The following is a 56,794-nucleotide window of genomic DNA, read 5'->3' as shown; positions in this document are numbered from 1 at the left end:
GTTGCCGCCGTGAAGAATTCGCCGAACTTGTCCGCGCCCCATTCACCCAGTGCTTGTCCGAGCAGCAATTCGAGATCGACCGAATTGGCGCTCGACCATTGTTCCACCAACAAAACGGCCAACGTGTCGGCGATCGTCCATTCGTCCAACAGGGCCGCATCCGGATTGATCAGACCGGAATATGCCGGCGGCTTGAACGCGCCGTTGCGCGCCGCCACCACGTCATGAAGGTACGAGTTGATCCCCTCGGCATAGGCCTGCAGAACGGCTTGCGCGGACTCGTCAAGCGCCGTCTGAAGGCGATCGACCGCCGGCCGGCCTTTCTCATCCATAAATACCGACCGAAAGTACAGATCGACATCGCCGAGATAGATACTCGCCAGCAGTGAACCGACGAGCGGAAATTCGCCGAGCAATTCGGTTACACGGCCGGTGCCGAGGCGGCGCAGCAGGTCCATCTGGAAAAAGCGGTCTTGCGCGGTGAGGTATCCCTGCAACAGCCAGGCATCATGGTCATTTTGCGCGTACACGTGCGCCACGCCGTGGCTGTCCACCAACACCTCGACCTCGTCCGTCAAGGCTTCGGTCGTAATCACCCGGTTGATCGGCAAACCGAAGGGATCGGCGGTCGTTTTCTTTTCGGCCTCATCACCGCGCTGGCACGCGGCGGCGGCGAAACACGTCAAGACGATACAGATCAGTGCCAACCGAAAATCGCTCGCTTTCATACGTCGCTTCCTTATTGCAGGGGAAGAACCGCGGTCGAACGGGTCATCGACTCGGACCGCACGGTGATTTTCACGTCGGCGACCGGGGCGAGGCCGAATTCCGCGATGCCGTCTTCGCCGGTGAGGGCTTGAAGATCGTTCATCCCGTCGCGCGCCGTCACCTCGACATTCGCCGCCGGCGCGTCGGTGTCGACATCCGAAACCCGGACGTGGAAAAGCTGGTATTCGTTCGGCGTCAGCGCCGGTACGTCGAATTCAAGGCGCGGAATCGCCAGGTATACGCCCAACCAGGTATCGGCGATGGGCCGTACCTCGACCGCGTTCAACGAATCGAGCGGCCAGCCCGAGCGGCTCGGGTCGCCCAACTGCATGCCATGGTCCGAAGTGAGCACCAGCGCCGTTTTGTCGGCCAGGCCCCACCATTCGAGCCAGGCGAACAGCGCGCCGAGATCCTGGTCGATGTGTTCGAGCACCGGCAGCATGTCGTCGCCGTGCGGGCCGATGACGTGGCCGGCGCTGTCGGTCGTCGAGAAGTTCATGATCAGGTAGGTCGGCGACGGCGTGACCCCGTTTTCGTACAGGTAAAAGAACTGCCAGAGCGCGGCCATCTCGGTGTACTGCGCGAAGTAAATATCCCATGGGGTCGTCAGTGACGGCACGGGAAACGGCATGCCCGGCGGGAACTTCAGGCCGAACGGCGGAAACGGCACCTGATGGGTCTGATCGCGAAATTCAAGGTCGGTCTTGTCGGCGCCGGCGACGCTCGGATCCATCAACGACGCGGTGATCGCCCCGGTCTTGAAGAACGGCGACCAATCGCCGAGGTTGCGGTGAACGGCCATGTGCAAGGTCTCGGCCGCGGCCACCGGATTCCAGAAATGCTCGGTCATCAACATCTGGTCGATCGGCGAGGCGCGTTTCATTTTCCGGCGCAGATAGAAGGTATTATCGACGAGCCCATGATGTCCGCTGTAAACGCCCGACCCGATAACGTTGTGACTCGGATACGTGACGCTCGGCCAGTTGGTGATGCTGCCGTAACGGGCCACGGCCCCCTCTTCCACCAGCCGCATAAAATTGGGCAGGTCGGCTCCGTTTTCCTGCAAGCGGCGCATCAGTTCGGTGTGCGCCAGTCCGTCGAGCACCAAGATGATCACGTGCTCGGCGGTCGTGCCGTCCAGCACGCTGTCGATCGAATGACCGTCTTGTTGGGTCAGATAAACCCGATGGCTCCAGACGCCTCGTTCGTCGATGCCGAATGTGGTCGGCAAACCCAACAACCGGGCGACCGTCGGCGCGATGTCCACGTGGCGGACCGGATCTTCGAACATCCCCGGCGAAATGCCCTTGCCCCAGAAAACAAGCGGCGAACGGCTTTGCACGATGTTCAGGCTGCCGTGCTCGCCCAAATCCGCGTCGGCATGCGCATAGGATTTCCAATTGATCAGCAGATCGGCGCTGTCCGGGTGATCGAAATAGGCGGCGATCCGTTCGTAGGCGTAGGGATAGGAATCGGCTTCCGGCTCGATGAACGACAGCCGCGGATCGCCTTTCGGGTATCCTTCCTTTTTTAATTTAATGTCGTTCGGATTGGACCCGGCGGCCAGTTCTTCTTCATACGTCGGGATCCACATCGGGTCCTGCCTGGCCAGCGGATTTTCGCCCTCGACGGATTCCTCGACATATTCATAGCCGTCACGCGTGGCCTCGCGGGTGAACACGACCCAACCGCGTTCGGCGTAAACCTCGTATTCATCGCCGACACGAAAAGCCACGAAATCGACGGTCGGATCGGCAAGCAACGCCGGCAACGCCCGATTCAATGCGGCTTCCTCGTCGTCGTTGATTCCCTGGTCGTACTGGGGATAATCCTGAAAGCCGGTCAGGCCATCGCGGGTATTGTCCAACGTAAATGACGTTTCCGCCGATTCGCCTTGATCGGTTGCGAGCCGGATCGTCACTTCACCGCGGCATCCCGCCTCCTGGTCCCAACTCCACCAGGTGATCGTATGCTCGCCGGCGGCCAGGTTCTCGTGTTCTCCACCGAACACGGCCGTCTGCCGTTTGCCGCGACCACAGGCGCCTGTGTACCACGCCTGTATGGCGCGCGTTTCGCCGGACGGGAGATCGAGCGTGAAACGAAGCGGAATATCGCCGTAATCCGCGTCCGCGCCGGTGATCGTCAGCACCTGCTTCGCGGGAGCCTGGCGATTGCCGTAACTGTTTCGATCCCACGGATGATCCGCATCGGTCCGTTGACAGGCCGCGAACAAACCGGCCAGGATCCAAAAAATGACGATAGAAGTGATTCGTCGTTTCATCGACCGCCTCGCTGAACGGTTGGGGCGACTCCGGTTTTTGTTCGTGACTCAACCGATGCCGCGTTTTCCGCCGCGATCATGCGAGGCGCGCATTTGGGAAAGATGAAGCGCGGATTACTTTTCTGCTAGCGAGCGAAAATTTCGTGGGCCCGACGGGGCGAGGCGATCAAACCTTTACTCCGGAAAGTAAAAAGCCCCGACTCTCTTGAGTCGGGGCTCGATGGATCGATGATTCGCGGATTACAGATAGCCGATGCTGCGCAGCATCTGCAGGCGTTTATTCTGTTGGATGATGCTTTCATCCAGTATGTTGGAGTAGGCACCAAGGGTCCACAAAATCGTGCCGTCAGGCGCGATCATTAAAACCTGCGAGGTGCCGTTGAGCGTATTGCCGTCTGGCAAACGTTCAACGTTGAATCCCTTGACCTCTTTCAGGTCGAATTCCCAAACGATTTGTTTCGCCTGGTTTACTTCGATAATCCGTTCGTGGTCGCCGATCAGGGTATCGCCATTGTCCAGCCGTTGCACGCTTTTCGGGAAATTCAAACCGGAATCGTACGACCAGACTTCGTTCCCTTCTTGATCGACCTCCACCACTTTACCACGATCCGACAGGCAATAAAGCAGATGGCCATCGGCTGCTTCGATCGGGCCGTGCAAGGAAAAAGAGCCGGGCGCTTCATCGATGACCATGTACTCCCAAAGCTTTTCACCTTCCATGGTGATTTTGATGATCGTGTTGTTATTCAGGTCGGAGACCAGGATGTTGCCATCGGGAGTCAACTGGGCGGCGTTGGGCACCACGAACTCGTACCAATCGGAGAAATCGATTCGGGTGGCTTCCAACGTGATCGAATCCAGCAGTGTCACGCTGTAGTCGAAGCAATCGGACATCAAAACCAAATTGCCTTTGCAATCCAACGTATGGGGAAAAGATACCGGCCCCGAATAGACCCAATCGACCTGGTGAAGCGCATTGTACCGCACCAACGCGTTGTGATCGCGATTTACCGCATCGGGCGGATCCACATACGCCACCCAGATCGAACCGTCATCGGTCATACAGGCATCAATCGGGCCTGCGTCGGAGAAAATCGTATTGAAATCTTGATAGGAGTGGTGATTTTCTCCGTCGTCATCCCCGGATGGCGGATTGAAATTATCGCCGTTGTCATCGTCGGCGTCGGCATTGTCGTCAGCCGCCGGGCGAGACGAAGACGAATTGTCGGATTCGGCGCCGCAGCCGATAGCAAATAAAGCCATGGCCAGCAGAAGAATGAGAACTATTTTGTTAGTTTTCATTACACACCTCACTGAATGTTTGGAAAGGTGTTGAATGGGATTGGTTAAAATGCCCGGCAAGAGCTTGGATACAATAATAGTGTAATCTGCTTGCGTTATACGCACAAGTAGACTTTGGTAACATAAGAAAAACCACGCTTTCGCTTCAATCGAAGCGGTTTGGCCTCCCCAGACCTCACCACGTCATGGCATAATATGAGAGGGCTTTGATTAAAAGTCAAATCATTTTGAACCCATTGAAAAATATTAATTTAACGTGAAGTTGGGGAAAATGCGGCTCACGAAAAAATGTTTTCAAGTTTGGAATGGGTAACGCCGATAAAAATAGTAGAAATAAACGCTTCGATCTTTTGAATTCAACCAATACCGACGCTCGAAAGGGCAAACCCATCGCGAGGTGGGGACGCAAAGCTTGGGGTCTTCCGCTTGGAAGATAGCTCGGCTACCGAAGGCGACGGGGCATACGGCCTGGAAATCACGTTTCAGACCATCGTCCCGCCGGCACTTTCGAAAGTGCGGTGAAAGGGAGGAAAGGTTATGAATCGCAATTTCTGGGCCGTATTGATATTGATCGCATTTTTGGGACTGACCGGCTGCAATTCCATCGAAGACATGATTCAGGAAGCGACACAACAAACCGTATCGGTTTCCCGAACTATTTCCAATACCACCAGTGAACGCGACATTCAGTCGGTGACCGTGGTCGAAGGTGTCAACGTCGCCGGCGGTCAGGCGATTCCGGCGGGTGTCGCCAAGGTTGAAAAACTGGCGGATCGCATCGAGGTCACCCGTCTGGGAATGGCTGAGGTGCGTTTCTTCGTCAAAGCCTACGTGGAAAACAACAGCAAACTGGCGGCGTTCGTCACCCTGTATGCGATCCCGAACGCCGAGGGCATCGGCGAACCAATGCCGATCGGCAATATCACCCTCGCCCCCTTTGAAAAACGGGAAGTCGTCAATCCCGGCGATATGGATGAAGGCGCCGATACCATTCACGAGAACCTGAAAGCCATCTTTCTGGCCCTTGGCGACGACTACGAGCTCAGCCCGATCATCCAGGTACAGGGTTCCAATTCCCAGGGCGTGACCGCGGATTTCGTTCAGCTTTCCGCCCAGCCCGTTCTCTGGGATTCGGATCTGATGTCGCCGGGATCGCTGCCGAGTTTCAAAAAGAACGTCAAGCGAGTTTACGACGCGAAGTTGGAAGGCAGCATCACCAATTACGGCGCGAACGTGGCCGAAGTGAAAATCTACCTGACGATCGACCCGGAAGCCCCGCTTGAAGATACCCTTTTGGCGCGGGCTTTCTTGGCCCCGGGCGAAACCCTGGCCGGCTACGAAATCGAAGTCGAAGGCGGCGGCCACATGATTAAAAACGCTTTCGAATCGATGATCGAAGGGCAAAAACTGGTTCAGGATTTCGTGGTTCTCAGCGAGGATCCCTTTAGCGTCAAATGCCGCAATCTGCGGTTGCATGCCAAATTGGTTGTCGAAGCCGACATCTTTTAGCAGTCCCCCGAGTAGTCCTCCCCCATCGTGCGGAGCCCGTTTGGGCTCCGCCGCCACATTAAGGGCGGGATGCGGTCAGCAATTCGCGGCAAGCGGCGGTCACGTCCGCCGGGGCGATCTGTTTCATGCAATGAAAATGGCCGAGTGGACATTTTTGAAAACCGTGCGGACCGCACGGCCGGCAAGGCATTTCGATTTCCACCACCCGATTGGGCGAACCGACCGGCGCGTAACCCAGCGCCGGCGTCGTGCTGCCGAAGACGGCGACCACCGATGTTCCCAAAGCGCCGGCCATATGCATTGGGCCCGAATCGTTGGTGATCAGCAGCGCGGCCCGTGCCAACACCAGCGATAATTCGGGCAACGACAGACGCCCGGCCAGATTGATCGGCAAGGTCCGCAGGCGATCCTGCACCAGGTTGGCCAAAATGATGTCGTCGGCGCCGCCGAGGATGACGGGAACGTAGCCGTCGTCGGCCAGGTCGGATAGGACCGCCGCGAAACCTTCCGGCAGCCAGCGTTTGGTGGCCCAAACCGAACCCGGATGCACGCAGACGTACGGCCGATCGACCGGCAACCCCCACTCCTCCCGCCATTCGTCCGCTTGCGCGATCGCCTGCGGATGCAGCGCCAGTCTTGGCGCGGCCACGAAAGTCGCGACGTTTTTTCCCCAGGCGGCCAGCAGCGACAAGGCGCGGTCCGGCTCCGGGCGACCGGTGTCGCGCGGCAGACGATGCGTATGCAACCAGCGTCCGGCCGAATCGCGAAAACCGACACGGACCGGAATTTGGGCCAGCGCCAGCAACAAGGCGCTGCGAAAACTCGGATGGGGACAAATCGCCGCGTCATAACGGCGGCGGCGCAAACGCGACGCCAGCCGCCAGAGGCCGGTCAAACCGCGATCGAGGCGTCGCTTGTCGAAAACCAGCACTTCGTGCAGCGCCGGATCGGCCGCGAGCAGCGGCGCCCATTGCGGCTGCACCAGGACGTCGATATCGGCGTTCGGCCAGCATCGTTTTGCCGCCGCCCAGAGGGGTTGGGACAACACGACGTCGCCCAGAAAGGCCGTTTGCACGATCAGCAGGCGGTTCACAGCCGCCGCTCCACCAGCGACCGTTCCCAGAGCTTGGCGTATTTACAGAAGACGTAATAGGCAGTCAGGATGCAGACCAGCAAACCGTGACGACCGTCCAAAAAACCGCCCTGCGCCACGTATTTTTTCAAAAAGGCGAACGGCGGCCGGAACAAGAGATCCGGCAGCGACGCCCGCCGGCCCTTGGCCCAGAATTGTTCCGCCATGATGGAGGTGTATTTGTCGATTTGCTGCAAATGGTGCGACAGATCGCGGTAGCTGTAATGCAACAAGTCGCCGGCTAGTACGCCGGTCCGGCCCGCGCAAATCACCTCGTCGTGCGGATCGTAACCGCCCCAGCGCGACCGGCGGCGGTCGAAGAGCCGAATCCGCGCATCCGGGTACCAACCGGAGTGATTGATCCATTTGCCGAGGTAAAACGTCCGCCGGTTGACGAGATAGGCGTCGGCGGCGGGTTCGCGCGTTTTCCAATCCTCGATGAGGTGCCGCAGCGGTTCGCTGACGACCTCGTCGGCATCGAGACTGAGAATCCAGTCGTGCGCGGCGAGGTCGACCGCGTACTGTTTCTGCCGCACATGGCCTTCCCATTCGTGCGTCACGACGCGGTCGGTGAATTGCCGCGCGATCTCCACGGTCTGATCAGTGCTGCCGCTGTCGACCACGACGATTTCATCGGCGAACGGCACGCTGGCCAGACAACGGGCGATATTCCGTTCCTCGTCGCGGGTGATGACGGTAACGGAAATCTTCATGACCGCTACTTGCGCCCCGCGTCGGCCAGGAATTTCTCGATGCCGATGTCGGTCAACGGATGGGCGATCATTTTTTCGACCAGGTTGAAGGGTATCGTCACCGCATGGGCGCCGGCGAGCGCGGCCTGTTTGACGTGCAGCGGATGGCGCACCGAGGCGACGACGATTTCGGTGGCGAATTCGTACCATTCGTAGATGTCGACGATCTCCTCGATCATCTCCAGGCCCTCGACGCTGACGTCGTCCAACCGGCCGACGAACGGGGCGATGTACGCGGCGCCCGCCTTGGCGGCCAGCAAGGCCTGATTGGCGTTGAAGACCAGCGTGACCGTGGTCGGCACCTGGCGGTCGGCGAAATAGCGCACCGCGCGCAGGCCGTCCTTGCAGAGCGGGATTTTAATGACGACGTTCGGCGCAAGGCGCGCCAGCTCTTCGCCTTCCTTGACGATCTCGTCATAGGAAATACCGACGGTTTCCGCGTTCACCGGCGCCTTGGTGACCCGGCAGATTTCCGCGATGACCTGCGCGTTCGGCTTGCCGGTCTTGGCGATCAGCGACGGATTGGTCGTTACGCCGTCGCACAAGCCCAGGGCCACGGCGTCCTTGATTTCGTTGACGTTGGCGGAGTCGATAAAGATCTTCATGCGAATTCTCCTTGGGTTCAGGCCAATCCCTGTTCGCGCAAAAAGCGGGCGATCGGCGTCACCTGATCGAGCAGCTCGGGCAACTCGTCGCCGAGGCAGATCATGCTGGCCGCGTCGCAGGCCGCGGTGAAGGGAGCCGGATGGGTTTCGATGAACAGCGCGTTCGCGCCTGCGGCGACGCCGGCGCGGGCCAGCGTGGCGGCGAATTCGGGCTCGCCGCCTTCCGGGTCGGCGCTGGAACGGCCGTAGATGCGCACGATGTGGGTCGGATCGACGACGACCGGAAAGCCCAACGACTGCATGATCGGCACGCTACGGGTGTCGAAAACCAGCCGATGATAGCCGAAGCACGACCCCCGGTCGGTCAGCAGAATCTGATTGTTGCCGACGTAGCGTAGTTTCTCGACGGCGCTGCGCATATCTTCCGGCGCGAGGAATTGCCCTTTTTTCACGTTGACCGGTTTGCCCGCCTCGCCCACCTTGACCACCAGGCTGGTTTGCTGGCACAGGTAAGCGGGGATCTGCAGCACGTCGAGCACCTCGGCGGCCGCGTCGACGTCGGTTTCCCGGTGCACGTCCGACAGCACGGGCGCGCCGAGCCGTTCCTTGATTTTAGCCAGCATTTCCAGGCCGTCGTGCAGACCCGGCCCGCCGAAGCCCGTCGGCTTGCCGCGATTGTCCTTCTCGTACGAGGCCTTGAAAATGTAACCGAGGCCCCGCTTGGCGGTTTCCTTGACGAGCGTCTCGCCGATGTGAAGCGCGTCGTCGAGATTTTCCAGCACGCACGGACCGGCGATGAGCGCCAGGGGCTCGCCCTTGCCGATCAAGACGTTGCCGACCTTGACGCTGTTCATGAGGTTTCCTCCAGTTTTTCCGCCGCCTCCGCGGTCAGGCGCGGGATGCCTTCCAGCACCGGGTAGCGCAACCGCGCGGCGTCGCAAATCAGCCAGCGGCCGTCGTCGGACAACCGCAGCGGCTCGCGGGATACCGGGCAACGCAACAGCCGCAACAATTCCTCGTCCAGTTCCATCGTCTTACTCCTTCAAGCCGCGCAGCCACTCGTATTCGGCGCGCAAGCCGTCGGTCAGCGCAACCTTGGGGGAATAGCCGAGCAGCCGTTGCGCGCGTTCGATATCGGCCGCCGTATGCCGGACGTCGCCGCGCTGTTTGCCCTGGTCGACCAGGCGCAAGTCCCGGCCGTTGATTTCGCGCAAGACCGCCAGGACCTGATTGACCGTCACCCGGTGGCCTCCGCCCAGGTTCATGACCTGCCCCTCGCAATCGGCGGTCGCCGCGGCCACCACGCCGTCGACGATGTCGTCGACGAAGGTGAAATCGCGCGTCTGTTCGCCGTCGCCGAACACCGGCAGTTCCCGGTCGGCCAGCGCGGCGCGGCACCACTTGTGAAAGGCCATGTCCGGCCGCTGCCGCGGGCCGTAGACCGTGAAATAGCGCAAGGAAACGGTCGGCACGCCGTAGGCTTTGTGGTACAGCACGCACAGATGCTCGGCGGCCAGCTTGGTCACGCCGTACGGGCTGATCGGCCGCGGATGATCGTCCTCGTGTTCCGGAAACTTGTCGGTATTGCCGTAGACGCTGGACGAACTGGCGTAAACGAACCGGGCCGGCCGCAAATCCTTGCAGGCTTCCAACAACCGTTGCGTGGCATTGATATTCAGTTCGGTGTAAATGCGGAAACTGTCGCCCCAGCTCGCACGCACCCCTGCTTGCGCGGCCTGATGAAAAATCCAATCGCCCGGCGACAACACCGCCGTCAGATCCAGGCGGTTGAGGTCGTCCGCGATGAAACGGTAGCGCGGATGGCGCCGCGCTTGCGCCAGATTGGCCTCTTTGAAGGAACGGGCGTAGTAGTCGGTGAAGCAATCGATGCCGACCACCTCGTGGCCCAGCGCCAGCAGACGTTCGCTCAGGTGCGAGCCGATGAACCCGGCGGCGCCGGTGACGATGCACTTCATCGTTTGTCCTTTCCTTGTTGGATCCGCGCGATGATGTCGGTCGTGTTGTGATCCTTGGGACCGCCCACGATGGCGACCCGGCCGCCGTACGCCCGGACCGTCTCGACCTCGGGCACCGTATCGACGGTATAGTCGCTGCCCTTGGCGTGCACGTCGGGCTGCAGTAAAAGCAGCAGCTTCGCCACGTCGGTTTCCTCAAAAGTCGTGACGAAATCGACGCACTCCAGCGCGGCGACCATCTCGACGCGATCGGCCAGCGGCACGATCGGCCGGCCCTCGCCCTTCAATTGGCGGACGCTGCCGTCCGAGTTGATGGCCACCACCAAAACGTCGCCTTCGTCGGCCGCGCCCTGCAAATAGCGGATGTGCCCCAGGTGCAACAGATCGAACGCGCCGTTGGCAAAGACGATCGATCGGCCCGCTTGTTTCAGTTCCGCCACGCGGGCCGCCAATTCCTCGCGATCGACTACTCGCGCCACGGATTGATCTCCAGCGCGGCCCGGATTTCCTCCGGCGTCACGACGGCGGTTCCGTGTTTGAGCACCTTCAAACCGGCGGCGACGGTCGCCAGCCGGGCGGCGGTCGACAGTTGGCACTCGGGCACCGTGCCGGCCAGGGCGAATGCGGCCATGACCGTATCGCCCGCGCCGGTGACGTCGGCGATTTGGTCCGTGCCGTAAATCGGGATGAACTCGCCGGGCCGGCCCTTCTCTTTCAGGTACATCCCCTTTTTGCCGCGCGTCACGGCGACGGCATGGGCGTCGGCGCCCATCAGCACCCGTTCGGCGGCCTGGACGACGTCCCGGTCGTCCCGGATATCGAGGTGACAGGCGGCGCCGGCCTCGGGTTCGTTGGGCGTGAACATGTAAGCGCCCTTGAATTCCATCAGGCGAAACCGGCTGTCGACCATCACCTTGCACCATTCGCTTTCGGCGATCGCCGCCATGCGGGTGATCATCGTCTCGGAGAAAACGCCGTACCCGTAGTCGCTGACGACCATCAGGTCGGATTTGCCGGCCGCCCCTTCCACCGCGTCGAGCAGCCGTTTTTCCAGTGCGCCGCCGACCGGTTCGCGGCGGCCCCGGTCGACCCGCACCAACTGCTGGTAGGTGGTGTGCAAACCGCTGGCGACGATCCGCTCCTTGGTGGTGGTCGGCCGATCGTCGGTGCGCTGGACGAACGCGGTATCGATGCCGAGGTTCCGCATCGTCTGGATCATCATGTCGCCGTACAGGTCGTTGCCCGCGAAACCGACGACGATCGGCTCGCCACCCAGGGCCTTGATGTTGTGGGCCGTGTTGGCCGCGCCGCCCAGGGCGATCTTGTCCTGTTCGTGTTCGATGATCAGCACCGGCGCCTCGCGGCTGACGCGCGCCGCCTGGCCGTAGACGAACAGATCCGCCACCAGGTCGCCGACGACGGCGATCGAATGGCCCGGGAATTGCGTCAACAGGGACAGCAATTGCTCGTTCATGCGCCGATCTCCCGTAATATCCAGTCGACCGCTTCCGCGAGGTCCGCGGCGACGAAATCGGGCTTGGATTTCCACAAATGCCGCTGGTATTCCCAATCGCCCTTGCCGTAACCCGTCAAAACGAAAATCCCTTTGCCGCCGACACGTTGGATCATTTCGACATCGGTGATTTTATCGCCGACGGCGAAGGAACGGGACAGATCGAGGTCCAGGTCGCGCGCCGCCTGCTCGATCATGCCCGTTTCGGGTTTTCGCCAATGATGCGGCACGTTGTAGGGCGGCTCCGCGCCTCCCTTGACGAAAGGCGAATAATAGAGGCCGTCCAGATGCGCCCCCGCGGCGGCGAGCAATTCCGCCAGCCGTTGATGCACCAGATCGATCAATCGGATCGGGAAATAGCCGCGCGCCACGCCGGCCTGGTTAGTCACCAGCACCGCCGGAACGGCGTGTTGATTCAACCGGCGGATTGCCGGACCGCTCGACGGCAGCAACCTCAGGCGATCGACGTGGTTGACGTACCCGACCTCCTCGGTCACGGTGCCGTCGCGATCCAAGAATACCGCCGGTCGCGGCATGCCGCACTCCTCCTTCGGGCTGATCCGGAATCCATTAAATCGTTTCGCGAAGCCTTGCCGCGACAAAATCCGACAATCGCCGCAACTCGCCTTCCGGCCCCTCCAGCGAGAAGTCGGCCACGAGAATCTCGACGTTCGCCGGCAACTTCGCGGGCAACTTTACGGCATCTTTCGCGGTGGTGGCAAGTCGCGAAATGTTTTGGGATTTCGCCAGCGCGATCAATGCCGACAGGTCGCTCGGAGTGTAAAGATGATGGTCCGGGAAAACCCGGCTCGCCGCCACCGGCCAACCAGCGCGAGCCAATCCCTGAAAAAAGTCCTCCGGACGGGCGATCGCCGCAAACGCGAGCAGCGGCTTGTCCGCCGCCGGCTCGACGGAACGGCGGTCCGACAGCGAGGCAAGTCGCACCTGGCCGTACCGAAACCGGAAAATCGGCCCGGTGAAACCAGAGCGGCGGATTTCCGGCTCCACTTCCGGTTCCTCGCCGGCGGTCACATTGAGCAGCACCGCCCCGGCCCGACGAATCGCACCGGCCGGTTCGCGTAACGGCCCGGCGGGAAAGCACCGTCCGTTGCCCAACCCATCGCGGCCGTGAATCAAAACCAGATCCAGGTCGCGCCGCAAAGCCAAATGGGAAAATGCATCGTCGCAAATGACAATCCGGCTGGAAAACCGGCTCACGGCCGTTTCGACCCCAATGGATCGGCGCGCGCTGATGATGACCGGAACACCCGGCAGCGCATCGGCCAATAACACCGGCTCATCCCCGGCCTGTCCGGCGTCCAGCAAACGGGTGGCCCCGTCTGAAACCACACAACACCATCCTTCCCGACTGCCACGGTAACCACGGCTGACCACCGCCACCGCCTGTCCGGAATCCTTCAAGTCGCGGGCCAGCCAGGCGGTGACCGGGGTCTTACCGGTTCCGCCGAGCGTCAGGTTGCCGACGCTGACCACCCGGCAGACCGGACGAGCGGCGGAAAACCAGCCTTGGCGATAAGCCCGAGCGCGCAGCGACAGGATCAGGCCGTAGATCAACCCGAATGGGATCAATAAAGCGGATAGGATATTCCAGGGGAAATTAGGACGGCGGTGGTAGGCGGCCCCGGTCAAACGAGACATCAAACCCACCGGCATTCCCCCTCAGGCGATAAGAGGCGCAATGCGCCCGTCATCCGTTTTCCAGATAATTGATGAAAATTACTGTAATGCGGCCCCTGGAATCGGGCAAGGAAAAAGTGAGCCGTTCTTTCGGCGGGAAACGCGCGGATAAAAAAAGGGCCCGGATTTCTCCGAGCCCTTTGAATAGCCGATTCGACTTGGATCAGTCGTTGAACGGATACCACGTGTCACCACGATTGTGCTTGGTGCTGAAGGTGTAACCGGACTGATTGTTCGCCGTGAAGGTGAAGGTGACTTCCGGGTCGTCAGTCAGGTTTTTATCCCACACCAACAGGTCGGACAAAGCGCCGGCATAGCCGCCGCCCGCACCGCTGTGGCTGTTCTGATAATACAGTTCCTGGGCGACCTTCGCGTTGTAGCCCGAACTCTGAGCCGACGCATTGTAGGCCCGGACGCGGAGCTGCACGAAGTTCGGGATCGCGATCAGGGCCAAAATGCCGATGATGGCGATAACGATCATCAATTCGATCAGGGTGAAGCCTTTGTTCCGTCTCATTACCTTTCCTCCTGCTGGTTATGCAATATGCAATCAAAAAGCCAGTTTGTTCGGTGATAAGTTTAGCAAGAGATGTGCCACGGGAGGGTCATCAGCCCAATATCTGCTTTATTCAACAAAATCAGCTAGATAAATTTTCGATAGCCTTGATGTCCATCGAAAATTTCTCATGTTTTCCGCCTATTATCGTCACTTGCGGGGAGGGTGAGACAAAAATTGTCACTCGTCGCCAATCGAATCGGTCTCATCGTCATCCGCCACATCGAAGTTATGTTTTGCTAAGCGGTATCGCAAGGAGCGGAAGGAAATGTGCAGCAGCTTGGCCGCGCCTTTTTTGCTGCCGTGGCTGAGTTGCAGGGCCTGTTTGAGCAGATCCCGTTCGGTTTCATCCAACAGCCGGTCCAAATCGAGGCCGCTTGCCGTCACCTGGGCTACCGGCGTCGTTTCCACGTTCGCCAGTTCCGCCGCCAACAGATGTGGCGGCAGCGAATCCTTCATGATGACGTTTTCCCGTTCCAGGGCGACGGCGCGTTCGATGATGTTTTCCAATTCGCGGACATTGCCCGGATAGCGGTATTTTTGCAGGCAAGCCATCGTTTCTTCGGCGATTTTCAAAATGTTCTTCTTCAGCAGGCGGTTGTATTTTTCGAGGAAGAATTCGGCCAGGATCGGGATGTCGACCCGCCGTTCGCGCAGGGCCGGCATGCGGATCTGGATCACGTTGAGCCGGTAGTACAAATCGTCGCGGAAGCGGCCGTCCTGCACGGCTTTTTCCAAGTCGCGGTTGGTGGCGCTGATCACTCGCACATCGATCGGCACATCGCGCACCGCGCCGACGGGCATGATCCGCCGCTCCTGCAAGGCGCGGAGCAATTTCACTTGCAAGGGCGTCGGCAGTTCGCCCACTTCGTCCAAAAAAATCGTACCGCCGTCCGCGATTTCCAGCAGGCCGTGTTTATCGGCGTACGCGCCGGTAAAACTGCCCTTTTTGTGGCCGAACAACTCGCTTTCCAACAATTCCGCCGGAATCGCGCCGCAATTGATCACCACGAACGCCTTTTTGGCGCGCGAGCCGTTGGCGTGGATCGCCCGCGCCACCAGTTCCTTGCCGGTGCCGGTTTCGCCGGTGATGAGGATGTTGGTCGGCGTATCGGCCACCCGCTTGATCAGGTCGTAGGTTTCCAGCATCCGCGGATCGCTGCCGATGAGATTGTCGAAGCCGTAGCGCTGGCCGAGCTGTTGCTTGAGGGCGATGTTTTCACGCGACAAATCGCGCCGTTCGAGCGCGTTAAATACCAGCAGGCGGATTTCGTCGACTTTGAACGGCTTGACGATGTAATCGAAAGCCCCGTTCTTCATCGCCTCGACCGCGGTGTCGTGGCTGGCGAAGGCGGTGATCATCAGCACCGGCAGGTTCGGATCGACGGCCTTGGCCTTGAGCAACACTTGCATGCCGCTGACGTTGGGCATTTTAATGTCGGTGATCACCAGGTCGAACGGCTGGCTGTCGAGCAGTTCCATCGCCGCCTTGCCGCCCGGCGCCGTGGTGACCTCATAGCCTTCGCGCGTCAGAAAAATCTCCAGGAATTCGCGCATGGAGGATTCGTCGTCGACGACCAGAATTCGCGGCTTCATGCCTGCCTTCCTTTACCGGTGGAATGCGTTCGATGGTAGGGTCTCGGCGGGCAAATAGCAAGATCTGGACAAGATTCGGGAGCGCTTGCATAGTATGGGCCGCGAAAAAGGAGGCCGCTTTGCTGATCGACACTCATTGTCACCTGGAATGGAACTCGTACGACGCCGATCGCGACGCGGTGGTGCGGCGAGCCGAACAAAACGACGTCCGGCGGCTGCTCACCATCGGCACCAATCTGCCCGACGCCCGCAAGACGCTGGCGATCGTCCAAACCTACCCCAACGTTTACGGGGCTTTCGGCATCCATCCGCACGACTCGCAAACGGCCGACGCCGCGGTTTACGCCGAGCTGAAGGCAATGGCCGGCCGGCCGAAAATCGTCGCCTACGGTGAAATCGGCCTCGACTTCTTTAAAAACTATAGCCCGCGCGAGGCGCAACTGGCCGCTTTTGCCGCTCAGGTGCGACTGGCACGCGAACTCGACCTGCCGATCATCATCCACGATCGCGAGGCGCACGAGGCCACGCTGGCGATTCTGCGTGCCGAAGGAGGCTCCTATCGCGGGGTCTTCCACTGCTTCGCCGGCGACGAGAAAATGGCCGAGGAAGTGCTGGCGCTCGGTTTTCACCTGAGTTTCACCGGCAGCATCACCTACGAAAACAAATCGAAGGCGCACCGGATCATCCGGGAAATGCCGTTCGAACGGCTCATGCTGGAAACCGACTCCCCGTTCCTGACGCCCGTGCCCCATCGGCGCGAGCGCAACGAACCGGCGTACGTGCGCCTGGTGGCCGACCAGGTCGCTGCCATCCGGCAAGAACCGGTCGACGAGGTGATCCGGCAGACGACGCTGAACGCCTATCAGCTTTTCAAATTCGAAAACCAGGGCCGCCGGCCGGAAATCGCTTACGAGTACAAGGGAGCGTTGTACCTCAACCTGACCAGCCGCTGCACCAACCGCTGCTCGTTTTGCGCGAAATTCCCCGCGTTTACTCTGGACGGGCACTATCTGGCGCTGGAACGGCGCGAGGAACCGACGGTCGCCGAGGTCCTCGACGCGATCCGCGAGCCGGCCAAGTACCCGGAAATCGTTTTTTGCGGTTTCGGCGAACCGACCCTACGCTGGAACGACTTGATTCAAATCGCCAAGGCGCTGAAAAGCCGGGGCGCCCGACGCATCCGCCTGAACACCAACGGCCACGCCGACCTGATCAACAAGCGCGCGGTCGCGCCGGAAATGAAAGGGGCGATCGACGCAGTCAGCGTCAGTCTGAACGCGCCCGACGCCGCAGCCTACCGGGAGCTTTGCCGGCCGGCCTTCGGCGAACGGACTTTTTCCGCCGTGGTGGAATTCATCAGGCGCGCCAAGCAATTCGTGCCCGAGGTCGTGGCCAGCGTCGTGGAGGTTCCCGGCCTGAATGTGGCGGCTGCCCGCCGGCTGGCTGAAGAAAGCCTGGGTGTGCCGCTGCGCGTGCGCTGAAACGCCGATTCGTCCCGCTCTTGAGATATTCCTTCATTCAAGGCCATAATACCGCCATCGTTTCGACCATCCGGGGGAAAGCGATGCGCAAGGTTTTCATCCTCCTCGTATTCGCCGCCGCGAGTCTGTTGCCGTTTTTCGGTTTCGCCGAGGAAAAGCCGGCGCCGGCGGACAAGCCGACGCAAATCGATATCGATTCGCTCGACGGCCGCCGCTACCAACTCGCCCTCAATCGCTCGATGAACGACATCCTCGCCTGCTATTCAAAAGAATTGGCGAAACAACCGGGTTTGCAAGGCAAGCTGGAACTGCGCGTGACCATCGAAAAATCCGGCGCGACCCGCTCGGTCGAGGCGCGCCAGGATACCTTGAAGAACGAAACCGTCACGAAGTGCATTCAGGATTTGTTGCTGGCCAAGACCTGGCCATCGCATTCCGAGTCGGTGTATTTCGACAACATCTTCAATTTCACCGCGACGAAAAAGTAACCGGCAACGCGACCCTCCATGAAGAAACTTCCTTTTCTTTATTTGCTGACCGTGCTCGCGATCGTTGCGCTGTTCGGCTGCGACGACGACTCCGATTCAACCGCGGAAGAAGATCAGGCGGACGACGATGACAATGACAATGACAATGACGATTCCACCGACGACGACAATGACAGCGCGGATGACGACGACAACGACGACTCCGTCGCCGACGACGACGATGACAATGACAACGACGATTCCACCGACGACGACACTTCCATTGAACCTGAGCGGGAGTGGTTCTTCGACGCCCAGGGTCGCGTCGCGCTTTATCACGGAGTGCAGATCATTCAGCAACGCGATCCTTACATTTCGTGGCACACCGAGGCCGATTACGACCGCCTGGTCGAATGGGGCTTCAACTCCATCCGGCTGGGCATCGTCTGGGCCGCGGTCGAACCCGAGCCGGGCGTCTACAACGAGACTTTTCTGGAACAGCTCGACGAACGGATCGCCTGGTGCCGTGAGCGCGGCATCGCGGTCATCCTCGACATGCACCAGGATCTGTACGGCGAGAAATTCAACGGCGACGGGGCGCCGGCCTGGGCCACGGAGGACAACGGCCTGACCTACGTCCCGTGGGAGCCGTGGTATCTCAATTATTTGCAGCCCGCGCTGGTGGCGGCCTTCAACAATTTCTGGCGCAACAGGAACGGCGTGCAAGACGCCTACGTCGCGATGTGGTCCCACCTCGCAAAGCGGTACGCGGACGAACCGGCCGTACTCGGCTACGACTTGATGAACGAGCCTTTCTTCGGAACCTATCTGCCGCTCTTCGTCTTCGACCGCTTCGCCCTGGAGCCTTTTTACCGCAACCTGGCGACGGCCATGCGGACTGACGACGAGGACGCCTGGTTTTTCGTCGAACCGGCGGGCGCGGTGGGCGCCGGTCTGCCGTGCCACCTGGGGTTGCCAGACGTGCCCAACGTCTCCTACGGGCCGCACCTGTACCCGTTCGTCTCGGTGATATTGAGCGTTTACCTAGGCCTGCCGCTCGAAATCGAATTCGTCCTGGACGCGATCGATCGCACGGCCAGACGCATGGCGGCGCCGGTCTGGGTCGGCGAGTGGGCGCTCTTCAACGGCCAAACGGTGAATCACGAACAATACATGCGCGATGCGACGCGCCTGCTCGACGAACATCTGGCGAGCTGGTCATACTGGGTTTACAACAAGGACGACAACGTGGGCTTGCTCGACCCGGACGGCAACGAGCGTGCCTGGGTGCTGGACGCGGTATCCCGGCCCTACCCGCAAAAAACGGCGGGCTACCCCGAAAGTTTCGCCTTCGATCCTGACGCCGGGATTTTCACCCTGGTCTGGACCGAAAACCCGGTGGCGACCGGCCCGACGGAAATCTACATTCCCCGCCGCCACTTCCCCGGCGGTTTCATCCTCACCTGTTCCGATCCCGACGGCGAAGGGAGCTACACGTGGAACGAGGCGCGTCAGGTGGCGTCGATCGAGGCGAATCGGCAAATCGCCCGGCACAGCGTGATGATTGAAACGATGAAATGAACCGCGGTTTCCCGTCGGCCGTAACGCGCCGCCCTTACTCCACCGTGACCGACTTGGCCAGGTTGCGCGGCTGATCCACGTCGGTGCCGAGCAGATCGGCGACGTGGTACGCGAGCAACTGCAGCGGTAACACCATCAGGAGCGGCACGATCAGCGGATCGGTCTCCGGCACGCGGATGATCGCGTCGGCGATGCCGGCGGGCGGTTCCTCGGCGCCTTCGATCACGGCGACCACTTTCCCTTCGCGGGCTCGGACTTCCTGCAGGTTCGACATCATCTTCTGGCGCAGCGGTCCGCGGGGAATCAGGCCGAGCACCAGCATCTTTTCGTCGATCAAGGCGATCGGCCCGTGTTTCATTTCGCCGGCGGCATAGCCTTCGGCATGCAGGTAGCTGATTTCCTTCAGCTTGAGCGCCCCTTCCAGCGCGATCGGATAGCAGGGGCCGCGGCCGAGGAACAAAAAGCCCTTCATGTGCTGGAACTCGCGCGCGATGCGGCGGATTTTTTCTTCCTGCGCGAGGATTTCCTCCATTTGCCCCGGCACCCGCGCCAGGGCGCGCAACCGTTCCTCGGCATCGTCGACGTTCAACCGGCCGTAGGCCCGGGCGAACTGCACGGCGAGCACGTACAGCACGACCAATTGCGCCGTGAAGGCCTTGGTCGAGGCGACGCCGATTTCCGGCCCGGCATGCGTGAAGACCACGCCGTCGGCCTCGCGGGCGATAGTCGAATTGGGCATGTTGACGATCGCCAGGGTGGCGGCGCCGCGCCGCTGGGCTTCACGCATCGCGGCCAGGGTATCGGCGGTTTCGCCCGACTGGCTGACCACGACCAGCAAGGTGTCCGGGCCGACCACCGGTTCGCGATAACGGAATTCGGAGGCGACGTCCACCTCGCACGGCAGGCCGGCCAGTTGTTCGATGAAGGTCTTACCGACCAGACAGGCGTGATAGGCGGTGCCGCAGGCGACCATTGCCAGGCGTTTGAAGCGGGCGAAAGCCGCCATGTCGAAGGCCTGTTCGATGAAATAGAACGAGCCCTGCCCGGGGTCGAAACTGTCCTCGAGGCTGTCGATGATCGCGCGCGGCTGTTCGTAAATTTCCTTATGCATGAAGTGTTTGTGGCCGCTCTTCTCGATGTCGATCGGGTTCCAACTGACCGTTTTCGCCTGGCGTTGCAGCAGGTTGCCGGCGCCGTCGAAGATCGAAACGCGGTCCGCCTCGATCAGCGCCAACTCTTCGTCATTGAGAAAATCGACCCGCTTCGTGTAAGCGACCAGCGCCTGGATGTCGCTGGCCACGAAGGATTCGCCCTCGCCGTAGCCGACGACCAGCGGGCTGCCCTTGCGTGCCCCGATCAGCTTGCCGGGCTCCGCCGTGCTCTGCACGACGAAGGCATAGGCGCCCTCCAGACGAACGATCGCCCGCCGGACCGCCGCGATCAAATCGGCCCCGCTTTCCACCTCGCGGGCGATCAAGTGAGCGACGATTTCGGTGTCGGTTTCGGATTGGATTTGCGCGCCGCCCGCCAGCAATTCCTTGGCCAGCGCGGTGTGGTTTTCGATGATGCCGTTGTGCACCAGGCTGATCGGCCCCACTTTGTGCGGGTGGGCGTTGACGATCGACGGCTTGCCGTGCGTCGCCCAGCGCGTGTGGCCGATCCCCTGGGTGCCTTCCAGCGGATCGTCGTGCATCATCTGTTCCAGGTTCCGCAGCTTGCCGACGCTGCGGCGGATGCGGACGCGGCCGTCAACGAGCAACGCCATGCCGGCCGAGTCGTAGCCGCGATATTCCAACCGTTTCAAACCGTCGAGCAACACCTGGGTCGGGTTGCGCGGACCGATATAACCGATGATGCCGCACATCTGCTTGATCCTTCTTCAGTCGATGACTTCGCCCGCTTCCACGCGCATACCTTGCAGCACGACGTACGGGCCGAGAACGGCCCCCGCGCCCGCGGTCACGTCGGTCAAACGCGCGCCCTGGCCGATCCGGCAGCCGGCGCCGATTTTCGTTCGCCCCAACAGCACCGCGCCCGGCTCGATCACGGTGTCGGGCCCGACGCGCACGTCCCAATCGAGGTAGGTCGTCTCCGGGTCGATCATCGTCACGCCGCTTTTCATCCACCCGGCGTTGAGGGCCCGGCGCAGGATCCGCGCCGCTTCGGCCAAATCGGCGCGGCTGTTGACGCCGAGGATCTGCCACGGTTCCGCCAGGCGGAACGGCAGCACCTTCTTGCCCAGGTGGCCGGCGATTTCGATCGCGTCGGTCAGGTACATTTCGCCCTGGGCGTTGTTTTTGCCGATGCGGGCCAGCGTAGCCCACAAGGTCTTGGCGTTGGCGACGTAAAAACCGGCGTTGACGACCTGAATTTTCTGCTGTTCCTCGTCGGCGTCCTTCTGCTCGACCACGCGGACCAGGCGGCCCGCCTCGTCGGTCAGGCAGCGGCCGTAGCCGGTCGGATCGTCGAGCCGGGTCGTCATGCTCGTCAGATCGCTTTTCGTGCGGCGATGCTGCGCCACGATGGCCCGCGCCGTTTCCAGCCGCAGCAGCGGAACGTCGCCGGAGAGAATCAGCACGTCGCCGTCGAAGCCGCGCAGGGCCGACTTGGCCTGCAGGACGGCATGGCCCGTGCCTTCCTGGGTGCGCTGCAGGGCGAAGTCGATTGACGCGGCCGGGAATTCGGCTCGCACGGCGGCGCGCACCGCCTCGGCCTGGTGGCCGACGATCGCCACGATCCGCGTGGCCTTCAGTTGGCGGGCCAGGCGCACCGGGTAATAGATCAGCGGTTTGCCGCAAACCTCGTGCAACACCTTGGCGAGCGCGGACTTCATCCGCGTGCCCTTGCCCGCGGCCAGAATCACGACGGCTAACGGACGCATCGTTTTCCTTTCGCTTTCAGAGGGGGATATTGCCGTGTTTTTTCGGCGGCAACGTGTCGTGTTTGTTGCGCAACAGCAGCAGCGCCTCGTACAGTTTCCGGCGCGTCTGGCGCGGTTCGATCACCTCGTCGAGGTAGCCCAGTCCGGCCGCCACGACGGGATTGGCGAATTTTTCGCGGTATTCGCGAATCAGTTTTTCGCGCTCGGCCTTGGGATCGGCGGCCTGGTCGATCTGCTTTTTAAAGACGACGTTGACCGCGCCTTCCGGCCCCATCACCGCGACCTCGGCGCCCGGATAGCTGTAGTTGATGTCGGCCCGCAGTTGCTTGGAACCCATGACGATATAGGCGCCGCCGTAGGCCTTGCGCAAAACGAGGGTGATCTTCGGCACCGTGGCCTCGGCGTAGGCGTAGATCATCTTGGCGCCGTGCTTGATGATGCCGCCGTATTCCTGCTGCACCCCCGGCAAGAAGCCGGGCACGTCGCAAAACGTCAGGATCGGGATATTGAAGCAGTCGCAGCAGCGCACGAACCGCGCGCCCTTCATGCTGGCTTCGAGATCCAGACACCCCGCCTTGACCGCCGGGTTGTTGGCGACGATGCCCACGCTGCGCCCGCCCAGCGTCGCGTAACCGACCACCAGGTTGCCGGCGTACGCCGCGTGCACTTCCACGAACGTTCCGCCGTCGACGACCCGCGCGATGATCTCGTGCACGTCGTAAGGGAGGTTCGGATTGGCCGGCACCAGCGTTTCGAGTTCGGGCGATTCGCGATCGGGCGGATCGGCCGTCTGGTAGACCGGCGCGTCCTCGGTGTTGTTGCTGGGGAAGTATCCGAGCAGCCGCCGCACCCCGGCCAGGCAGGACGCATCATCCGGATAGGCGAAGTGCGCCACCCCGCTCACCGCCGTGTGGGTCGCCGCGCCGCCCAACTGGTCCATACTCACCTTTTCGCCGGTGACCGTTTCGATGACGTTCGGCCCGGTGATGAACATGTGGCTGGTGCGATCGACCATGAACACGAAATCGGTGATCGCCGGGCTGTACACCGCGCCGCCCGCGCACGGCCCCATGATGACGCTGATCTGCGGCACGACGCCCGAGGCCAGCGTATTATGCAAAAAGATATCGCCGTATCCGGCCAGGCTGTCCACGCCTTCCTGCACGCGGGCGCCGCCCGAATCGCACAAGCCGACGAACGGCGCGCCGTTCTGCAGCGACAGGTCCATCGCCTTGCAGATTTTGTCCGCGACCACCCGCGACAGGCTGCCGCCGAACACCGTGAAATCCTGGGCGAAGGCGAAAACCGTCCGGCCGTTGACGAGGCCGTAGCCGGTGACGACCGCGTCGCCGAGGACGGGCTGCTTCTCCATGCCGAAATCGTGGCAGCGATGCACCACGAAGCGGTCCAGTTCGCGGAACGTGCCCGGGTCGAAAAGCTTTTCCAGTCGCTCGCGCGCCGTCAGCTTGCCGGCGGCGTGCTGCTTCGCGATCCGTTCCGCCCCACCGCCCAACAGGGCCAGCGTGTTCATTTCCCGCAACTTTTCCAAGGATGTCCGTTCGTCCATCGCCACCTCGTCATTTTGCCTGGAATCGTTTTATTCCTTTTAGACTGAAAGCCCTTGCTTGACAACACGAATCGCCGCGTCGCGGCGTTGAACGTCCCGGCCGGGCGGCGGTGTCCAAACCGGGCGCGATTCAAAATTTGACAAAGGCCGGCTTATTCGTTAGTTTGCGACCGTTCTCGAAAGGTGGGCAATGAAACCATACGCTGCCATCCTCGCCGCCCTGTTGGTGGGCGGAATTTTTCTGCTGCCCGCGACGGCGAGCGCCTACTGGTATTGGGGCTCGAAGCCGCTGGCGATGGGCGGCGCCTTCAGCGCCGTCGCCAACGACATCAACACCATGCAATGGAACCCCGCCGGCCTGGCGTTCCTCAACGAACGCAAGCAGGTGGGCATCCAATTCAATTACGAGCGCCAGGAAATGCTGTTCGGCGACTCCGAATACCTGTTTCCCGACCTGAAATCCAGCGACAGCGAAAGCGACTTCACCAACGACTATTTCTATGAAGACAGAAACACGGTCGATCCCAAGAAAAAGATGAAGCGCGACCTTTACCACCTCGCCGTCGCCGACGGTTACGTAAACCCCTTCGTCGCGGTCGGCATGGACTTCACCGGCCTCAATTTCCCCTCGACCACCTTCAAAGAAGGCCGCGATTTCTGCACCGATTTGACGATCGCCGGCGGCATGGAAGACATCTTCAGCCTGGGCGCGACCGGCCGCTACGTCGACGTCAGTTCCACCAGCAACGGCGAATTCGACATGGATTTCGGCGCCTTGTTCAAAGCCGTGGGCATCCTGGGCTTCGGCCTGGTGGGCCGCAACGTCTTCGGCAACGACGAACCGCGCATCATCCGCCGCGAACTGGCTTTCGGCCTGGCCGGCTACATCCTCAACTACGCCACGATCAGCACCGAAATCACCAAGGTCTTCGACGTCAGCGACGTGCCCGGCACGTTCAATTTCGCCGTCGGCGCCGAGGGTCTGATCGCGAAGATTTTCGCCCTGCGCGGCGGTTTCAACTGGGATCGCGTCAACGACACGCGGCTGTATTCGTTGGGCGCGGCCTACACCGACAAATACGGCACGCTTTCCTACACCTTCCAGGGCGACACCCAGGAAGTGCTCAATTTCACGCATTCGATCGAATTGACCGTATATTTCCCCTGACGCCGGTCCTCCCGCCGCACCCGGCAGCTTGACAGCCGCGGGCGGCTGTTGCTTATAGTGGTCGCAAGTCGGGCGGGTTAAAGGCGTAATGAAGTTTCAACTGATCGCAATTTTGGTTGTCGTCGGGTTGGCGGTGGGGTGCGCCACCGTGCCGACCAGCCCGGATATCACCGAAGTCCAGGTCAAGAAGATGCTCGACGCCGCGCGTTTTTCCGGCGCCGAACAAAAAAGCCCTTACGAATATCTCAGCGCCAACCTGTATTTCGAGCAGGCCCTGACCGAAAAGAGCAACGGCAACTGGACCCTTTCCCGCAAGTACCTCGCCTTGTCGTACGACAAAGCCCGTTTGGCTTACGACAACGCGCGCAAATTCCGGAAGGCCCAGTGAAAACGCCGCTGCGCCGCCATTTCCCGGTTTTCCTGGCGATCGTCTTGCTGGCCGCCGCCTGCGGCCGTTCGAGCCCGGTGGCGTTGGACATGTTTCGCACCCAACTGGAAGAGGCTCGTAAAAAAGGCGCCTCGTTTTGCGCGCCCGCCGATTTCGCGGCCGCCGAGGCCTACCTCGACTTCGCCGCCAAATCCTACGAACTCGGCAACCGACAGGACGGCGAAAACTATTTGCGCAAAGTCCCCGCTTACCTGAATGCCGCCACCAAAAAATCGCAAAATTGCGCTTCCGACCTCGATAACGACGGCATCCCCGATTGGCGCGACGGCGATCCTTACCGGGCCGAGGATTACGACGGCTTTCAAGACGAGGACGGCATTCCCGAAGACGACAACGACGGCGACGGCTATCTTGACGGCGAGGATTCCTGCCCCAACGAGCCGGAGGATTTCGACGGCTTCGAGGACGAGGACGGCTGCCCCGACAACGACAACGATTACGACGGCGTGCCCGACGACCGCGACTTGTGCCCGACCCAGCCCGAGGACATCGACGGCTGGCAGGACGAGGACGGTTGCCCGGATCCGGACAACGACAACGATGGTTTCCCCGATCTGGCGGACGCCTGCCCGGACAATCCCGAGACCTTCAACGGCTTCCTCGACGACGACGGCTGTCCCGATCAGTTGCCGAAAAAACGCAAGTTCATCGCCCTGCCCGAAGTGGAATTCCTCGGCCATTCGGCCTACCTGACGAAAAAATCGAAAGCCAATCTGGTCGACTTCGCGCAGAAACTGCAACGCAACCCGGATTTGCACGTCCGCATCGAAAGCCATCTCTACGGGCGCGGCGACGAAGAGGCGGCCCGGGAATTGACGCGCAAACGCGCCGAAGCGTTAAAGGCCTATCTCGTGGAAAACGGCGTTCTGGCGCAGCGACTGACCGCCCTGGCTTTCGGCGGCGATCGCCCGATCGCCGATAACGACACCTACGCGGGTCGGTTGAAAAACGAACGCGTGGACTTCATCATCTATCTACCATGATCTATCGCTCGGCTAAAATTCTGGCGCGGGAGCCCTTACTGGCCGTTCTCCGGGAAGACCGCCGGCAAGGCAAACGCCTGGTCTTCACCAACGGCTGTTTCGACATCCTGCACATCGGCCACGTCCGCCTGTTCGCCCAGGCCAGGACCGCCGGCGACGTGCTGATCGTCGCCATCAATTCCGACGACTCCATCCGCCGGCTGGAAAAAGGCGACGAACGGCCCATTCATCCGCAGGACGATCGGGCGGCCTTGCTGGCGGCTTTCGCGGCGATCGATTACCTGACGATCTTCGACGAGGATACGCCCATCCCCCTGCTCGATCTCATCCGCCCGGATGTGCTGGTCAAAGGCGGCGATTGGGGGCCGCATCAGGTGGTCGGCCGCGAGTTGGTCGAATCCTATGGCGGGCGCGTCTGGCAGGTTCCCTTGGTGAGCGGTCGCTCAACCACCAATTACGTCCGCCAAATACGCGGCTAATAACAACTTTTTCCGTATTAGATAAAATGGCCGATACTGGATCGTCGACTATTCGGCGTTGCGTACCACACGAAATCCCGCGCCCGCGATTCGTGGTTTGAGACCCCACTCGTTGTGTTGCGGATCGCCAAGCGCTCGGCTTCGCGCCGCGGAACGGCAACCGGAAAAAGCGGTTGCCCAATATCCGCCGCGCAGAACGCGATAGCGGCCGTTCTCATAGGGTGACGCCGGTTCCGCCGGATCGACGACCGGTCCCGTCGCGTAATCGCCGTACCGATCCCAGACCCATTCTTCGAGGTTGCCGCTCATGTCATAAAGGCCCCATTGATTAGGCGGAAAACCGCGGATCGACATCACATTGCGGCGCGGTTCGGGAGAAGAACCGAATAAATCCGTCATCTCGCTACAGTTGGCTTGGGTCCTGGTCATGGTGGCGCCGGTATAAAATGGCGTGGTCGTACCGGCGCGCGCGGCGTATTCCCATTCGGCCTCGGTGGGAAGGCGATAACCGGTGCAATCGCGTTTCCATTGCACGTGGTCGCCCTTGCCGCTGTAACAACGCGTCCGACCTTCCAGGATCGAAAGTCGGTTACAGAACTCGATCGCTTCCTGCCATCGCACCATGTCGGCGGGACAGTCGATGCCGTCACAGCGGGTCAATCCGGAATGATCCAGCCAAGTGGTGCTGTACCATTTTACCTTCAGCCACTGTTTTCTGGTGACCTCGGTCGCCCCGATGTAGAAGGGACGAGTGATCACTACCTCGTGCAATGTTTCGTCGTTTTCCCGCGCCGGTTCGTCCGGCGGCGAGCCCATCAGGAATTTGCCGGCGGGAACCTTGACCAGCGGTATCAGGCCGTGAGTTTCTGCTCTGGATGGCGTTTTCTCCTCGGCGCGTAACCAATGCCAACCGAAGACTAGCAGCAGCAGAAAGAAGCCAATGAAGACGAAGCCGAAACTCGCCAGGCGTTTCATGTTTTCCCCATCGCTGATCATCGCGGCAACCGTATCCTGGTCGCCGGCTCGAATCAACAATGAAAATGAGTAAGAAACGCCGGCGCGGCTATTCGCCGATCGCCTTGACGACGACCCGCTTGCGGCGTCGGCCGTCGAATTCGCAATAATAAACCTGTTGCCAGGGGCCGAGATCCAGGCGGCCTTCGGTGATCGGCAGGATGACTTGATTGTGGACGAGAATGCTTTTCAGGTGCGCATCGCCGTTATCCTCGCCCGTGCGATGGTGCCGGTAGTTTTTGCCGACTGGGGCGAGGTTTTCAATCATTTCATCGATATCGGCGATGATTCCCAGTTCGGCGTCGTTGACCCAAATGCCGGCGGTGATGTGCATGGCGCTGACCAGCACCATTCCTTCCTGGATGCCGGATTCCTCGACGGCTTTTTCAATCCGGTCGGTGATATTGATGTACTCGCGCCGCTGCTTGGTTTGGAACCACAAATATTCGGTATGGCTTCTCATCCGCCCCTCCTCGCAAACCTTGTCCGCAACCGACCGCCGTTTCCCCGTTCGCGATTGTCGCAACGCGTTTCCGGTTCAATCTGAGCCGGACCGGATGCCCGGTCAAGCCTTTAAAAACAAAGGGAAGAAGCGTTCGCTTCCCCCCCCTGTATGCCGTAAACGAAAAAACTACCCGAGGATTTTCCCCAGTTTCATCGCCAGGCCCATGTCGCCGCTGATCTTCACTTTGCCGGTCATGAAAGCCATCTGGGCATTCAGGCTGCCGGTGTAGATCGCGATGAAATCGGCGTCGGAAACGGTGACCGTGCAATGAGGCGTCGGCGAGGCGCCCGCCGCGACCTTGGGAGCGTCGCCGGTGAGATCCACGTACCATTCGCCGCCGCCGTCGCCGGTGACGTTGAACTGATAAACCGACTTGATGTTGGCCACTTTGCCCGGATCGGCGGCCATTTTCGCGGTAATGTTTTCAAACACCTGGTTCACGGTCATGTCAGACATCGTCTTTCCTCCTGGCTAGGGCCGTCCCCATGAAACGGCGGAAAAAGAGTACCGTAATATTGGTAATGTCCCCTGATCAATCTGCAATGGTATGTGTCTAATATCGCCTTCCGGACCGGGTTGTCAAGCATTTGCTGAAAACCGGCCGTAGGCACGGTTCGCGGCCCGGTTCGCGGCCTTGACAAACCCAGGCCCGCCCACCATCGTATCGCTCGAAAAAATCCGGCAAACGGCCCTGAAGGAGCTTGAAAAATGCGGCAATTCCGTTTTTCGATCCTCGCGCTGGCGGTCCTTCCGCTGCTGCTGTTTGCGGTCGGCTGCGGCAAAACGACCCCGACCGAAACCAGCCCGACTCCGGCGGTCGCCCCGCCGCCCGCCGAGGGCCCGGCCCCGCGGGAAATCCCGACCAGCGACCGTCCGCTCGTGTCCCTTTACGTCATGAGCGAATGCCCTTACGGCATCCCGGCGGAAACCGTTACGCATAAAGTCGCCCAGGCGTTGAAAGATCTGTTTGATTTGCGGCTGGTTTTCATTATCAGCCAGTCGTCGGACGGCAAGATCGAAAGCTTGCACGGCGCGCGGGAAGTCGAAAAAGACCAGGTGCAGATCTGCGCCGGTCAGGCCGCCCCTGAGAAGCAACTGGATTTCATCGTTCGCTGGAACGAAAGCGGCAAGGATTGGCAGGCGACGGCGAAAAGCCTGGGCTTGTCGGTCGAAGCCATCGAAAAATGCCGGACCGACGGCACCGCCGAGCGGCTCTTGCGCGAACATCTGGCGGAAACCAACAAACTGAACGTTCACGCCAGCCCGACCATTCTGATCAACGGCGCACCCTATGCGGGCGGCATCAACAGCCGCGAATTGTTCGAGGCGATCTGCAAAGCGATGGGCGGCAAAAAGGCTCCGGTTTGCGACAACCCGCCGGAAACCCTCTCGCGGTCGGACGGCAGCGCCAAGGGCTCCTGCAGTGGCCAGGACAACGCGCCGCCGCTGCCGCCGGAGATGGTGGACAAGTCGCCGTTCACCCACACGATCGTCTACGACGCGAAGGCCATCGACACCAGTCGGATGGACCTGATTCTCAAGCAGACCTTGCAGCTCTATCCGGGCGCCAAGGTGGAAAAGATCGATTACAACAGCGCCGCCGGCAAAAAATTCATCGCGAAATACGGCATCAAACTGTTGCCCGCCTATTTCTTCCCCGGCGACCTGGCGAAACGGTCGAACTTCAAGGTCATCGAACCGCACGTGGTGAAAGCCGGCGACGGCTACCTGCTTTCGCCGAAGGTCGGCGGCAATTTCTATCTCGACCGCAAGGCCGCTCCGAAAACCCTCGACGTGTTCTTCACCCCGGTTTCGCAAAACGCTCTGCGTTCCCTGCTGGATTTGTCGGACCTCCTGGCCGCGCCGGAAATCAAGAAGCTCGGCGTTCACGTGCGCCTGCTGCCGTTCACGCTGATCCAAAACGGCGAAATCGCCGCGCAGATGGGTGTGATGGAAGTCGAGGAGATGCTGCGGGTGATCGCTATCCTGAATACCAAGCCCGACAAGGTCTGGGACTACTTGAAGGGCCGCGCGGAAAATCCGCTGTCGAGCTACTGGGAAGATTTCGTGACCAAGGCGGGCCTGGACCCGGCGACGATCAAGAAGGAAGCCAACGCGGACAAGGCGAGCCAGATCCTGGCCGAGAACAGCAACCTAGCCGCCGAATTGAGCATCACCGAGGAGTTCGCCGCCCTGGCGGACAACCAGGAATTGATCCGCGGCGTCGATAAAGAGGTGCTCCGCAAGGCGCTCCTGAAAATCGGCAAATAGCCTACAGGCCGGGGAGCCGCTTATCCTTCACCTGCTGGTTGACGTAGTCGGGCAGCAGGATCGGGCTGGCGACCGCGCTGTCAATGCCGGCTTCCTTCCGTTCGGCGATGAACCGCCGCACGTGCTCGAGGTTCGGGATGCCCGGTGCGTACTTTTCCTTGACGTAAGCCGCCGCCGTCTGCCCCGCGATCCGGCCGAACACGCACACGTCGAGCAGCGAATTGCCCATCAGGCGATTCTCGCCGTGGACGCCGCCGGTCACCTCGCCCGCCGCGAACAAACCCGGCACGTTGGTCTCGCAATGTCGATTGTAGGTCACGCCGCCGTTTTGATAATGCAGCGTCGGGTAGACGAGCATCGGCACCTTGCCGATGTCGATGCCGAAGCGCTTGTACAGGATGAACTTGCCGGGGAACTCGCGCTCGACGGTGCCCGGGCCGACCATGGTCTCGATCATCGGGCTGTCGAGCCAGACGCCGAACTTGCCGGTCGGCGTCGGCACGCCCTTCCCGACCACCGTGCATTCGCGAATGATGCTCGCCGCCTCGACATCGCGCGGCTCGCGCTCGAAGACGAACTGCTCGCCCTCGACGTTCAGCACGTGGGCGCCGAAGCCGCGCACCTTTTCGGTGATCAGGATGCCCTCGGCCTGTTCCGGAAAGACGACGCCGGTCGGGTGGTATTGCACGGCGTGCAAGAAGCAGACGGGCACGCCCGCGCGGTAGGCGATCACCAACCCGTCGGCGGTCGCGCCGTAGTGATTGGTGGTCATGAAGCCCTTGATGTGCAGGCGGCCCGAGCCGCCGGTGGCCAGCACCACGGCCTTGGCGTGGACGACGTAGGTCTGCTTCGTCTCGAGGTTGAGCAGCACCGCGCCCATGCAGCGGCCCTTGTCGTCCAGAATCAGCTCGATCGCCGGATTGAACTCCAGCACCTCGATCCGGTCGGCGCGGTTGCGGGCCTCGTCGCGCAGGGTGCGCATGATTTCCGCGCCGGTGATGTCGGCCGCGAAGTGCATCCGCTTGCGGCAGGTGCCGCCGCCGTGCGCCGTGCGCAAGGTGCCCTGCGGGTCGTGCGGCTCCTTCGACAGCAGGCAGCCCAGACCCTCGAGCCACTCGATCACCAGCGGCGCCTCGGTGACCAACGTCCGCACCAGTTCCGGCACGTTTTTGAAGTGACCGCCGCCGATCACGTCGAGGTAATGGAAATACGGGCTGTCCCACCCGACTTTCGTCGCCGCCTGGATGCCGCCCTCGGCCATCATGGTGTTGGCGTCGCCGTGCCGCAGCTTGGTGGCGAGAATTACGCGCAGCCCTTGCTCGGCCGCGAGTAACGCCGCGCTGGTGCCTGCGCCACCGCCGCCCAGCACCAGAACGTCGGTGGTGTAATCGGGTTTGTCCACGGCGAAGCGATCGGGATCGAGCAGCGGCCGGGCCTCGAACAGGGCAGCCATCTCGTGGCAGATCGCGTAGCCCTTGCTGGGACCGACAACGAGCGGCCGACGCCCATCCGCCTGGTAGTCCGGGTGGTGCTTCAATCGTTCGGCGCGTTCGGCCAGCGACAGCGCCGGGAAGTCCTTACCCTCCTTGGCACGCTGAATGCGGGCCGGACGGGTCGCTTCGACTTTTTTAATCAGCTCGAGCAATTCCTGGGTATAGCCCACGGCGGCCTCCTACAGATACGTCGGGTCCTTCGGTTTCCAGTTCGGATCATCTTCCTGCGGCTGTTCCTCGCGCGCGACGTAGCGCTGCCGCAACTCGGCGTCGCTCAGCGCCGTCACCTCGTCCAGCGCCTTTTCGAATTCGCCGGCGCGGATGCGCGCGGTTTGCGCCGCCAGGTGGCGGCTGCGCGGCTGCAGGTGCACGCCCACCAGCCGGCGGACGAGTTCGGCGATGTGATACTGCTTGAGTTCGCCAGGGCAACGCGCCGCGCAGAGGCCGCACATGACGCAGTCGAACGACAGCCGGGCCGCCTCGCGCAGATCGCCGCGGATGGTCGCGCTGATGTACTCCATGACCCGGATTTCCATCGGGCAGCTTTTCGTACAGGTGTTGCAACCCATGCACTTGAAGATCTCCGGGTACAACGAATGAACGACCTGCGTGGTCGCCTCGATCCGCTCCACGTCGTAGGTCGCCTTCGGCGCCGGGAAGAACGGGATCTGGGCGATGTACATGCCGTCCTGGACGACCGTCTGGCAGGCCAGCCCGACCTCGATCTTGTACGAACCCGCGAACCGGTAGACGGTCGCGCAGGCGCCGCAGATGCCGCCGCGGCAGCCGCAGCCGCGCAGCCATTGGTAGCCGGCGAACTCGAAGGCCTTTTGAATGGTCAACGAATCGGGCACCAGATATTCCTTGCCCATGAGGTAAATCCGCGCGGTTTCCGGCGGTAACGTCTGCATCCTGTCTCCCTCCTCTATCGGGCGATGAAAACGCCGAGCGCGATGCCCAGTAGCAGCGCCGCGATGACCATGAAGTAGTTGTCGAACCGGCGCAGCAGTTTGCTTTGGGGGATCGTTTCCGGGATCTTCTCGTCCACCACGTAATCCTTGATTTCCGTGTCTACCTGCGGGCAGGCCAGCAGGCACGAAAAACACAATTCGCAATCCTCGGCGACCGTCGTTTCCAACGCAAAGCTGGTGCGGCGGTCGGTCACGCCCAGTCGCGCCGGTTCGCGCCGTAGCACCGGGCACGAATCGACGCAATTACCGCAGGCCAGGCAGGCCTGGTCGCCGGTGATCTCGTCGCCGCTGGGCAGGTACAGCCGGTGGTACGGCTCCATCCCGCGGCTGAGCAACCGGAAGCGCGCCACCGGCGGCTCCTTGATGGTCAGCAGTTGATCGACCGTCCGTCGTTTCTCCGTGGACAGCGGCGGCGATTGTTCGGTGATCGATGCCATGTCGCCTCCTACCCTTCCGGCGCCGGCGCGGCGGCCACCGGTCCGGCGACGCCGGACTCCTCCGCCGCTTCCGGTTGCCAACCGGGATGGCAACGCCGGCAGTCTCGTTTGTCCTCACCCGCGCATTCGGCGCGGAACACCGCGAAGCGCCCGTGGAAAGTGCCGCTGTGGCAACGACGGCATTGTTCCTCGCGCGGCAACGCCAGGTGAATCGTCCCCGGATGGCGACGCGCGGTCGCGTCGGGGTGGCAGCCGATGCAGCGCATCGGGTTGATCGAAAAGTAGTTGATTGAGCGATCCGGTCGCGTCTTGCCGTCCGCCGTCGGCTGTTCGCGGTCGTGGCACTGGCCGCACCAGCCGAGTTGCGCCCGCAGCAGGAAATCGCGTTCGGTTTTCTGCTCTTCGGTGGGCAGCGCCATCGCCCTCAGGCGTTCGAGCTGGGCGCGCGCCGGCCGCGGATAATCCTTCATCCAGAAGTGGTTGCGGTGCGAAAAACGCAGGCCGATCTTGGCGACCTTTTCCGGCAGTTTGAGCTTATCGGCCTCGTCGCGCTTGAGAATGTCGAAATGGCAGCGCAGGCATTCGTCGTCGGTATAGCCGGGCTCGGGGTCCGGCAGGCGCGTCGTTTCGGCGCCGGTCGCGTCGTCGAAATCGGCCACCGAGCGGCTCACCCATTTCCCGGCCACCCGGTAGAAATCCTTGTCGGTGTGACAGGTCAGACAGCGTTCCTTGTCTTTTTTATAGGGCGAGTGCGAGGTCGAGTCCTCGGCGAAACTGACGAAAACGCCGGCCGGCGCGTGGCATTTCAGGCAGAAGAACGAGGATTGATTGTAGGTCACCATGCCGAGAAAACCCAGCAATCCGGCGACGCCGATGCCCAGGCCGACGTAAAGCGGCGGCGCCGTAATCAGAAAATGCTCGAGCCAGCCGAACACTCGCGCCAATCCCTTCATGTCAGGCCCTCCTGACGCGCAGCCGGACGAGCGGCCGCAGCAGGCGGTCGCCTTCCGGCGCGGGGTCGGCGGTGGTCAGCGGCGACAGGTTGACGCCGTTGCGTTGGTCTTCCCACCAGATCAGTTTCATGTCCGGGTCGAGCCGGGCGGAAAAGCGGCTGGCCAGCGCCAGCAGCCCGGAGGCCGGATGGCCCTGGCCGATATTCAACGCCGCGCAGCCGGGACGGATGCCGCCCGAAACGAACACTTCCACCTTCACCTCGACCGGTCGCGCGGGCGCGGGCCGGCTTTCCTCGGCCAGCAAACGCACCGCGTCGCCGGTGCGGACGCGCAGGCGCCGGGCGTCGTCCGGATTCACGAACAGCTTGGCGGCGTGATCGATTTCCGCCAGCCACTTGGCTTGCGCGCTGGTCCGGTTGGTCGTCGGACCGCCGTGCAGGAGCAGTTCCAGCCGCCCGCCGTGCGCCGGGGTCGTTTCCAAAGGCGCGAGCTGTTTGAAGTAGGCCAGCGACGGGGTGTAAACCAGTTCGGGTTTGAAGTTCACATCGCCGGCGAAAATCCCCTGGGCGATTTCGAAAAACGCCTGCACGCCCAACCGATCGCGCACCCAGCGGAGGTCGTTTTCCGCCGCGGCGTTCGCCGGCGGTTCGGCGCCGGTCAGGGCAGCGAAGACGGCTTTGGCCGGCAACACGCCCTTGGGCGGCGGCGCGATCGGCTGCTGCAACGCATACGTCGGCGTCGGAACGTAGGCAGTCAGCCAGACGCGGCCCTCGCACTCCAGCGGCAATGCCTCGGGAATGACGAGATCGGCGACCCCGGCCGTTTCGTTGGGCAGCGGACTGATCGCCAGATGATAGGCCGCCGCGCCGTCGACCAGCGCGCTTTCCAGGCGGCCGCCCCGCTCGTAAACCGGATTGGCGCGATGGGTGATCAGGATGATCTTTCGCCGCTTCTCGCCGAATTCCAGTTCGCGGTAGAACTCCTCGGCCTCCACCGCGGTCAGCGCCTGCGCCTCGGGCACCCAACGCGGCCGCGGAATGACCGGGATCTGACGCTCGCCGAACAGCAGATCGATCAAGGCGATGGAAGCATACGCCGCTTTCGCGTCCGCGCCGTCGAAAACGCCGTCGCCGGCCATGGTCGCCGGGCGATGGGATTCGAGCAGCAGGTCGGCGGCCTGCCGCAGCAATTCGGGATCCACGCCGCAGCGGTGCGCGGCATATTCGAAGTCGTAGGCGTCGAGCGCCTCGGCCAGAAAATAAAGCGGCAGGTATTGGCCGCCCATACGGATCGTCGCGTCGAGCTTCCAGTGCTCCAGCGTGTGGCGCACCAGAGCCAACGCCGCGACGCGCGCCGTGCCGGGCCGGATCGGCACCCACAGATCGGCCTTGCCGCCGGTGTTGGCGAGGTGCGGATCGAACACCACCACCTTCAAGCCGCGGTCGACCTGCCCCTCGACGATGCGCCGGGCGTCTTGAATGAAGCGCGGCCCCTCGTCGAGCGGCCGGTCGTCGAAGACCAGCAGCAGATCGGCGGCTTCGATGTCGGGCCGGACCTCGGCGCCCCAGATTTCGCGCATGACCGCCTGCCGGTTCGCGCCGGCCAACGCCTCGCGGCCGATCAATTTCCCTCGGACGCCGAGCGGCGCCAGGAAATCGGCGTGCGCCGCCTGCTCGTCCCAGGTGTCGATCACCACCGTGGCGCCCTCGGCCAGCAGCCCGGCCAATTGGCGCTGCGCCTCGTCGAGCGCGGCGGTGGTTTCGAGCGTTTGCCCGTTGCGGCGGCGGGCCTGCCAGAGGCGCTCGGGGTGATAGTGCAGATTGATCGCGGCCAGGGCGAGCGCGCAGACCTTGCCGCGGCTGGCCGGGTGCTCGGGATTGCCGAGAATCGCGGTGAGCTGCGTCTTGTCGCGCAAATAGCCGACAATGCCGCAGCCGGCCGGGCAAGCCCGGCAGACCGACGGCACCGGTTCGTCGCGGCGCGTGGCGGTGCGCATCACGTGGCCGAAAAACGCGTGGCCGACTCCCTCGACCCCGATCGCCGCGCCGGCGGCCAGGCCCCAGGAAACGAATTGGCGACGCGTAATCCGCATGCGAACCCCTACATCAACGGCAGCACCTGACCGCCGAAGACGGTCACGTACCGCATGAAAAAGATGCCGATCACCACCCCGGCCGCCGCGAGGGCCAGCACCCAGTGCCGTTTGCGCAACGCCGGCACGAAACAAACGACCAGCGGCAGCACCTTGCCGATCAGGTTCTCCACGACCACGAACAGCGGCGTGAAGCTGCCGCCGAGCACCAGCCAGGCCATCCGCTGCGCGCCCTCGTGGCTGATCGACAGCACGGCGATGTCGCAGAAAGTCAGGAACAGATCGACCACGATCGCCCAGCCGAGCAGGCCGGCCAGCCCGTCGACGATGTCGGCCGGAATCTTGCGCTCGGCAAAGACGAAGCGGAACAGCAGCATGACCAGCAGGATCATCAGCGCCAGGCCGGACACGATGGCCGAGACCAGGAAGAGCGTCGGCATCAGCGCGGTGTTCCAGTAGGCGCGCGCCTTGCCGAACGCCAGGATGAACCCGGTGTAGCCGTGCGTGGCGATCGCGGTGGGAATGCCGATCATCCCCAGCAGCTTGGTGCGCTTCAGATCGCCGCGGAACATGAACAGCGCGTAGAAAATGCAGACCACCGGGTAACCGACCAGCAGAAACGCCCCGTAGGTCATCGGGCTGGTGAAATTCAGGTAGGTGAAGTGGTTCCAGATCGAACGGATCGGCCAGCCGACCTGCATCAGCAGCGCGATCGGCGCGATCCCCAGGCAGGCGGTGGCGGTGATGACCGCGATCCGGCTGATCGGCTTGTACTTCGTCAGGCCGAAACCGTAACTCATGGTGGAAACCACGAAGCTGCCCGCCGACAATCCGGTGAAGTAGAAATAGATCGAGATCAGCCAGGCAAAGGTCGTCTGGTGCGGCACGTCGTACAACAACCGGGTGGCGACGGTTTCCAACCTACCTCCACTTCCAGATCAGCGGTTGTTTCGTGGCGAACACCTGCTCGTCGAAGTCGATGTAGTATACCTGCGGCTTCGTGCCCATCTCGGGCAGCAGAACGGCGGTATCGTGCTTGGCCAGCAGGCGACTGATTTCGCTTTGCGGGTCGCGCAGATCGCCGAAAACCCGCGCGCCGGTCGGGCAGTTTTCCACGCACGCCGGTTGCAGGCCCGCGTCGATGCGGTGGTGGCACCAATTGCATTTTTCGACGATGCGCTTGAGCGGATGGATGTAGCGCACCTGATAGGGACAGGCCGCCATACAGTAGCGACAGCCGACGCAACGATGCGGGTCGAACGTCACGATGCCGTCGGGCCGCCGGCGGTTGGCGCGCACCGGGCAGACGGTCACGCAGATCGGGTTTTCGCAGTTGTTGCACAACAGCGGCAGGAACTTGCGGGTCGTCCGCGGATACTCGCCCTTTTCGACCTTCTTGACCCACGAGCGCCAGACGCCGAGATGGACGTCGTTTTCCATCTTGCAGGTGACCTCGCAGGTCTGGCAGCCGATGCATTTGCGCAGATCGATTAAAAAACCGTAGCGCACTTTGCTCTCAGGCATCGGCGCCTCCTTCCCGCGAAGGTGGTTCGCCGGTCAGGGCGCGGATTTCCGGATCGCGGGTCGATTCCTCGCGGCGGCGCCGTTCGCGCCAGACGAGGTAGGCCGCGCTGGCCACCGACGGGCCGGAATTGCCGACCGGGCACTTGGCGGCGCACTTGCCGCACCCGACGCAGTATTTCGAAAGCTCCACCACGCGATCGAGGTTGCCCAGCCGCGCCATCAGCACCATCGTCATCGGGAACGGATCGCCGGCGACCATCTTCACCGGGCACACGCCGACGCAGGCCTGGCAGTTGTAACAATTGAGCGATTGTCCCAATCCCGGCCGCAGGGTCGGCCCGAAGGTGTAATCGAACGCCAGCAGCACGATGAACAGGACGGCCAACGAATTGGCGGTGATCCGTCCGCCGCGGTTGCTGGCGACGAAAAAGACCGCCCGCGCGGCGCGCGACAATTGCGGCGCATCGAAAATCGCCGGCAGTACGGCTTTTTCCAACGCGGCTTGCAGGCCGATGAGCGAGCGTTCATTGCGAAAAACGAAGCCGGACAGATCCGTCAGGTCGATCTTGCGCTGACCCGGCAAACGCGCCAGCACCTCGTCGAACGCGTAGACGGCCTCGCGGTGATCGAGCACCGCCGCCTGTTGAATGCGGCCGTGGGCCACCCGGACCTGAACGTGGATGTCGCCGTTGTTGCCCGGCGCGCTGCCCTGGTAAACCCCGTCGGGCACGAACTCGAGGGAGAGCGGTCGGTGGAGCGCCAGGTAATCCTCGACGGCCCGCCGGTCGTGAATCGACCACAACAGCAGGCCCAAACCCGCCGCGGCCAGCAGGCCGACCGGCAGCGCATACCGCCAGCCGCCGCGCCGCCATTGCCGGACGCCGTAAATGAACAGCAAGAGGCCGAGGATCGCCAGCGCGTACAGCCGCCCGGGAGGAAACAGCAGCGCCAGGCCGGCGGCGAGCAGCGACAGCCGCAGACCGCGCGTCACCCGATCCTCCAGCCAATGGTCCAGCCGCGGTTTCATGCGGTGACGTCCTTCCCGTTTTTCGCCAACCAGGCGGCGACCCGATCGATGAACTCGCGGCCGATCAGCCCGTTTTCCAGCGCCGTTTCGACGCGCCCGCGCGGGATTTCGCCGGCCTCGATCGCCTGCAGCACCTTTTGCTGGCCGCGCGAAAAAATTCGCGGCAGGTCGAGGTTGATCACGCAAAAGCTTACGCAGCCGCCGCAGCGGACGCACTTCATGCCGCCGGCGCGCAGAAACCGGGCGTGGTCGCCGACGCGCGTGGCGACGTTGAGCTCGGCCTGATAAGCGATCCCCGCCGGGCACTTGTCCTGCGTCGCGTAACAGGCGCGGCATTCGTAGCAGTAAATGGTTTGCGGCGCGTCGCCGGCGATCGGCTTGACCACGTCGAAGGCCAGGCTCGCCCCGATGCCGAGCATCGCCAGGCGGTTGAGGTTCTTGGTCAGCGAGCGGTCGCGCAGGTTCGAGAAAAATTGGAAACGGCGGATGCCCGGCAGCGAAATCGGTTGCGTGCCGTCATCGCGTTTGTGAATGTTACCGGTCTTCTCGTCCGCCATCGTTCCTCACATCGGCAAAAGCAGCGACATCCCGATCCCGACCGCCAATCCGCCCAACGCCCCTTGCAACAATTCCTTGGGCGACCGCCAGTCCATGCTCCAGGCGATCAGCAGGCCCGAAACCACGCCGCCCAAGGCAAAACTCGCCATTCCCAGCATGGACTACCTCCGCATCAGACGAACGCCGCCGGTTCCGGCAACAGGCGGCGGGGCACCATGTACGCGATCCACACCGCGGCGACCGCGCCACCGAAGGCCCCCTGGAAAGCCGCGCCGAACCGGAACCCGAACACCGACAACGCCAGGACCAACCCGCCCAGCGCGCCGGCGGCGACGAACCCGATCACCTGCCGGCGATAACCGCCGTCGCCCGGCGCCGCCACCCGGCTCATCAGCCAGATCGCCGCGCCGTTGGCGCCCAGGATCAGCACCGCGTAACCCAGCAGCGCCCAAAGGTTGGCCTGGAACGCCTGGTCGGCGGCGGGGAATCTGGCCAGATTGAGAAATTTCATATAAACGGCGGCCAGCGGCGCCATCACCGCCATCGAGGCGAACGTGTAGGCGCCCTTGATGTAGCCGCTTTCGACGCGCATCTGGCCCTCGCCCATCATGCCGCCGCCGCCGAGCGGACTCGGCCCGCAGCTGGTCGTCGCGTTGATCATATACGCGGCCATCACGACCGCGAGTTGTTCCCAGGTCAGGAAACCGTAGGCCGCCGGGCCGAACAAAAACAGCACCGGCACCAGCGCGGCGGTCAGGATGCGGCTGCACGACAGCGGAATCATCGTCTGGATCTGCACGAAGATCGCCAGCATGCCCGCGACGCCGAGCAGCGGCACCTTGGCGAACAGCGACAGCACCTGGCCCAGGGCGTCGAACCCGCCCGTCGCCGCCAGCGCGCCGGCCGCCATGAAGCCGGCGATCATCGCGGTCACCGGCAGCAGGATGATGCCCGCCATCAGGTCTTCGAGCCGAGCCTGGCCGATGACGATGATCAGCACGCCGGCCACCACCAGCACCGTCTGCACCGGCACCTTGCCGAGCGGCTGGAAAATCGCTACCGCGAGCGACGCGAAAAAAATCACCAGCGCGAAATAGCCGGTCAGCGGCGCCTTGGCGGCGGCCACGGCGGCGCCGGCTCCTTCCTTCTTTTCGCGCAGCGAGCAGTCGTTGGGGTACAGCCGCTGGGTGATCAGTTTCAGAAACACGGCGGTCAGCGCGGTGCCCAGCATCAAGGCGAACGCCTGCGGCGCCCGCAGAATGCCGTCGGCCGCCGTCGGGAAATAGCTGCCCAGGAAGCCCTCGCCGATCTGGCCGACGCCGCCGATCGGGCTGGGGCCGCAGGAACCGAAGGCGTTGCTGGCGAAGGCGCCGATCAGCACGATGAGCTGCGACTTGGTCAGCAGGTTCATGCCGCCCTCGGAGCCGAAGGCGAACAGGAGCGGCAGCAGCGCGGCGGCGAGAATGCGGCCGCACGGCAGGCTGGCGAGCATCGGCAGTTGAATCAGGATGACGACCGTGCCGGCGAGGCCGAGCGGCGTTTTTTGCAGCTTGCCGATCAGCACCCGGAAGGCGTCGAAGCCGCCGGTCGCCGACAGCGCGCCGGCCATGAAGAGGCCGGCCAGGAGCGCCGTCACCGGATGCAGAATGATGCCGCCCATCATCTCGGCCGGCAGCGAAAGCACCGCCTGCCAACCCTCGAGCGCGCCCTTGACCACCGCGCCGAGCGCCAGGCACACCAGCGCCACCAGAACCAGCACCGTCTGCACCGGCAGATTGATCTTGCGCAGCAAGGTCAGGACCATCGCCGTCAGAAAAATCGTCAGCGTGATGTAGCCCAGGATCGCCATCAGGTTCTCGCGTTCGCGGGCGCCGGGCGCCGGTGATCGGTTTGCAAAACCACGAATCCCTGCCGGTCGCGCAGCAAGCCGACGCGCCGCCCCGGCCCTAGGCCGCCCTGGCAATGCACGCAGCCGGTGGCCCGCGCGACGACCTCGCGGCCGTCGTCGATCCGGACGACGAACTCCGCCTGGAGCCAGCCCAGCGGGTCGGCGGCGGAGGTCAGCGGGCGCACGATAACGCCGCGCCGGGCCTTGCGGCGCGAATAAAGCAGGGCAAACAGCCACCCGCCGATCAGAAACGCCGCCGTCAGTTGCGTCAGCATCGCTTCCATCAAAAGACATCCATCAGGCGCACGACGCGGTCCTTGAACTGCGCGACCGCGAGCTTGCCGCCCGCCGCCGCCAGACCATAGGGCTCGTGCACGCCGGTCATTTGATCCACCGCCCGGCCCTCGCCGTCGAGCTTGAGGATCCGGTGATTGCCGGTATCGGCCAGATACAGGGCGCCGTCGGCGTAAGCCAGGCCCTGCGGACGCGACAACGCGACGCCGCCGAACGCCGCCTTGCTTTCCCACCGAAAGCGGCCTTCCTCATCGAGCGCCAGCAGCCGCGCGTGCTTGGAATCGAGCAGAAATATTCTGCCTTGATCGTCGCCAATCACGGCGGTCGGTTGCCGCAACAGGTAATCGATCGAACCCGCTTCCGGCAGCGTTTTTTCATCGCCCAGGCGGCCGAACGCACTTTCCAGCCGGCCGTCCTTCGGCGAATACCTTTGCAACACGTGGCCGCGCGTATTGGCGACCCAGATCCACCGCGACCCGGCCCAGACGCCGTTGGGCATGGCCAGGCGGGCCGTGGTGATGCCCAGGCTACCGAAATGGCGTTGGTGGTTGCCTTCCTGGTCGGTCACGGCGATGCGGCCGTTGTTGGTGTCGCAGATATAAAGCAGGCCGTCGCGCCAGCTCAGGCCGGTCGGGTAATTCAAATGACCTTCACCCGATCCGGGCTTGCCGAACCGGCGCAGTTCCCGGCCGTCGGGAGAAAAAACCCGGATGCCGTAACGGCCGGGGTCGGAGATGTAGAGATTGCCGTCGGGATCGAAAGCCACGCCCCACGGGCCGTGAAATTCCACCGGTAGTACGTTCTCGTCGGCCGATAACGCGAGGTTCGGTTTCGCCAGAAGCGCGGCGCCGGTCAGGGCCAGAGTGCCGCGAAGGAAGTCCCGGCGGGTGATTTCGGCAGCTTTTGTACCAGTCATGCTCGCTTTGTTTCCGCTCCGTCGCCTAGCGGCCGGCGCTGGTTGGGCTGTAGTATACCCGCTGCCCGGTTAGCGTCAATGGTCATGAGCTAATACTTCGAATATGCAACACATTCTCGATTTTTGGACATTCCGGCGGACGCGGGTTTACAGCCGTTTGAAAACCCGGGCCGCCCACAACAGCAGCCGCAACCGCCAGGGTTTGGGCGTAATCAGCGCCCGGCCGCGTTTTTCGGCCAATCGCAAAAACGACAGCGGTTTGGAGCCGGCCAACATTTCACGAAAAGTAGGCAATTCGATGAACAACGACGTATGCAACGGCGAAAAAGTCTGAGCGATCAGCTCGGCAAGGGTCTTATGGCCTTCCCGCCAATCGAGGCTCTGCTGTGACATGCCGAACGCGTCCAGCGTCGTGAAAAGGTTCACCTCGTGGTTGTCCTTGCCCAGGATCGCCGACGTGAACACTTCCTTGCCGTCGAAAACGAAAAAGCCCAGGGTTCGCCCGTCGGGCCACCACTTGTCGAGCCGTGCGGCCGTGGACGCATAATCCGGCAGGCGCAGGTCGATCGGCTTGGCCGGATGCCAGACCGCCACTTCCGCCAGGGAATCCTGAATCGCCCGCGCCATGGCCAGCATTTGTTTGGCGTAGTTTTCGCCGGTCAGCACCGCCGACTGGGCGTGATAGAAAATCTCTTGCAGCGCGCCGCGCGGCAGGCAAAGCACATAGTCGGCCGCGGCCGCCTGGCGCGCTTCCTCGAGGTGACTCATACCGGGAAATTGAAAACCCCACAGCACGCCCTTCCGGCTGTGCCAGGCTTTGAGGCAGCGTTCGCCGTCGAGCAGGCAGACCAGCAAGGACGGCAGCGGGTCCCGCGGTCGCGCGAATAGCGACAGCAGGTTGATCCACTGGCGGGCGTCGATGTCGATCAGCAGCGGGCGCTCGGCGATCATCCCAGCACCTCCAGGATGCGCACGCCGGCGGGCGGCAGCTCGATTTCCACGACCTCCTCGCCGAAAAACCGGGCGCCGGATTCGAGGTCGGCGAACGATTCGCGGCCGGCCTTCAATTGAATCACGGCGCGGCGGGGTTCGTTCGTCGGATTGATGACGTACAGGATCCGGCGGCCGTCCGGGCCGCGGTGCAGCGAGGTTTCGCACGGCGGAGCCGCCGGGTAGACGGGTTCGAGGGCGGCGTAGCGGCACACCTCGGTGACGATCGGCAGCGCGTTTTCCGGCGGCAGCGGCACATCGGCGATCAGCACGATGCGGCCGAGGCCCGCCCGGCAGGCGATGACGTCGACGGCGCAGTTCAGTTTTTCCTCGGGCCGGCCGGTGTAACCGCCGATCGTCGAATGCTCCCACATGCATTCGTCGAGACTCGGCACTTCCGGGCCGCAGATCAGCGTCCCGCCCCGGGTGGCGTAATCGACCAGCGTCTGCTGCGTTTGGCGCGCCATGAACTCGAAGGTCGGACAAACCACGGCCTGAAAATCGGCCAGCCGCGAAACCGGCAGATCGGACGAGCCGATGACGTAGGGGATTCCCAACCGCGTCAGCGCCTCTTCCCAACCGCGCAGCATTTTGGCGTGCTGGTATTGGATGGGCCGCGCAAAGCCGAAATTTCCCTCGTAGCACAAATCCTCGGAGGGAACCGTCGCATCGACCGCCATTTGCGGGAACGGCGCCACGGCGGTCGTCGCGGCTTCGAGCCTTTCGTATTCACGGACCGACAGCAGGCAGACCGGTGCCACCCGCTGCAAGCGCCAGGGTTGCAGTTTTTTCAGCAACGCCAGGTGACGTTCGAAAAAATTCCAGTAATCGCGGCGCACCGCGCCCGTGCGGGTGATCGGGCTGCCGTACCAACTGTCGCGCTCGACGAGCATGTAGAAATTGATGCCCTTCAGGCCGTACATCCAGGCCGCCTTGGCGGTGAATTCCTGATCGGCCAGATCGACCGGCGGCCACCACAGATAGCAGCCGCTGGCGAACTCGGGGCTGACCGGAAAGCGCGACTGGCCGCCGAGCATCAACAGGCGACGCTTCAACGCCGGGTACTCGTAACGGTGCAGGTAAAAATCGACGCCGCAGTAATCGACATGCCGCTCGGCGCGCGGGATGTTCAGCGGGCTCTTGGCCTGGGCGGGCGGGAAATTGTGCGAAAAGACGACGCCGTCGATCCGGTGACGCCGCCACATCTCGCGCATCAGGGCGAACGATCCGATCAACAGTTCTTCCTTGAACTCGACCCAATCCAGGTAAAACAGGAGTTCCTGCGGGGTCTGGGCGCGAAAGTCGTCGGGCAGCGGCGTCTCGTCGGGCAACTGCCGCGCGTTGTAAATGTCCGCCGCCTTGTGCAGATCGCCGTACTTCGTTTTCAGAAACGCCAGCCACTTGGCGCGGGCATCGGGATGGTAATCCTGGTCGTAGGCCGAGGTGCGGAAGAAGTAGCTCATCTCGTTGTCGAGTTGTACGCCGACGACCGGCCCGCTGGGATACAAGCGCGGCCGCAACAACGGCGCCAGCGCCCCAAACCAGCCTTCGAGCTCCCGCCAGAATTCGTCGGAGGCGTACGAAACGACCGGAAACGCGCGCGGCGGAATCGGCAGGATCACGAACCCGCCGCGGGCGTTGCGCGCCAGGCAGTTCGGATTTTCGATCACCCGCGCGGGGAACCCGAAGTACGGCAGCTCCGCGTTGATGTGCGGCCCCGGGCGGACGATCGCCAGCAGCCCGGCCTGCGCCGCCAGGTCGAGGAAGCGACCGACGTCCTTCGAGGGATCGAGCTCGCCGAAATCGAACGTGCCCGGCCCCGCTTCGTGCACACCCCAGGGGATGTAGGTGCAGATGATGTCGAATCCCAGGCTTTTCACCCGTTCGAGCAGTTGCGGCCAGTCCTTGGCCAGGTGCCGCCAGTAGTGGATGCTGCCCGAAATCAGCGGGAGCCGGCGGCCCTCCAGGTCCAGGCCATGGTCGTTCAGACGGACGGTCACGAATGCCTCGGTTTCCGTTTATAGGATGGGGACGTGTCAGGCATTATTTGCTCGATTCACCCGTTGCGATCAAGGGGGGCGGTTTTTCGCTTTACAACCGAGCCGACCGGGTTACATTTTGGACGATCACCCATCCTTTCGGGAGGCGCCGTGAAAATCGTCACCCTAGGCACCGGAGGTTGTTTCCCCAACCCGCGCCGCGCCGCGCCCGCCACCGCCGTGCAGGCCGCCGACCGCTGGATTCTCATTGACGCCGGTGAAAACGTCGGCCCGCGGCTGGTCGAATCCGGCATCCCGCCCGAGGAACTGGCCGCCGTGCTGCTGACGCATTATCACGCCGACCACACCGCCGGCCTGGCGCCGCTGCTCTTCGGCCTGCACGTCGAACGGCGGCGGACCGCGACGCTGATGATCGGCGGCGGCCCCGGCCTGGGCCGGCTGCGGCAGGGGCTGGCGCAAGCCTTCGGCGACTGGCTGCTGAACCCGGCCTTCCCCTTGCAATGGACGGAGTACGATCCGCCGGGCGAACTCGCGTTCGGTTCCGAGCTGACGGTGCGCTACGAGGAAGTCGTCCACGCCGAATCGCACCACTGCCTCGGCTATCGCTTCGCCTCCGCCGGCAAGGTCTTGGCCGTTTCCGGCGACACCATCGCCTGCGACGGCTTGCGGCGTCTGATCCAGCAGGCAGATCTGCTGCTTTGCGAAGCCGGCTATCCGGACGACGAGCCGGTTGCCGGGCACCTGACGCCCGTCCAGATCGCCGCTCTCGCCAACGGCGCCGGCGTGAAAAAGATCGTGCTCACGCACTTCGCCGCGGATCGCCTCACCGAACGGTTGACCGCCGCCGTGCAGGCCGATTTCGCCGGCGAGGTCCGCGCCGCGCGCGACGGCGAGGTGTTTGTCGTCGATTGATCGCGGGCGATCGCCCGTCACCGGACCTGTTCGGCCAGTGCCGTGAACAGCTCCTTCCATTCTTCGAAGGCCAAATCGCCGCGGCTTCTACCCAAGCGCAAAACGGCCAGATTCTTGCCGGGATTCACATAAAGATACTGTCCGAGATGGCCCACGGCCATGAAATCGCCGCGCTCCTTCGATGCGAGCCACCACTGGATTTGGTAGTACCAGACGCTGCCGAACGATTCGTCGATCCTGGTGGATTGCCGGACCCACTCCGCCGGAACGATCCGGGTGCCGTCCCATTCGCCCTGGCGCAGCATCAACCGTCCGAACTTGAGAAAATCCACGGCGCGGGCGCTGAGGCAGCAATACACCTTCTCCAGTTTTCCCGCGTAGTCGGTGCAGAGCAACCCGTCGCCTTCCATGCCCAGCGGCGTCCACAGCTTTCGTTGCAGGTACTGGGTGATGGTTTCCGGCGCGAGGACGCGCTTGAGAATCAGCGCGAGCAGCATGGTGTCGCCGCTGCGGTATTCGAACCGCGTGCCGGGCGGTTCTTTCAGGGTGAAGCCGAGGATTTCCTTTTCGATGTCGTCGCCGTAATACAGTCGGACGTGGCGCCCGAACGGATTGTCCCACTCTTTGTAGCGGATCCCCGAGGTCATCTGCAGGCAGTGGCGGATGGTCAGTTGGTCGAATCCCCGGTCGCGCAGTTCGGGAAGGTAGTCGGTCACCGGCTGATCGAGCGACCCGATTTTCCCCTCCGCCAGCGCGATGCCGATCAGCAACGAATGGATGGATTTGCCCAGCGAAAAGGACATGGAAAGCGCCGTCGGCGAATGCCCGTTGAAATACCGCTCGTCAACGAGGCGATCGTCCTTCAAGACGAGAAAGGCCAGCGTGTCGTTCGCCGCCAGAAATTCGTCCAGCTTTTGGTTTTGGAAACGTCCGAACGACAACGTTGCGGGCACCCGGCCGGCGGCGAGGTCTTTTTCAAAATGAAACGGCTGACCGCTCGCGGTCAGTTCGTTGCCGGGGAAAATTTTGTAATCGTAAACGGAGGAGACATTGTAGCGAACGGCGCGGCCGAGGTAGCACGAGGCGCCGGCGATTAAAATCAGCGGCAATACGGCGAAAATCCGCCGGCTCAGGCGTTCTTCGGCGTGCTGGCGGCCTGCGTCAAATCTCCTTCAGGATTTCCTGGCGTTTCTGCTCGTATTCCTCCGGCGTGATCAAACCCTGGTCGAGCAATTCCTTGAGCTTTTGCAGGCGCAGGGTCGGATCCTCCTTGACCGGCGTTTCGGGCTTCGCTTCCTCGGCCGGCTTCGCGAAAAATACCGCCGGATCGATCACCAGCCAGTTGCGCCGGTCCGTGTCCAGCCACTTGTCGCCCTTGACCACCGGCGGCGCGGCGTAGCCGCGCGCCGGATTGGTTTGCAGCCGCAAGGCGTTGATCACCGTGCGTTCGCGCGGATCGAGCCGGTAGTACTCGGCGTTCGGATCGGCGGATTGGTAATCGATGTTGCCGAAGATCAGGTTGAGCTTGCCGTCCTGGAAATAGCAGATGCCGTCGGTCAGCATGGCGTCCTTGAACAACAGCTTGCGCTTCATGCTGACGACCGCGAAGCGCACCCATTGATCCGCCGTGGCCTTCTGCAGCGCCTCGACGAGCCAGCCGGCGAGTTTAGCGGACGATTCCTCGGTGAACAGCGGGCCCTGGTCCCGCCATTTGAAGAATGAATGTTCCTCGAGGTGAATCGCGGCGAGAATCTGCTGAATCTGGTCGGCGGTCAGGTCGGCCGGATGATTGAAGTGCTGGGCGACCGTCTGACCCTTGGCGTTTTCCCACTCCAGCCAGAGATATTCCGGATCGTCGCTGTAAAGCTTCGTATGTTGGTAGGCGCTGGCGCAGCCAGCCGCCAAAAGCAGCAGGCACAGCGCCGGAACGATCATGCCGCGCGACAATGAATGGTTCATGGACGGTTCCTCTCGTCGATACGGTCGGTTAGCGACCGGTTTTCGGTAAACCCTTCACCTGCTCGCCGACCTTGACCCGATGGCGGGCGAACCAACCCTGGTTGACCTCCAGCGCGTACATCGCCGGCTGCTCGGAGACCGTATGGTTTTCGTCGAACGGTTGCATCGACGCGATCTGCTGGATGACGCCGTCGGCCGAAAGAAAAGCGATATCCAGCGGCAGACGCGTGTTCTTCATCCAGAAATTCAGGCGATGCGCCCGGTCGTAGACGAACAGCATCCCCTGCTCTTCCGGCAGCGAATCGCGGTTCATCAGGCCCAATTGCCGCGCCGAGTCGGTGTCGGCGATTTCCACGCTCAGGCGGTGATCGGCGATGGTCAGCGTCAATAGCATCTGCGCGCTCGCGGCGACCGCCGTCAGACAAAGGATCGCCAGAATCGGCCGACGGAAATGCATGGGTCCGCTCCTCGGATGATTCGATGCGCCAGCTTAGAAACCGCCGCGGTAAAGTTCAACCTGGAAAGGGAGCCGCCGTTCGTGTAACAATCGCGGCAAAATACCGCGGAGAACGACATGCCTGCACGCTCCCGGCCGATCGTCGCCATCGACGGGCCCTCGGGCTCCGGCAAAAGCACGGTCAGCAAAATGCTGGCCGAACGCCTGAATTTTGTCTACCTCGATACCGGGGCGATGTACCGCTGCGTCGGCCTGCTGGCCCGGCGCGCCGGTTGCGATCCGCTCGACGCCGCCGCGCTGGCCCCGCTCCTGGAATCCTTGAGTATCCATTTTGAACCGGATGGCCACGGCGGACAACGGGTTTTTTGTAACCGGGAGGACGTCACCGCGGAAATCCGGCGACACGAGGTCAGCCAGGCGGCCAGCCAGGCCAGCAGCGTGCCGGCGGTGCGAACCCGCCTGGTGGCCATGCAGCGGCAAATGGGCGCGGGCGGCGGCGTGGTAATGGAAGGCCGCGACATCGGCACCAACGTTTTTCCGGACGCCGAGATCAAGGTGTTTCTCGTGGCCGGCGACGAGGAACGCGCCCGACGGCGGGTTCTGGAACTGGCGCGGCGCGGCCAATCCGTCGACTTCGCCCAGGTGCTGGCCGACCAGCGCGAACGCGACCGCCGCGACAGCGAGCGCGACCTCAATCCGCTGCGGCAGGCCCCAGACGCCGTCGCCCTGGACACCACCGGCCTGAGCATCGAACAGGTGGTCGACCGGTTGGCGGAGCTGGTCGCGGCCGCGGGAGGCCGCGCCTGACCGCTTTTTTTCGGCCCCGGATTTACGGCCCCGCGGCGGATATGATACTTTCCGGACATCACGATGAATTCACGTAAAAGGTTTCCGACAGTGGGTTCGAACGGACGCATCTCCTACGTCTGGCTTTGGGTCATGATCCTGGCGGCCGTGACCGTCACGGCTTTACTGTTCATCACCGGGGTGATCGACGGCCGTTATTTTTTCGGCGCGCTGGCGGTTTCGATCGCCGCCGCGTGCCTGTTGTTCATCGTTCTTTCGTTGATCCGGCGTCGCGGCCCGCGCCAAAAAACCGAACGGCTGAAATTCGAGCTGAACAAGCCGGAGGGCAAGGATCACACGCTGGACGAATACCTCAACCTCGGCCGGCAGTTGTTGAAGGAAGAGCGCTTCGCCGAGGCCGCGAAGATGTTTCAGGAAGTGATCAACCGCAACGTCCGCCATTGGCAGGCCTATAATTACCTGGGGCGCGCCTATTCGTCGCAGGGCCTGTTCGAGCAGGCCAAGGACGCCTACGAACGGGCGATCGGCATCGAATACAATTACGCCAGCGCTCACTTCAACCTGGCGACGGCTCACGAAAAGCTCGGCGACATCGAGGGCGCGCTGGACCGCTGGCGGCAATACATCGAGGTCGGCCAGACCATCGGCGAGCGGACCGATTGGCTGGCCCACGCCAAGGAGCGCATCGCCGCGCTGGAAAAACAACTGGGGCGCCGCGCCCGTGAAGCCGAAGATCCCTCCTGGACCGACGACTTGCCCCCCGACGAGGATTTGCGGTGAAAGATTTCGAAACCGTCGTCGAATTACTCCGGCACAGCCAATGGGCGATCGCCCTGACCGGCGCCGGCATCAGCGTCGAAAGCGGCGTTCCCGATTTTCGCAGCCCGGGCGGCTTGTGGGATCGCTTCGACCCGATGGAATACGCCACCATCGAAGCGTTTCGCGCCAATCCGGTCAAGGTCTGGGAAATGCTGCGCGAGATGAACGCGGTGGTTAAAAGCGCCCGGCCCAACCGGGCGCATCTTGGGTTCGCCGCGCTCGAGGAAATGGGCGTGCTCAAGGCGCTGGTCACCCAGAACATCGACGACCTGCATCAGAAGGCGGGCTCGCGCAACGTGATCGAGTTTCACGGCAACAGCCGCAAGCTGATGTGCCTCTACTGCCACCGCCAGTTCGACGCCGACCTCATCGAAAAGCAGATGGAAGCCGACGGCGTTTTTCCACCGCGCTGCCCGGAGGACGGCCACATCCTCAAGCCGACGGTGATTTTCTTCGGCGAGGATATTCCGCGCGCCGCCTCGCTGATGGCGTTCCAGGAAGCGGAACGTTGCGACGTCATCCTGGTGGTCGGCACCAGCGCGACCGTTTTTCCGGCCAGCAGCATTCCGATCATGGCGCGGCAAAAAGGCGCCAAGGTCGTCGAAATCAATCTCACGCGGACCGGCCTGACCGAATACGTCGCCCATCATTCGTTGCAGGGTAACGCCAGCGAGATCCTGACCGAACTGGTGGACTGCCTGCGCGACCGGCGCGGCTGACAACGGGCGAAAAGGCCTTATCTTATTTCCATTAAAGGAGAAAACGATGGAACTATCCCAGGCACTCGAACAACGCTGCAGCGTCCGCCGCTTCAAGGACGACCCGATTCCGCCGGCGGTGTTGCAACGCGTTTTGGAAGCCGCCCGGCGGGCGCCTAGTTGGGCCAACGCCCAGCCCGCCCGCTGGATCGTCGTCACCGACCCCGCGATCAAAGCCAAACTGGCGCCGTGCCTCTCGCCGGGCAATCCATCGAGCGCGGCCATTCTGAAGGCGCCGGTCGTGCTGGCGCTGTGTTTCGTGAAAAAGCGTTCCGGGTACTACAAGGGCACGCCCAGCACCTCGCTCGGCGACTGGGGCCTGTTCGACGCCGGGCTGGCCGCCGCCAACCTGTCGCTGGCCGCCGTGGCCGAGGGCCTGGGCACGGTGCACGTCGGCGCGATCAACCTCGAACTGGCCGCCGAAACCCTGCAGGTTCCGGCCGACGTGCAGCTGGTGGAGTTGATCCCGCTGGGTTATCCCGAGCAATGGCCCAACAAAACCACGCGCCTGGAACTGGAAAAAATCGTTTCCCACGAAAAATACGGGAGTTGATCATGGCGATCCGTTTCGATTACTCGCATGCCCTGGCCGCCGGCGTCGCCAAACGCGACCTGACGGCGCTGAAAAAAGACCTGCGGCAGGTCCGCAAGCAATTGCAAGCGGACCGCGCGGCGGGCCGGCTCGGCTTCGCCGACCTGCCCGGCGACGCCGGGATGCTGCGCGCGGTGAAAAAAGCGGCCGCGGCCTACAGCCACGAGGATGTGCATTCGGTGGTGATCCTCGGCATCGGCGGCAGCGCGCTGGGCTTCATCGCCCTGAAAGAAGCGTTGATGCACCCGCAGCACAACCAACTGGCCGCGCTGTGCGGGCACCGCACGTTTTACGTGCTCGACAACGTTGATCCCGAACTGGTTGCCGGAGTGCTCGACGTGATCGACCCGCGCACGACCCTGGTCAACGTCATCACCAAGTCCGGCTCGACCGCCGAGACGATCGGCCAATTCCTGATCTTCTTCGACCTCTTCGCGAAGAAGCTCGGCAGCCGCGCCGCGGCCGTGAAACACTTCCTCTTCACCACCGATCCCGCCAAGGGCCCGTTGCGCGCGCTCGCCGAAAAGGAGGGCTTCGCCACCTTGCCGGTGCCGCCCGCCGTCGGCGGCCGGTTCTCGATCTTCACGCCCGTCGGTCTGTTTCCCGCCGCGCTGGCCGGAATGGATATCAAGGCGCTGCTCCAGGGCGCGGGCGACGCGCTGCAAACCTCGTTGTACGGCCTGGCCGACGCCAGCCCGGCGCTGCTGGGCGCGGGGTTGCACTACCTGCATTACCGGCAGGGCCGCGTCATGGCGGTGATGATGCCCTACAGCAACGCGCTGTTCCGCGTCGCCGATTGGTTCCGGCAATTGTGGGCCGAAAGCCTGGGCAAGGCCGTCGACCTGTCGGGCAAGCCGGTCCACGTCGGCCCGACGCCCGTCGCGGCGCTCGGCGCGACCGATCAACACAGCCAGGTACAGTTGTATGCCGAGGGGCCCGACGACAAGTTCTACACCTTCCTGCGCGTCGAACGGCTGCGGCGCAAGCTGCCTTACCCGGCCAGCCCCTGGAAAGACGGCGCCTTCACCTACTTCAAAGGCCACTCGATGTACGACCTGTTCGACGCCGAGGCCGAGGCCACGCGGTTCGCGCTGTCCGAGGTCGGTCGCCCCTGCGCCACGATCACGCTTCCACGGATCGACGAGGACGCGCTCGGCCGCCTGCTGATGCATCTGGAAGTGCAGACCGCCGCCGCCGGCCGCCTGTTCGGCATCGACGCGTTCGACCAGCCGGGCGTCGAAGCGGGCAAACGCTACGCCTTCGGCCTGCTGGGCCGCGCCGGTTACGAGGCCGAGGCGGCCAAGGTGCGCCGAGCCGCGGGCAAACAGATCGTCGTCGAAGGCTAAGCGCGATGCGGCTGCTGGTGGTGTCGGATCTGCACGGTTCGGCCGAATTGCTCGGCCGCTTCCTGCGCCCCGACGACCTGCTGCTCAGCCTGGGCGACCACCTCAACGTGATCGACTACAAGGATTTGTCGGGCGTGCTGGCCGAATTCGTGCCGCGCGAAACCATCGAGTCGACCCTGGCGGCCATTCAATCGGGCGATCTGGACGACGCGCGGCGGCGGATGGCCACGGCGGCGGGTTCGGTGCCGAACCTGTTTCGCCTGATCCGTGTCACCGCCGAAAAGGCCTACGACGCGATGAGCCGGGCGATTCCCTGCCCCGGCTATTTCATCTACGGCAACGTCGATTTCCCCGAGGTCCTGGCGCCGAACCTCGGCGACGACCACCACCTCTGCTTGGCCGAAAAGCTCGAAATCGCGGGACGGCGCGTCGGCCTGGTCAGCGGCCATCCACCCGGCCCGTATTCGTTCGGCATGCCCGGCGAAATCCCCGCCACCGAGTTCTCCAAGCGCCTGCACGAAGTCGGCGCGGTGGAAATCCTCGGCATCCATTCGCCGCCGTCGATCCCCGGCCTCACCTACGATGTGGCCGCGGCGCGCGACGAGGGCGGCAGCGACGATTTGCTTTACTATTGCCGGCTCCACCGGCCGCGCCTGGTGCTGTTCGGTCACGTGCACCAGCCGCAACTGGCCGAGTTCGTCGACGTCGAGTTGCCCGACGAGCCGATCCGCTACATCAACGTCGGCTGCTTCCGCGACACGCACCGCCTGCTGGAAATCGAGCCGCACACCCTGGAGGCCCGGTGGCTGACGGTGGACTGAGAAGCGGCATGACCTGGGCCGAGATGGCCCGCGTCGCCGCCTTTCTGCAGGCGCGGCTGACCGGCGGTCGCGTTCAGAAAATCCGCCAGCCGGGCCCCGAGACGATCGTCCTCGAATGCCGGGGCGCCGGCGAATCGCTCTGGGTCCGCCTTTCCGCGCATCCCCGTTTCTTCCGCGTCGTCCCGCACGGCGACAAGCCCGGCGAGCCTTCCGAGGCGTCGGCCTTCTGCATGTTGCTGCGCAAGCGGATCGCCAATGGCCGCCTCGAGGAAATCGCCCTCGACCCGCACGATCGCCTGTTCAGCTTCAGCATTCACGCCGTGGACGAGGAAGGCTTCGGCGACGTCTGGACCCTGATCGCCGAACTGTTCGGCCCGCAAAGCAACCTGCTGTTTCTCGATCCCGAGGGGCGCGTCCTCGCCGCGCTCTTCGATAACCGCCTCGCGGCGCGCGGCCTGGCCCTCGGCCAGCCGTACGCGCCCCCCGCGCGCTCCGGCCAACCGAATCGCGACGACCGCGGAATGCCGGTCGAGGCGATGGCCGATGCCTTCGCCGCCGCCGAGACCGAGTACGAACACGAAACGCGCCGGCAACGCCTGCTGGGCGCGGTGCAGAGCGAAGCGCGCCGGCTCGAAAAATTCGTGCGCAAGCTGGCGCGCGAGCTCGGCGAACTGCCTGACGCCGATCGGCTGACCTTGCAGGGCGAACTGCTGCTGGCCCATCTGCGCGAGGTTTGCAAGGGACAGCCGGCGGCGGAGTTTCCGTCGTGGGAAGACCCGGCGCAACTCGTGCGCGTTGAACTCGACCCGGCGCTGACGCCGCAGCAAAACGCCGACCGGCTGTTCAAATCGGCGCGGCGCACGCGCCGCAAGCGCGAGGATCTCGACCGCCGCCGCCGCGAAAACGAGGATCGCCTGCTCGACCTGGAAGAGCCGGAACGGCGGCTGCTCCATTCCGTTCCGGGCGACGATCTGTCCGGCCTGGAAGCCGAACTGCGGCGCTTGAAGGTGGTCGTCGAAAAGAAGCGGCAGGCGCTGCCGCGCGTCCGCGAACAGGCGCCGAGCGGCCCCAAGCCGTTTGTCGCCGCCGACGGTGCGCGGATCTACGTCGGCCGCAACGCCGCCGAAAACGAAAGTTTGACCTTTCAACTGGCGCGCGGTAACGACTATTGGCTGCACACCGACGGTTCGCCCGGCAGCCACGTGATCGTCCGCCTGCCCGCCTCCGGCGAACTGTCCGCCGAAACCCTACTCGACGCCGCGACCCTCGCCCTGTTGCACAGCGACCTGAAAAACGCCGGCGCCGGTTCGGTCCTCTACACCCGTCGCAAATTAGTCAAAAAGCCGCGCGACGCCCGCACGGGCCAGGTCTACGCCGCCGCCACCAAAACGATATATGTCCGCCGAGATGAGGAACGGGTTAAGCGGTTGTATGAGAGCAGGGAGGATACGGAATTAATCCGATTTTGAGCGGAAAATGGTAATTGATTTCTATCACGATTATATCAATCACTTGCGTGATCGTCTCCTCGCAATGGGATACACAATCAACTCGAATCAGCGTGATATTGATATTGAGCTTATGTACTTCAACGCACTTAAGACTAGAATTTTTCCTAAGCAGCGAATAGTGTTAATTGCGAAGAATTTTATCCAGCCGCCAAAATATGAAGAGGCAATACAGTGTATCCTAAATCGAGCAGAACAAGGCCTGGATTTATCCCCATATCAGACAACAAATATTCGTAAATTAGCGAAAAAAGATTTGCTACTTTTTGATTGGGGAATTCACCATTTCCATCTTGGCGAAATACTGGAAAATTATGGCTTTATAAAAAGAACAGATAATCTACTATTTGCTTATGTAACTGACACTCATTTCTGTGCAATAACTATAGGCGATCACAAATCTTTTAATTTGATCAGTCTTCTAGAGGAAATGCATAGTAACTGGCCTGAATTATTATCGAAGTTCATATTGGAGGTTGAATCTTGTGGAAAAACACCTAGTAAAGAAGAATTGGGCAGGGCTCGAAAAGCCGGCTTACAACCAATTATCACTCTTTCCGATGACACGACGTATTTCCCAATTGGCGGGGGCATTCAAACATCAGGAGATAGTAGCGATGCAGTAATGCATATGAATCATTTTCGAAATGAATTGAAGCAAAGAGAAAGCGAGGTTAGAGATAATGAGTCATCCTATTTAAAAACAGCAATGAAAAATGGTTGGCAACCAGGACAACGCATTCAGATTCATCTAGTGTTTGATAAGAATAACCCATTTTTAAAATTTCAGTGTTTTCAATTGGATTGGAGTTAGAAGCAATTATCGTGGAAAATTCCGTGGACACCTGTAACCACACGAGTCAATAGTACATCTCTTCCCTTTTCTTGCATTGCGGCAGCACACCTTTCAAAAATGTTACGAAGCGAAACCCCATGATTTGTTTCGCGTGCGTCAAATAAAACGCCTAATGGTAAAAGTAAGATGGTAGTGTCAACAATCTTTCGCACTTTGGGTTAGGATCCTCTTTCGGTTGAGGGTTCCCAGCCGGTCGGGTAGTGTCAACAATCTTTCGCACTTTGGGTTAGGATCCTCTTTCGGTTGAGGGTTCCCAGCCGGTCGCCTTCCCCCGAGGGGGAAG

Annotated in this window: 57 protein-coding genes and 1 riboswitch (1 of these 58 cut by a window edge); of the genes, 18 read left to right on the top strand and 39 right to left on the bottom strand. The window is 62.4% G+C overall.

Annotated features, from left to right (window positions below; all coding sequences use genetic code 11):
- From GX444_16670 to GX444_16660, 3 genes are all read right to left on the bottom strand, one after another.
- Positions 1-728 carry the start of a penicillin acylase family protein gene (locus tag GX444_16670; protein NLH50215.1) on the bottom strand. 1,948 nt of this gene lie to the left of the window's left edge, so the window shows 728 of its 2,676 coding nt (coding positions 1-728); its start codon is at positions 726-728; its stop codon lies off the left edge, out of view.
- 11 nt (positions 729-739) lie between these two features.
- Complete coding sequence (locus GX444_16665; GenBank protein ID NLH50214.1) at positions 740-3,049, bottom strand: hypothetical protein; 2,310 nt, start codon at positions 3,047-3,049, stop codon at positions 740-742.
- A 240-nt stretch (positions 3,050-3,289) separates the two neighbouring features.
- Entirely contained in the window at positions 3,290-4,351 is a 1,062-nt protein-coding gene (locus tag GX444_16660; GenBank protein ID NLH50213.1) for a PQQ-like beta-propeller repeat protein, read from the bottom strand.
- A 370-nt stretch (positions 4,352-4,721) separates the two neighbouring features.
- Positions 4,722-4,801: riboswitch (cyclic di-GMP riboswitch) on the top strand.
- Between the two features lie 87 nt (positions 4,802-4,888).
- On the opposite strand from GX444_16660, the gene GX444_16655 reads away from it, so the two are divergent.
- Positions 4,889-5,860 (top strand): hypothetical protein, encoded by a 972-nt coding sequence (locus tag GX444_16655; protein NLH50212.1) that lies wholly within the window; start codon positions 4,889-4,891, stop codon positions 5,858-5,860.
- A 58-nt stretch (positions 5,861-5,918) separates the two neighbouring features.
- Here the strand turns inward: GX444_16655 and waaF are convergent, their stop codons facing one another.
- The 12 genes from waaF to GX444_16595 all read right to left on the bottom strand — a co-directional run bounded on the left by waaF (position 5,919) and on the right by GX444_16595 (position 15,688).
- On the bottom strand, positions 5,919-6,953 hold the full coding sequence (gene waaF / locus GX444_16650; GenBank protein NLH50211.1) for a lipopolysaccharide heptosyltransferase II: 1,035 nt from the start codon (positions 6,951-6,953) through the stop codon (positions 5,919-5,921).
- Positions 6,950-7,705 carry a glycosyltransferase family 2 protein gene (locus GX444_16645; protein NLH50210.1) on the bottom strand — a complete coding sequence of 252 codons (756 nt, stop codon included), beginning with the start codon at positions 7,703-7,705 and terminating at the stop codon, positions 6,950-6,952. Before GX444_16645 ends, waaF begins: the two co-directional genes overlap by 4 nt.
- A gap of 5 nt (positions 7,706-7,710) precedes the next feature.
- Positions 7,711-8,349, bottom strand: a complete 639-nt coding sequence (gene fsa / locus GX444_16640; GenBank protein ID NLH50209.1) for a fructose-6-phosphate aldolase — start codon at positions 8,347-8,349, stop codon at positions 7,711-7,713.
- A gap of 17 nt (positions 8,350-8,366) precedes the next feature.
- Complete coding sequence (gene kdsA, locus GX444_16635; GenBank protein ID NLH50208.1) at positions 8,367-9,203, bottom strand: 3-deoxy-8-phosphooctulonate synthase; 837 nt, start codon at positions 9,201-9,203, stop codon at positions 8,367-8,369.
- Positions 9,200-9,379, bottom strand: coding sequence for a Trm112 family protein (locus GX444_16630; GenBank protein ID NLH50207.1), 180 nt, complete (start codon positions 9,377-9,379; stop codon positions 9,200-9,202). Before GX444_16630 ends, kdsA begins: the two co-directional genes overlap by 4 nt.
- A 4-nt stretch (positions 9,380-9,383) precedes the next feature.
- Positions 9,384-10,325 carry an NAD-dependent epimerase/dehydratase family protein gene (locus tag GX444_16625; GenBank protein NLH50206.1) on the bottom strand — a complete coding sequence of 314 codons (942 nt, stop codon included), beginning with the start codon at positions 10,323-10,325 and terminating at the stop codon, positions 9,384-9,386.
- Positions 10,322-10,804 carry an adenylyltransferase/cytidyltransferase family protein gene (locus tag GX444_16620; protein ID NLH50205.1) on the bottom strand — a complete coding sequence of 161 codons (483 nt, stop codon included), beginning with the start codon at positions 10,802-10,804 and terminating at the stop codon, positions 10,322-10,324. The genes GX444_16625 and GX444_16620 overlap by 4 nt, the downstream gene beginning before the upstream one ends.
- Positions 10,792-11,799 (bottom strand): sugar kinase, encoded by a 1,008-nt coding sequence (locus GX444_16615; protein ID NLH50204.1) that lies wholly within the window; start codon positions 11,797-11,799, stop codon positions 10,792-10,794. Before GX444_16615 ends, GX444_16620 begins: the two co-directional genes overlap by 13 nt.
- Complete coding sequence (locus GX444_16610) at positions 11,796-12,374, bottom strand: HAD-IIIA family hydrolase (GenBank protein ID NLH50203.1); 579 nt, start codon at positions 12,372-12,374, stop codon at positions 11,796-11,798. Before GX444_16610 ends, GX444_16615 begins: the two co-directional genes overlap by 4 nt.
- A gap of 34 nt (positions 12,375-12,408) precedes the next feature.
- Positions 12,409-13,497 carry a tetraacyldisaccharide 4'-kinase gene (gene lpxK / locus GX444_16605; GenBank protein ID NLH50202.1) on the bottom strand — a complete coding sequence of 363 codons (1,089 nt, stop codon included), beginning with the start codon at positions 13,495-13,497 and terminating at the stop codon, positions 12,409-12,411.
- 202 nt (positions 13,498-13,699) lie between these two features.
- Positions 13,700-14,053, bottom strand: coding sequence for a prepilin-type N-terminal cleavage/methylation domain-containing protein (locus GX444_16600; GenBank protein NLH50201.1), 354 nt, complete (start codon positions 14,051-14,053; stop codon positions 13,700-13,702).
- Between the two features lie 219 nt (positions 14,054-14,272).
- The gene (locus tag GX444_16595) at positions 14,273-15,688 is read right to left on the bottom strand and encodes a sigma-54-dependent Fis family transcriptional regulator (protein NLH50200.1); all 1,416 of its coding nucleotides are present in this window, start codon (positions 15,686-15,688) and stop codon (positions 14,273-14,275) included.
- A 119-nt stretch (positions 15,689-15,807) separates the two neighbouring features.
- On the opposite strand from GX444_16595, the gene GX444_16590 reads away from it, so the two are divergent.
- From GX444_16590 to GX444_16580, 3 genes are all read left to right on the top strand, one after another.
- A complete protein-coding gene (locus GX444_16590; GenBank protein NLH50199.1) occupies positions 15,808-17,169 on the top strand; it encodes a YchF/TatD family DNA exonuclease in 1,362 nt (453 codons plus the stop codon).
- An 83-nt stretch (positions 17,170-17,252) separates the two neighbouring features.
- Positions 17,253-17,657: an AgmX/PglI C-terminal domain-containing protein gene (locus GX444_16585; GenBank protein ID NLH50198.1), complete on the top strand. Its 405-nt coding sequence runs from the start codon at positions 17,253-17,255 to the stop codon at positions 17,655-17,657.
- Positions 17,658-17,675: 18 nt separating this feature from the next.
- Complete coding sequence (locus GX444_16580) at positions 17,676-19,217, top strand: glycoside hydrolase family 5 protein (protein ID NLH50197.1); 1,542 nt, start codon at positions 17,676-17,678, stop codon at positions 19,215-19,217.
- 34 nt (positions 19,218-19,251) lie between these two features.
- Here GX444_16580 and glmS read toward each other — a convergent pair whose 3' ends face one another.
- From glmS to GX444_16565, 3 genes are read right to left on the bottom strand one after another with little or no spacing between them, the layout of a single operon-like run.
- Complete coding sequence (glmS, locus tag GX444_16575) at positions 19,252-21,081, bottom strand: glutamine--fructose-6-phosphate transaminase (isomerizing) (GenBank protein NLH50196.1); 1,830 nt, start codon at positions 21,079-21,081, stop codon at positions 19,252-19,254.
- A gap of 15 nt (positions 21,082-21,096) precedes the next feature.
- Entirely contained in the window at positions 21,097-22,098 is a 1,002-nt protein-coding gene (locus GX444_16570; GenBank protein NLH50195.1) for a bifunctional N-acetylglucosamine-1-phosphate uridyltransferase/glucosamine-1-phosphate acetyltransferase, read from the bottom strand.
- 16 nt (positions 22,099-22,114) lie between these two features.
- Entirely contained in the window at positions 22,115-23,671 is a 1,557-nt protein-coding gene (locus GX444_16565) for a methylmalonyl-CoA carboxyltransferase (protein NLH50194.1), read from the bottom strand.
- 184 nt (positions 23,672-23,855) lie between these two features.
- Between GX444_16565 and GX444_16560 the strand changes: the two genes are divergently transcribed.
- The 4 genes from GX444_16560 (at position 23,856) to rfaE2 (ending at position 26,743) form a co-directional block, all read left to right on the top strand.
- Entirely contained in the window at positions 23,856-24,833 is a 978-nt protein-coding gene (locus tag GX444_16560) for a hypothetical protein (GenBank protein ID NLH50193.1), read from the top strand.
- A gap of 88 nt (positions 24,834-24,921) precedes the next feature.
- Positions 24,922-25,221: a hypothetical protein gene (locus GX444_16555; protein NLH50192.1), complete on the top strand. Its 300-nt coding sequence runs from the start codon at positions 24,922-24,924 to the stop codon at positions 25,219-25,221.
- Positions 25,218-26,264: an OmpA family protein gene (locus GX444_16550; protein ID NLH50191.1), complete on the top strand. Its 1,047-nt coding sequence runs from the start codon at positions 25,218-25,220 to the stop codon at positions 26,262-26,264. The genes GX444_16555 and GX444_16550 overlap by 4 nt, the downstream gene beginning before the upstream one ends.
- A complete protein-coding gene (gene rfaE2, locus GX444_16545) occupies positions 26,261-26,743 on the top strand; it encodes a D-glycero-beta-D-manno-heptose 1-phosphate adenylyltransferase (GenBank protein NLH50190.1) in 483 nt (160 codons plus the stop codon). The genes GX444_16550 and rfaE2 overlap by 4 nt, the downstream gene beginning before the upstream one ends.
- A gap of 48 nt (positions 26,744-26,791) precedes the next feature.
- On the opposite strand, the gene GX444_16540 is transcribed toward rfaE2, so the two are convergent.
- The 3 genes from GX444_16540 to GX444_16530 form a co-directional block, all read right to left on the bottom strand.
- Positions 26,792-27,718, bottom strand: coding sequence for a formylglycine-generating enzyme family protein (locus GX444_16540; protein NLH50189.1), 927 nt, complete (start codon positions 27,716-27,718; stop codon positions 26,792-26,794).
- 88 nt (positions 27,719-27,806) lie between these two features.
- Positions 27,807-28,220: a YjbQ family protein gene (locus tag GX444_16535; GenBank protein NLH50188.1), complete on the bottom strand. Its 414-nt coding sequence runs from the start codon at positions 28,218-28,220 to the stop codon at positions 27,807-27,809.
- A 168-nt stretch (positions 28,221-28,388) separates the two neighbouring features.
- Positions 28,389-28,718 carry an SCP2 sterol-binding domain-containing protein gene (locus GX444_16530; protein NLH50187.1) on the bottom strand — a complete coding sequence of 110 codons (330 nt, stop codon included), beginning with the start codon at positions 28,716-28,718 and terminating at the stop codon, positions 28,389-28,391.
- Positions 28,719-28,970: 252 nt separating this feature from the next.
- Between GX444_16530 and GX444_16525 the strand changes: the two genes are divergently transcribed.
- Positions 28,971-30,533, top strand: a complete 1,563-nt coding sequence (locus tag GX444_16525) for a hypothetical protein (protein NLH50186.1) — start codon at positions 28,971-28,973, stop codon at positions 30,531-30,533.
- A gap of 1 nt (position 30,534) precedes the next feature.
- Here GX444_16525 and GX444_16520 read toward each other — a convergent pair whose 3' ends face one another.
- From GX444_16520 to GX444_16450, 15 genes are all read right to left on the bottom strand, one after another.
- Positions 30,535-32,196 (bottom strand): FAD-binding protein, encoded by a 1,662-nt coding sequence (locus tag GX444_16520; GenBank protein NLH50185.1) that lies wholly within the window; start codon positions 32,194-32,196, stop codon positions 30,535-30,537.
- Between the two features lie 9 nt (positions 32,197-32,205).
- Positions 32,206-32,937, bottom strand: coding sequence for a 4Fe-4S dicluster domain-containing protein (locus tag GX444_16515; GenBank protein NLH50184.1), 732 nt, complete (start codon positions 32,935-32,937; stop codon positions 32,206-32,208).
- Between the two features lie 14 nt (positions 32,938-32,951).
- A complete protein-coding gene (locus GX444_16510; protein ID NLH50183.1) occupies positions 32,952-33,434 on the bottom strand; it encodes a 4Fe-4S dicluster domain-containing protein in 483 nt (160 codons plus the stop codon).
- An 8-nt stretch (positions 33,435-33,442) separates the two neighbouring features.
- Complete coding sequence (locus GX444_16505; protein ID NLH50182.1) at positions 33,443-34,387, bottom strand: hypothetical protein; 945 nt, start codon at positions 34,385-34,387, stop codon at positions 33,443-33,445.
- A gap of 1 nt (position 34,388) precedes the next feature.
- Positions 34,389-36,479 carry a molybdopterin-dependent oxidoreductase gene (locus tag GX444_16500; GenBank protein ID NLH50181.1) on the bottom strand — a complete coding sequence of 697 codons (2,091 nt, stop codon included), beginning with the start codon at positions 36,477-36,479 and terminating at the stop codon, positions 34,389-34,391.
- 8 nt (positions 36,480-36,487) lie between these two features.
- On the bottom strand, positions 36,488-37,399 hold the full coding sequence (nrfD, locus tag GX444_16495) for a polysulfide reductase NrfD (GenBank protein NLH50180.1): 912 nt from the start codon (positions 37,397-37,399) through the stop codon (positions 36,488-36,490).
- Position 37,400: 1 nt separating this feature from the next.
- A complete protein-coding gene (locus GX444_16490; GenBank protein NLH50179.1) occupies positions 37,401-38,003 on the bottom strand; it encodes a 4Fe-4S dicluster domain-containing protein in 603 nt (200 codons plus the stop codon).
- Entirely contained in the window at positions 37,996-39,030 is a 1,035-nt protein-coding gene (locus GX444_16485) for a 4Fe-4S dicluster domain-containing protein (GenBank protein NLH50178.1), read from the bottom strand. Before GX444_16485 ends, GX444_16490 begins: the two co-directional genes overlap by 8 nt.
- A complete protein-coding gene (locus tag GX444_16480; protein ID NLH50177.1) occupies positions 39,027-39,587 on the bottom strand; it encodes a hypothetical protein in 561 nt (186 codons plus the stop codon). The genes GX444_16485 and GX444_16480 overlap by 4 nt, the downstream gene beginning before the upstream one ends.
- Positions 39,588-39,593: 6 nt before the next feature.
- A complete protein-coding gene (locus tag GX444_16475) occupies positions 39,594-39,746 on the bottom strand; it encodes a hypothetical protein (GenBank protein NLH50176.1) in 153 nt (50 codons plus the stop codon).
- Between the two features lie 14 nt (positions 39,747-39,760).
- On the bottom strand, positions 39,761-41,437 hold the full coding sequence (locus GX444_16470; protein ID NLH50175.1) for a hypothetical protein: 1,677 nt from the start codon (positions 41,435-41,437) through the stop codon (positions 39,761-39,763).
- On the bottom strand, positions 41,437-41,760 hold the full coding sequence (locus GX444_16465) for a hypothetical protein (protein NLH50174.1): 324 nt from the start codon (positions 41,758-41,760) through the stop codon (positions 41,437-41,439). Before GX444_16465 ends, GX444_16470 begins: the two co-directional genes overlap by 1 nt.
- The gene (locus GX444_16460; GenBank protein ID NLH50173.1) at positions 41,760-42,686 is read right to left on the bottom strand and encodes a twin-arginine translocation signal domain-containing protein; all 927 of its coding nucleotides are present in this window, start codon (positions 42,684-42,686) and stop codon (positions 41,760-41,762) included. The genes GX444_16465 and GX444_16460 overlap by 1 nt, the downstream gene beginning before the upstream one ends.
- Positions 42,687-42,833: 147 nt before the next feature.
- Complete coding sequence (locus GX444_16455; protein NLH50172.1) at positions 42,834-43,637, bottom strand: hypothetical protein; 804 nt, start codon at positions 43,635-43,637, stop codon at positions 42,834-42,836.
- On the bottom strand, positions 43,634-45,676 hold the full coding sequence (locus GX444_16450) for a hypothetical protein (GenBank protein NLH50171.1): 2,043 nt from the start codon (positions 45,674-45,676) through the stop codon (positions 43,634-43,636). The genes GX444_16455 and GX444_16450 overlap by 4 nt, the downstream gene beginning before the upstream one ends.
- A gap of 150 nt (positions 45,677-45,826) precedes the next feature.
- Here GX444_16450 and GX444_16445 point away from each other — a divergent pair, with 150 nt between their 5' ends.
- Positions 45,827-46,588 (top strand): MBL fold metallo-hydrolase, encoded by a 762-nt coding sequence (locus tag GX444_16445; GenBank protein NLH50170.1) that lies wholly within the window; start codon positions 45,827-45,829, stop codon positions 46,586-46,588.
- 17 nt (positions 46,589-46,605) lie between these two features.
- On the opposite strand, the gene GX444_16440 is transcribed toward GX444_16445, so the two are convergent.
- From GX444_16440 to GX444_16430, 3 genes are all read right to left on the bottom strand, one after another.
- Positions 46,606-47,697, bottom strand: a complete 1,092-nt coding sequence (locus GX444_16440) for a serine hydrolase (GenBank protein ID NLH50169.1) — start codon at positions 47,695-47,697, stop codon at positions 46,606-46,608.
- A 52-nt stretch (positions 47,698-47,749) separates the two neighbouring features.
- Positions 47,750-48,181, bottom strand: a complete 432-nt coding sequence (locus GX444_16435) for an SHOCT domain-containing protein (protein ID NLH50168.1) — start codon at positions 48,179-48,181, stop codon at positions 47,750-47,752.
- Positions 48,182-48,575: 394 nt separating this feature from the next.
- Positions 48,576-49,004 (bottom strand): DUF192 domain-containing protein, encoded by a 429-nt coding sequence (locus tag GX444_16430; GenBank protein ID NLH50167.1) that lies wholly within the window; start codon positions 49,002-49,004, stop codon positions 48,576-48,578.
- A gap of 117 nt (positions 49,005-49,121) precedes the next feature.
- On the opposite strand from GX444_16430, the gene GX444_16425 reads away from it, so the two are divergent.
- The 8 genes from GX444_16425 (at position 49,122) to GX444_16390 (ending at position 56,469) form a co-directional block, all read left to right on the top strand.
- Positions 49,122-49,811 carry a (d)CMP kinase gene (locus GX444_16425; protein ID NLH50166.1) on the top strand — a complete coding sequence of 230 codons (690 nt, stop codon included), beginning with the start codon at positions 49,122-49,124 and terminating at the stop codon, positions 49,809-49,811.
- A 90-nt stretch (positions 49,812-49,901) separates the two neighbouring features.
- On the top strand, positions 49,902-50,591 hold the full coding sequence (locus tag GX444_16420; protein NLH50165.1) for a tetratricopeptide repeat protein: 690 nt from the start codon (positions 49,902-49,904) through the stop codon (positions 50,589-50,591).
- A complete protein-coding gene (locus GX444_16415; protein ID NLH50164.1) occupies positions 50,588-51,349 on the top strand; it encodes an NAD-dependent deacylase in 762 nt (253 codons plus the stop codon). Before GX444_16420 ends, GX444_16415 begins: the two co-directional genes overlap by 4 nt.
- 46 nt (positions 51,350-51,395) lie before the next feature.
- Positions 51,396-51,941: a nitroreductase gene (locus GX444_16410; protein NLH50163.1), complete on the top strand. Its 546-nt coding sequence runs from the start codon at positions 51,396-51,398 to the stop codon at positions 51,939-51,941.
- A 2-nt stretch (positions 51,942-51,943) separates the two neighbouring features.
- Positions 51,944-53,326: a glucose-6-phosphate isomerase gene (locus tag GX444_16405; protein ID NLH50162.1), complete on the top strand. Its 1,383-nt coding sequence runs from the start codon at positions 51,944-51,946 to the stop codon at positions 53,324-53,326.
- A gap of 5 nt (positions 53,327-53,331) precedes the next feature.
- Positions 53,332-54,147, top strand: coding sequence for a hypothetical protein (locus GX444_16400; protein NLH50161.1), 816 nt, complete (start codon positions 53,332-53,334; stop codon positions 54,145-54,147).
- Positions 54,129-55,616: a DUF814 domain-containing protein gene (locus tag GX444_16395; GenBank protein ID NLH50160.1), complete on the top strand. Its 1,488-nt coding sequence runs from the start codon at positions 54,129-54,131 to the stop codon at positions 55,614-55,616. Before GX444_16400 ends, GX444_16395 begins: the two co-directional genes overlap by 19 nt.
- A gap of 7 nt (positions 55,617-55,623) precedes the next feature.
- Positions 55,624-56,469, top strand: a complete 846-nt coding sequence (locus GX444_16390; protein NLH50159.1) for a hypothetical protein — start codon at positions 55,624-55,626, stop codon at positions 56,467-56,469.
- The last annotated feature ends 325 nt before the right edge of the window (positions 56,470-56,794 follow it).

Source organism: Myxococcales bacterium, from assembly GCA_012517325.1.
GTDB lineage: Bacteria > Lernaellota > Lernaellaia > Lernaellales > Lernaellaceae > JAAYVF01.
This window is presented reverse-complemented; position numbering and strand designations above follow the sequence as displayed.

What these genes read in the sequence shown, in the direction of transcription:
- GX444_16665 (NLH50214.1), bottom strand. Translation starts at nt 3,049, where the DNA reads ATGAAACGACGAATCACTTCTATCGTCATTTTTTGGATCCTGGCCGGT.
- GX444_16660 (NLH50213.1), bottom strand. Translation starts at nt 4,351, where the DNA reads ATGAAAACTAACAAAATAGTTCTCATTCTTCTGCTGGCCATGGCTTTA.
- GX444_16655 (NLH50212.1), top strand. Translation starts at nt 4,889, where the DNA reads ATGAATCGCAATTTCTGGGCCGTATTGATATTGATCGCATTTTTGGGA.
- GX444_16645 (NLH50210.1), bottom strand. Translation starts at nt 7,705, where the DNA reads ATGAAGATTTCCGTTACCGTCATCACCCGCGACGAGGAACGGAATATC.
- fsa (NLH50209.1), bottom strand. Translation starts at nt 8,349, where the DNA reads ATGAAGATCTTTATCGACTCCGCCAACGTCAACGAAATCAAGGACGCC.
- kdsA (NLH50208.1), bottom strand. Translation starts at nt 9,203, where the DNA reads ATGAACAGCGTCAAGGTCGGCAACGTCTTGATCGGCAAGGGCGAGCCC.
- GX444_16630 (NLH50207.1), bottom strand. Translation starts at nt 9,379, where the DNA reads ATGGAACTGGACGAGGAATTGTTGCGGCTGTTGCGTTGCCCGGTATCC.
- GX444_16625 (NLH50206.1), bottom strand. Translation starts at nt 10,325, where the DNA reads ATGAAGTGCATCGTCACCGGCGCCGCCGGGTTCATCGGCTCGCACCTG.
- GX444_16615 (NLH50204.1), bottom strand. Translation starts at nt 11,799, where the DNA reads ATGAACGAGCAATTGCTGTCCCTGTTGACGCAATTCCCGGGCCATTCG.
- GX444_16610 (NLH50203.1), bottom strand. Translation starts at nt 12,374, where the DNA reads ATGCCGCGACCGGCGGTATTCTTGGATCGCGACGGCACCGTGACCGAG.
- lpxK (NLH50202.1), bottom strand. Translation starts at nt 13,497, where the DNA reads ATGTCTCGTTTGACCGGGGCCGCCTACCACCGCCGTCCTAATTTCCCC.
- GX444_16600 (NLH50201.1), bottom strand. Translation starts at nt 14,053, where the DNA reads ATGAGACGGAACAAAGGCTTCACCCTGATCGAATTGATGATCGTTATC.
- GX444_16595 (NLH50200.1), bottom strand. Translation starts at nt 15,688, where the DNA reads ATGAAGCCGCGAATTCTGGTCGTCGACGACGAATCCTCCATGCGCGAA.
- GX444_16585 (NLH50198.1), top strand. Translation starts at nt 17,253, where the DNA reads ATGCGCAAGGTTTTCATCCTCCTCGTATTCGCCGCCGCGAGTCTGTTG.
- GX444_16580 (NLH50197.1), top strand. Translation starts at nt 17,676, where the DNA reads ATGAAGAAACTTCCTTTTCTTTATTTGCTGACCGTGCTCGCGATCGTT.
- glmS (NLH50196.1), bottom strand. Translation starts at nt 21,081, where the DNA reads ATGTGCGGCATCATCGGTTATATCGGTCCGCGCAACCCGACCCAGGTG.
- GX444_16570 (NLH50195.1), bottom strand. Translation starts at nt 22,098, where the DNA reads ATGCGTCCGTTAGCCGTCGTGATTCTGGCCGCGGGCAAGGGCACGCGG.
- GX444_16560 (NLH50193.1), top strand. Translation starts at nt 23,856, where the DNA reads ATGAAACCATACGCTGCCATCCTCGCCGCCCTGTTGGTGGGCGGAATT.
- GX444_16555 (NLH50192.1), top strand. Translation starts at nt 24,922, where the DNA reads ATGAAGTTTCAACTGATCGCAATTTTGGTTGTCGTCGGGTTGGCGGTG.
- rfaE2 (NLH50190.1), top strand. Translation starts at nt 26,261, where the DNA reads ATGATCTATCGCTCGGCTAAAATTCTGGCGCGGGAGCCCTTACTGGCC.
- GX444_16540 (NLH50189.1), bottom strand. Translation starts at nt 27,718, where the DNA reads ATGAAACGCCTGGCGAGTTTCGGCTTCGTCTTCATTGGCTTCTTTCTG.
- GX444_16535 (NLH50188.1), bottom strand. Translation starts at nt 28,220, where the DNA reads ATGAGAAGCCATACCGAATATTTGTGGTTCCAAACCAAGCAGCGGCGC.
- GX444_16530 (NLH50187.1), bottom strand. Translation starts at nt 28,718, where the DNA reads ATGTCTGACATGACCGTGAACCAGGTGTTTGAAAACATTACCGCGAAA.
- GX444_16525 (NLH50186.1), top strand. Translation starts at nt 28,971, where the DNA reads ATGCGGCAATTCCGTTTTTCGATCCTCGCGCTGGCGGTCCTTCCGCTG.
- GX444_16515 (NLH50184.1), bottom strand. Translation starts at nt 32,937, where the DNA reads ATGCAGACGTTACCGCCGGAAACCGCGCGGATTTACCTCATGGGCAAG.
- GX444_16510 (NLH50183.1), bottom strand. Translation starts at nt 33,434, where the DNA reads ATGGCATCGATCACCGAACAATCGCCGCCGCTGTCCACGGAGAAACGA.
- GX444_16505 (NLH50182.1), bottom strand. Translation starts at nt 34,387, where the DNA reads ATGAAGGGATTGGCGCGAGTGTTCGGCTGGCTCGAGCATTTTCTGATT.
- GX444_16500 (NLH50181.1), bottom strand. Translation starts at nt 36,479, where the DNA reads ATGCGGATTACGCGTCGCCAATTCGTTTCCTGGGGCCTGGCCGCCGGC.
- GX444_16490 (NLH50179.1), bottom strand. Translation starts at nt 38,003, where the DNA reads ATGCCTGAGAGCAAAGTGCGCTACGGTTTTTTAATCGATCTGCGCAAA.
- GX444_16485 (NLH50178.1), bottom strand. Translation starts at nt 39,030, where the DNA reads ATGAAACCGCGGCTGGACCATTGGCTGGAGGATCGGGTGACGCGCGGT.
- GX444_16480 (NLH50177.1), bottom strand. Translation starts at nt 39,587, where the DNA reads ATGGCGGACGAGAAGACCGGTAACATTCACAAACGCGATGACGGCACG.
- GX444_16475 (NLH50176.1), bottom strand. Translation starts at nt 39,746, where the DNA reads ATGCTGGGAATGGCGAGTTTTGCCTTGGGCGGCGTGGTTTCGGGCCTG.
- GX444_16470 (NLH50175.1), bottom strand. Translation starts at nt 41,437, where the DNA reads ATGGCGATCCTGGGCTACATCACGCTGACGATTTTTCTGACGGCGATG.
- GX444_16465 (NLH50174.1), bottom strand. Translation starts at nt 41,760, where the DNA reads ATGGAAGCGATGCTGACGCAACTGACGGCGGCGTTTCTGATCGGCGGG.
- GX444_16460 (NLH50173.1), bottom strand. Translation starts at nt 42,686, where the DNA reads ATGACTGGTACAAAAGCTGCCGAAATCACCCGCCGGGACTTCCTTCGC.
- GX444_16455 (NLH50172.1), bottom strand. Translation starts at nt 43,637, where the DNA reads ATGATCGCCGAGCGCCCGCTGCTGATCGACATCGACGCCCGCCAGTGG.
- GX444_16435 (NLH50168.1), bottom strand. Translation starts at nt 48,181, where the DNA reads ATGAAGCGCAAGCTGTTGTTCAAGGACGCCATGCTGACCGACGGCATC.
- GX444_16430 (NLH50167.1), bottom strand. Translation starts at nt 49,004, where the DNA reads ATGCATTTCCGTCGGCCGATTCTGGCGATCCTTTGTCTGACGGCGGTC.
- GX444_16425 (NLH50166.1), top strand. Translation starts at nt 49,122, where the DNA reads ATGCCTGCACGCTCCCGGCCGATCGTCGCCATCGACGGGCCCTCGGGC.
- GX444_16410 (NLH50163.1), top strand. Translation starts at nt 51,396, where the DNA reads ATGGAACTATCCCAGGCACTCGAACAACGCTGCAGCGTCCGCCGCTTC.
- GX444_16405 (NLH50162.1), top strand. Translation starts at nt 51,944, where the DNA reads ATGGCGATCCGTTTCGATTACTCGCATGCCCTGGCCGCCGGCGTCGCC.
- GX444_16400 (NLH50161.1), top strand. Translation starts at nt 53,332, where the DNA reads ATGCGGCTGCTGGTGGTGTCGGATCTGCACGGTTCGGCCGAATTGCTC.
- GX444_16390 (NLH50159.1), top strand. Translation starts at nt 55,624, where the DNA reads ATGGTAATTGATTTCTATCACGATTATATCAATCACTTGCGTGATCGT.